A 49,438-nucleotide genomic window follows, 5' to 3' on the forward strand; every position below is an offset into this window, starting at 1 on the left:
GCCAGCTATTGACGCGTAAATTCGCCTTGTTTTCACTGAAAACCTCTGGCTAGAGAAAATAAAATTAAATATAACGATGATTCAATATGTTAGTAAATCTCTTAACCAGAGTTCAGGTTAACTATTATGATTTACATACGTCGGCAACTGCATTTGCAAAGTATTCAATATTTGCATCACTCACGCCCGCTACGTTTACACGACTTGAGCCAACAATATAAATGCCGTACTCTTTTTGTAGGCGAGTAATTTGCTCTTTATTAATTCCTAAGAAAGAAAACATACCGTGCTGACGCTCAATAAACGAGAAGTCTTGCGCTATGTTTTTAGTCGCTAGCGTTTCTTTAATTTGTGTACGTAAACCATTTATACGGCTACGCATTTCATCAAGCTCTTGATGCCACATTTGCGTAAGCTCAGTGCTGCTTAAAATTGTATTTACAATGTCGGCACCATGCGCTGGCGGCATTGAATAAATACTACGTACAACACTAAGTAATACTGAGTTTGAAATATCAGCAGTTGCGCTGTCTTTTGCAATTAGTGAACACGCGCCAATACGTTCGCGGTAAAGACCAAAGTTTTTAGAACATGAAGAACAAATAATTAACTCTTCAACTGCGTCAGCTAAAATACGTAAACCACGTGCATCTTCTTCTAGTGAAGAGCCAAAACCTTGGTATGCAATATCAACAAGTGGCGTAAAGCCCACTTCTTTTGCAAGCTCAGCAACTACCTTCCACTGTGCTTCGTTTAAATCCATACCACTTGGGTTATGACAACACGCATGTAGTAAAACCACATCGCCTTTAGGCACTTGCTTAAGTGTGTTGATCATCTCATCAAATAATAAGTCTTTATTTTCGTAATCGTAATAAGGGTATTCTTTTACTGTTAAGCCCGCTGCTTCAAATAAGCTAATATGATTAGCCCATGTTGGCGTAGTTACCCACACTGTTGCTTTTGGATTACAACGCATAATAAATTCAGCAGCAACACGTAATGCCCCAGTACCGCCTGGCGCTTGCGCCGTACGTACACGGTTAGCTAGTAATGTTTTGTGCTCACCTAATAGTAAGCTTTCCATTTTTTGACAGTAATCTAAATTACCCGCTAAACCAATATAAGATTTGCTGGTTTCATTTTCTAAACGAAACGCTTCTGCTTTTTTTACCGCTTTAAGTACCGGTGTATTGCCTAGCTCATCTTTATAGACACCCACACCTAAATCAATTTTATTAGGGTTAGTATCTTGCTTATAGGCCGCCATAAGGCCAAGAATAGGATCTGTGGGTAATGGTTTTAATACTGAGAACATTGACTATCTCTTATCATTATTTAGGGGGTTGGTGTGAGCTTAAGCTTATCATAAAAACACACTATGTTGACTAGTGTTATTGGTACAAAAAAGTGAGGAATTTTAATACAGCATGCCATTAATACAGTTAATGCCTTGTGCATGCAAAAAATCATTATTAAAAACCTCAACATAGTCTATTTTTGTTATTTAAACTAAAAATTGAGGAATTTTAATACAGCATGCAATTAGGACTGCGAGTACTTTTTCATCAAAAAAATCATTATGAAACGCCTCAGCATCAATAATTCCTACGCATTCACCACTCCTATTAAATAAAGGTAAGCACACCTCAGACTTAACCTTTGGGTCGCAAGTATAATACTCCCCTCCTTGGCTTAAGTATTGCTCAACATTATTAATAATACGGCCCGTTTTAGAGAGCGCAACTTGCACGTTGTTACTGCCCGCGGCAAAATCGGCTGTAAGCGGAAAAAGCGGCCTACTTGGCGCGCCATGATAAGCTAACTTTAAAAGCTGTTTACCCTGTGCAGTATCGTGAGTTTGATAAATACCATACCAATCAACCCCAGTTTGCTGCTGTATGTAGTTTACAATAGCCTGTAAGTTAGCAAGCTTAGTGTGCGTTTGCTCATTGTTAGTTACGTAAGTAGTTAACTTAAACGGTTCATCTTGCAGATAACCAAATAAACTACATGCTCCGCCCTCACCTAACTGTGGAATTTGATAATGCCAGCGAACTTCAGGCAAGCTAGTGCTTGCAAGTGCTTGCTCAAGCGCTGTTAGCTCTGCTGAAATTAAACGGGTGTCAGCACTGAGTTGTGCTTGTTGTAAATAGGAACTAATCATTTGGCCATCCATACTTCTATAGTGTGCAAATGTTAGCATGGATTTTTTTACAGTGCTAGCTCAACTTATAACACATTTCAACTTGGTTCCCACTGCTGTTATAAGTCACTCTCTGTGCTATTTCGTCAAGCAGTGACAGCCCGCGACCAAACTCAGCTGCGTCATTTAATAGGGTATCTTGCTGGTGAGTGTACCCGCAGCCGCTGTCGCAAATAATAAAGTATAAGTTCAAGCTATCAGGGCAGTAACTTACCTCTATAGAGAGTTTTGCATTACTAAGTTCTGCAAGTTTTTTTGCGCGCAATTCGTAATATTTAAAAAAGCCATCATCTTGAGTTTTTAATTGTGAGTCTAATTTAAGTACACCATGATCAAGCGCATTATTGTATGCCTCCGATAGGAGTAAAAATATATTCGCGCTATGTGCTTTTAAACCACTAATACTGCTGAGCATATTTACTAAATCATAAACCGGATCGGTGTTTTTTATTTGCTTCGAATCTAAACTCAATGACATATTAAACGCTAATTTAGAAAATGCCTCTCTGGGTTCCGGCTTTACACTTAGTGGTAAACAATTGAGTAACACTATGCTTATATCGTCTTGTTGTTTAGTACCATCAGCAAACTGACTTACGCTATTAACGATGTTTTCGCTGCTGATCATCGGGTTCATTTTTAAGGTTTCGATAAAGCGTTGTTCACTAAAAAAAACACCTTGTTTATTCGTTGTTTCGATTATGCCATCGGTTGCAAGTACAAGCCGTGTTTGCTCATTTACTTCAAAGTGAATAACCTCATGTTCAAACTCTTGATTGTTTAATATACCCAATGCCATATGTTGCGATTCGAGCGTTTTTTTAAGGTTACCTTGCTTATCTATTAAGTAAGTATCGGGAAGTCCGCCTAGCCATGCCGATATACTTTTACCAGATACACTTAGCTCTATAATAGTTGCAGCGCAAAACATATGTCCGGGCAGTAAATTGTATAATAATAAGTTTAATTCGCGGGCAATGTCGTGTAACGCCATACCTTTTTTAACCATAGTGTAAAACACACGCGATGCAGGTAAAGCGCCTATTGCCGCCGCTAAACCATGACCGGTAAAATCACCCAACATGCAATATAAATTACCTATAGGACTTTGCGCGACTAAAAACATATCGCCGTTAAACATGGTGGCAGGCGATAAATTAAAATCGAGGTGGGTTTTAAATTGATCTTGATTTTCGAGGGAGTTATTAAAAATATGCTCAATAATTTCATACTCTCGCTCACGCTGATTTTGATGCTCCTCAAGTAATATTTTTTGCTGGTTAGCCTTTTTACTTAATTCACGGGTCCTGCAGTGGGCTTTAATTTTGGCGTGTAAAATTACTTTTTCGAACGGCTTTTGAATAAAGTCATCACCGCCAACCGCTAAACAACGCTCAAAGCTGGCGTGATCATCCAGTGCCGTAATAAAAATAATAGGTAAATGAATATCGTTAAAGCGTTGTTTTATTATTTTTGCCGTTTCAAAGCCATCCATAATAGGCATTACTACATCAAGTAGCACAATATCAATTGGGGTTTGCGCGAGTATCTTTATAGCGGCAACACCATTATACGCCAAAGAAACTGTATAGCCTTCTTGTGTTAATAGCCTTTGCAGTAATATTCGGTTAAGGGCTTGATCATCAACAACTAAAATATGCATCATAGGGCCTGTTTATCTTTCGAGGTTAAATTTGCAGCAGTATGTTTGGTATTTAGGCAAAGCAGAGCCTATGTAGTGTGGTTATTCCCCATAAATAGGCGATAACGCAGCATAAATGCAAAACATGCGCTGCCCTTTGGGTTCTTTCTAGGGACGATTAACTCTTTGTTGTTCGGTTTTTACTTAGCCCACTAGGTTACAAACCTCGCGCCGCGATTTAATCGCCCCTAGATTGAACAAATTTTAATCCTGAAAGGTCAACAGGCCCTAGTTAATATCAAACTTCTTATCAAACCGAGATATTTGTAATATTTTTTTTAATTGTGGTTGGCAGTTGCTGATCTCAAATTTATTGACCTGTGTATCTATGCTTTTTTGCATATTTAGCAGCATACCTAATGCTGAGCTGTCCATGTAATCGGTTTCCCTTAGGTCGATAATTACTTTAGTAATGCTTTTATCTATTTGCGCATACGCTTGGCGAAAAGATTGCACTAAATTAAAGTCAAACTTACCCTTTATATGTATTGTTAACGTAGCTGCATCGGCCGATATACTTTTAGTTAAACTCATATTATGTCCTATTAATATTCTTTGAATCAAATATAACTGTTTAAAACTAATTAGCAAAAATAAAAACATCAATACACAAATTTGCTATTATTTACGCCATTGTTTGATTCAATTTTTGTATAGGTTAATGATGAGCGATAGTCACTTAGTATATTCAACACAAACGGGGCGAATAGAGCAACCAAAACCAGAGAAAGAAGTTGCAGGTAAACTATTTAAAGACGGGTTTGTGCGTATTGAGCGCCAAACAAAAGGACGCAAGGGCAAAGGCGTTATGCTGGTAGTTGGAGTCGACCCTAAAGAGCATGATTTAAAAAAATTAGCTAAAGCACTTAAAAGTAAAATGGGCCAAGGCGGCGCAGTAAAAGACGGTCTTATTGAAGTACAAGGTGATGATCGCGATAAACTAAAAGCTATTTTAGAAAGCTTAACCTTTAAAGTAAAAATTGCGGGTGGTTAAACCCGCATTTTAATTTTATTTTTCGTCCTTCGCCATTTGCTCCAATCGTTCAAAAAGCGTGGGTAAATCGCGCTCTGCAATTGGCGGGCTAAAGTAATACCCTTGCACTATAAAGCAATTGTTATTTTTCAAAAACTCTACTTGCTCAACGGTTTCTACCCCTTCGGCAACCACATCGAGTTTTAGCTTTTGCGCCATGGCTATAATTGCCGCTGTTATTGCCATATCATTATTATCATCTGGAATATCTTTTATAAATGAGCGATCAATTTTAAGAATATCCACCGGAAAACGTTTCAAGTAACTTAATGAAGAGTAACCAGTACCAAAGTCATCTATAGAAATAGAAACCCCGAGTCCCTTTAATTCATGTAGTTGTGCTATAGCAGCTTCTACATTGCCCATCAGCATACTTTCGGTTAATTCTAAATGTAGGCTTTTAGCCGACACCTGTGTACTGGCTATTATTTTTTTCAGTGTAGGTAATAAACTGGCATCTTTAAACTGTCTGGCCGATAAGTTAATCGCAATATTACTCGCTCTACCTTGGCGCTCTAACTTAACTACAAAATTACATGCTTGGTGTAATACCCACTCTCCCAGTTCAACAATTAAACCGGTAGCTTCTGCAATAGGTATAAATTTAGTGGGTGCAATCGCCCCTTCTGTTGGATGAAACCAGCGTAACAATGCTTCGTAACCCATTACAAGCTGAGTGCGGCTATCAATCTGCGGCTGATAATAAACCGTGAGTTGTTTATCTTTTATAGCTTGGCGTAGCTCGTTTTCAATAAACAAGCGTTCATTTGCAGCAGTATTGAGCTCTTGGCTATAAAAATGAAAGGTGTTACGCCCTTTTGCTTTTGCTTCATACATGGCTAAGTCGGCATGCTTTAACAGTTGGTCTTCTTCTTGGCTGTCGTATGGGGCCATAGTAATGCCTATACTGGCACTAATAATAACTTCGTTACTGCCAAGTTGAATAGGCTCATTGAGGGTTTTTTGAATCGTATTTGCCACTTGAGTTGCATGCTCTTGATGCTCAATGCCACTGAGTAATATAGCAAACTCATCACCGCCTAAACGCGCAATAGTATCCTCGGCTCTTAGGCGTTGCTTTAATCTATTTGCAACTTCAACGAGTAATTGATCGCCTGCATTATGGCCTAAGGTATCGTTAATACGTTTAAATTCATCTAAATCAAAATAAAACAATGCAAAGGCATAATGCCCGCGTTCAGCGAGCGCCATCGATTTACGCAGCTGCATTCTAAAAAATGTTCGATTAGCAAGTCCTGTTAAAGTATCAAAATAAGCAAGCTGTTCCATTTTACGCTGGCTTTCTTTAACAAACGAAATATCCTGCGCAGAGGCTACGTAACTGGTAATTGTTCCGTCATCTTCGCGAATAGGTGAAATACTTAAAGAAACCCAAATAGGCGCTTTATTATCGCTTTCAATTAAGGTGTCGCCACGCCAACAATTACGACTGCGTAAATCAACATCTATATCATCAATTAATATAACCATTTCGCTTGCAATAATGCTTAATAAAGGCGCTCGATTAAAATGTTCCTCTGAAAAGCTGGTCATTTCAAGCATTTTAGGGTTTACGTATTCAATGACAAAGTTTTTATCGGTGATCACCACACCAGTACCAGAAAACGCCACGGCTTTGGATAGTCGCCTGGCTGCTTTTTCTGCAATTTCTTTTTCAATAATACGCTGGTGAAGCCCATCTATTAGCTTTCTAATTTCAATGGTCATGTCTTTAAATGAGCCGTTGAGAGTGCCTATTTCATCTTTGTTTTCTTTTGGAAATTCTATTTGTAACTGGCCTTGACCAAAGTTTGTAACGGCATAAACCAAAGAATGTATACGCCTAAGTACTAGCTGATAAAGTGCTTGATGTAAGAGTAAGGCGACTAAAATGGCATAGAGTATAAATAGCCCAAAGAACTTCATCTTTAAATCTGCTAATGCTGAGAATGTTGAAGAACGTTTTTTATATACCCCTACATACCAATCTAAGCCATCTATTTTATGAATATTAATAATATGCGCTTCATTATTTAATTTGAATGAGTCGGCATATTCAGACCGTTGCATTTTAATCGCATCATCTACAATTACTTGTAATGTGGGATCAATAAAGTCCTCAGGGAGTAGTTTTTTACCTGCTTTACCATATTGTGCATAACTTGATTGGGTTAAATTGGGGTGCGCTAATAACTGCCCTTGGCTGTCAAATACCACTAACTGTTTTTCTTTTCCGCCAATTGGCAATTGCGATATTAATGTTTTTAGCGCGATGTCACTGCCAGTAACACCTAAAAACTCACCCTCTTTATAAATAGGAACCGTTAAGCTAATAGCCCATTTATGCCATATAGTATCGTAATAAACTTTAGACCAAACAGGCCTATGTTGAGGATTTGTAAGCGCCTTAGCGTAATTAAAGCGCGTACTTTGTGTAAATGTATAATTAGCTGGCGCATTTAAAGCCTCGTTAGGCGGCGCTATGCGAATAAAGTTATCTTTAGTAATAAGGTAAAAATTAAAAAAATCTTGAGTTAGTGTTGGCGATATAATTTTCCAGAGCGTTTCAGAGTCTGATATTAATTGTTTATAAAAAGGTGTATAGCTAGTTTGTGGGATAAATGCAGCCGAAAGCCCATCAGTAGAGGCACTGCGTATCGTACCGTCATTATTTAATTGCAGTGTATTTACTTTATTACTTATTAACGATGACTGATCACTAAATAGCTGCTCACCCACGACTATATTTGCTTGCTGAGCAACTTTAATTTTAGTGTTTAGTAAGTTTTTGAATTGTTTTATAAGTAATTCGTTAGATTCTTTTAATACTTCATGCTCTTCAAAAACCAGTTGTTTTTCTTCAGATTTGAGCATTAACGCGGCCGCACACACTCCAGCAATTAAACATATTGCAGAAATCAACAATGACAACTTGACGCTAAGTGAGTTTATCCCGAAACGAGATGGGGGGCGTCGATACACCACAGGCTAACCTTTTTATTATTATTATTTGAACCAGTAATTGAAATATACCAGATCCAAGATCTTATTTATAAATTATTTGTAAATTATATAAAAAACAAAGGGAACAAGACAAATTTATGCAACAATCACGGCCTATTACAAGTAAATCCAACACAGTTAACCTTGAAAATAGCCACTAGTGATAGATTTATTTTTCAGAGCTTAAGTTATTTAACAAAAGCGCTGTTGACATTAACAGTAACTCTCCATACATTATCAGCATGAACATTACTTACGCAGTTACTTTTTTTTCGTTTTTTAGCTTCTTTATATAGAAGAGGCTGAACTGTTTGTGAGATAAAATCAATCGAATAGCAAAGCCTCCCAACCGGGAGGCTTTTTTGTTTTTGCTGTATGAACAGCATACTTTTGGAATGAGGAAAGCCAAATGAGCAATGATGTACTAAATACACTTCGACACGATATAAATGAGATAGATTCTGATTTACTGGTTTTACTAGCCAAACGACGTCGTATTAGCCATGGTGTGGTGGAATATAAAATAGCGAACAATAAACCGATTCGTGATGAAGCCCGTGAATTAGCACTTCTAGAAAAGCTGATAGGTTATGGGAAATCGTTAGGGTTAGACGCCTATTACGTAAATAATGTTTTTCAAACTATTTTAGAAGACTCTGTATTGCATCAACAAGCTATGCTGCAAAAAAACCTTAACCCAGATGCGTTAAGCGAAACCCATCGTGTTACGTATTTAGGTGGGCAAGGCTCATACAGCCAGTTGGCCTGTCATAAATACTTTAGCCGTCGCCCAGGTAAGTTAGTTGAAATAGGCTGTAGCTCGTTTGACGAAATTACCGGTAAAGTAGAAAACGGCCAAGCCGATTTTGGTTTGCTGCCTATTGAAAACACCAGTTCAGGCAGTATCAACGAAGTATTTGATTTACTACAACATGCACAAGTGTCTATTGTTGGTGAAGTAACGCACAGTGTTGAACATTGTTTACTTGCAAACCCAGATACTGAGCTTAGCCAACTTACAAAAATATTTGCTCACCCGCAACCGTTTGCTCAATGTAGCCGCTTTTTACAAGGCCTTGGTGAGCTGCAACACGAAACCTGCGACTCAACTTCAAGTGCTCTGCAATCAGCATTAAACACGCCAAACAGTGCCGCTATTGGCTCTGCCCAAGCAGGTAAAAATGTAGGCCTAGAAGTGATTAAATCTAACTTAGCAAATCAAAGCGAAAACCACAGCCGCTTTATTGTTGTAGCCCGTAAGCCATTACAGGTATCAAAGCAAATACCCACTAAAACCAGTTTAATTATGGCCACTAAACAGCAGGCTGGTTCACTTGCCGATGCATTAATGATTTTTAAACAACATAAAATTAATTTGGTTAAGTTAGAGTCTCGCCCTATGCCGGGTAACCCATGGGAAGAAGTATTTTACGTCGACTTAGAAGCGAACCTTGCCGACAGCCAAGTAAAAAATGCATTAGAGGAGCTAAAAGAATACACTCAGTATGTACGTATTTTAGGCTGCTATCAAAGCGAAACGCTCCAAGCTGTGAGTGTAAATACGCAATAACGCACAGCTTATAATGTAAAAAGGGCTTAATTAAGCCCTTTTTTGTTTTTCTGTTTTAATCTAGCACTTTTGCGTCATTCGCTTTATTTAACAGGCTGCGACTTTGGGTTAAAAAGTGCGCTGTCGAATCTGAAAAATAAGCTTTTGCATCAGCAAAGGCATCAATAAGCGCAGGCTTATCTCCTGCTTTTAACTTTTTAAGTGTGTCTGCAAAAGTCTGTTGATACTGCGCCAGTAAGCTCTCTACGTTATCAAATTGCGCTAACATAATATCTGAATATAACTCTGGCGATTGCGCAAATAAGCGCCCAACCATCATTAACTCTAATTGATAAATAGGTGATGAACAGCTGCGTAACTCCGCTAATGTATGGCTTTGTTTTGCTAAAAACTGCCCATATACAAAGGTAGTTAAATGGCGCATTACCTGAATTATTTGCATTGCTTCGTCATGTTTTTTCGCATCAAGTTCAACTAGCTGGCAACCCCACACTTGCAACTGTGCTAACAAGCCCTGTGCAACATCGTGGTCACGCCCTTCACACACCACCACTGTTTGCTTAACCCAGTGCGAAATATCTGGGCCAAACATAGGATGCAGACCTACAACTGGGCCGCTATGCGCTGCTTTTAGTGCTTTAATTGGCGCTTGCTTAACCGATGTTATATCTACCAATAAACAGCCTTCATCTAACTTAGGTAGTTCAGCAACTACAGTTTCTAACGCATTAATAGGTACACTTAATAGTACTAATTTAGCGCCTTTTAAAATTGCTGCAGCGTTTGCTTGATCTTGCTTATCAAGGGTTTTTACTTCGTAACCAGAGCGCTGAAATTGCTTAGCAAATAATTGCCCCATAGCACCTTGCCCACCCACAATAACAATGGGTGATAAATGCGGTGCAGCACATGCAAGTTTAGCTTGCTGATTCTGATACGCTTCGCGCATCATACGCCTAAGAATATCTTCAACTAACTCTGGGCTTACTCCCTGATTAATTGCTTCTTGGCGCCTTGCAGCTAATAAATCAGCTTCACGATCGGGTGCATGAAGTGGCGCACCAGTTTGCTGCTTTATTGCGCCAATTTTTTGAGTAAGCGAATTACGCCTTGCCAGCAGTGCCACCAACTGTGTATCACACTCATCAATACCCACTCTTAACTGGGCTAAATCATTTATATCCGCCACTTGCATACCACCTTAAAAAGCAAAAACGCCAACTTAAGTTTACATTAAAGTAAACTAATCAATACGATAAATACTAACAGGATCAATAGCCTGATAAAAGACTAAATAAGTAAAAGGTTAAATTGAAAAACAATACTTTGAGAAGCAACGAATACCTTTAAAGTAAATATTAATTATTTACCCTAAAAGCCGCAGTCAATAAAAGTAAATTAGCTAGCTAAAAAGCCTGCATTTGTTGCATAGTAGAGTTATCACGTTTATTCTTATATTATTCATATAGTAATTAAAATAAACAGGATCCATAAAATGGAAGAAGTTTTAGGAACAGATGTAGACGCTTCACAATTAATAGACCAAGCCATATCACTCGTTATGACTTACGCACCAAAATTTGTGCTCGCTATTATTACTTTACTGGTTGGCCTATGGCTGATCAACCGCTTTGTTAAGGTTTTAGATAACCGACTAGGCAAAAAAGATCCAACACTAAACAAGTTTTTATGTGGCTTAATTAGCGCTGTAGTGAAAATTATGCTGCTTATTTCGGTGGCCTCTATGGTAGGTATCGAAACCACCTCGTTCATCGCGGTGATTGGTGCTGCAGGCCTGGCAATAGGTCTTGCACTGCAAGGCAGTCTAGCTAATTTTGCTGGCGGTGTGCTGTTGCTAATTTTTAAACCGTTCAAGGTTGGCGATACTATCGAAGCACAGGGCTTTATGGGCGCAGTCGTCGAAATTCAAATTTTATACACAGTAGTAGATACCTTCGATAACCGCCGCATTGTTATTCCAAACGGTAGCCTATCGAATGCGACACTAGTGAACGTAAGTATTTATGACAAACGCCGCTGTGATATGACCTTTGGAATTTCGTATAACGACGACATAGATACGGCAAAAGCTATCTTAAAACGCCTGTTTGAAGAAGACGAGCGCTCTTTAACAGATCCGGCACCACGTATTTGTGTTGCCAGCCTTGGCGATAACTCAGTTAATTTAATGTTTCGCGCTTGGGTTGCAACAGGTGACTTATGGCCTTACTACTGGGATATGCAAGAAAAAGTGAAAAAAGCGTTTGATAAAGAAGGTATTTCTATTCCTTTCCCACAACGCGATGTACATGTTCATAACGTTAAGTAATTTGTATTGTGCATAGGTTCAACTAGCCTAATAACTTAGTCGCGGTAAGGTCGTATAAAGCGCCCTTACCGCAATCCTTACTGCCCATCCAATACTCCTTCAAGTTATACCTAGTTACACTTGGCTCCACTTTTTGAGCTATTTTCATCACCCTACTTCCTTAAATAACCTGAGCTCCGGATAATAAACTTATCTCAAGCAGCTATTTTCAGCGCTAACTGCGTTGAATTTTCTTGCAAGAGGCCAGCTATTGACGCGTAAATTCGCCTTGTTTTCACTGAAAACCTCTGGCTAGAGAAAATAAAATTAAATATAACTATGATTCAATACGTTAGTAAATCTCTTAACCAGAGTTCAAGGTTAAATACTATAATTCATCTGCCAAATTTTTATTTTCTGTGCTTTATTTGGCTTAGGTATATTTAGCTTAAGTTTTGCTTGAGCAAAGTTATGCTCATACTGGCGTTAATTGGGTTATTACGTATTCTGCGGGTAAGTTGAAAAGGTGTTTAAAACACATATTGATAAAAATTTATCGAGGTGCACTTTGTGTTTAGCAATAAAGGAAGCCTAACTATACTGGTGAATATTGCGACAGTGCGACTCCTAGTCCGACAGCTGTGGTTTAAGCTTTAGTATTTAGCCTGAAATTTTATGTTATAGAAACCAAAACGGGTTGCAACCCGAAGGATGCAACCCGTTTTTTTGCGTTGATAAACAGCGCGTATTAGTTAAGTTTTTCTCTAATACGTGCAGATTTACCAGAACGCTCACGTAGATAGTAAAGCTTAGCACGACGAACTGCACCGCGACGCTTAACTGTTACGCTATCAATAAGAGGGCTGTGCGTTTGGAATACACGCTCAACGCCTTCACCGTTCGAAATTTTACGAACTGTGAATGCTGAGTGAAGACCACGATTACGCTTAGCGATTACAACACCTTCAAAGGCCTGTAGACGCTCTTTAGCACCTTCTTTTACTTTTACCTGTACAACTACTGTATCACCAGCGCCGAATGCAGGTACGTCTGTTTTAAGCTGCTCATCTTCAAGCGCTTTAATAATATTTTGGTTTACTTTTGCCATTATGTTTCTCACTTTCCTAGGTGTAACTGTCTTCTAGCCACAAGCTTTTTGGTACTCTTGCTGAAATTTCGCGAGTAATACCGCTTGCTCCTCAGTCAGAGCTAGGTTATGCAACAAGTCAGGACGGCGTAGCCAAGTTCTGCCTAATGACTGCATAAGCCGCCATTTTGCTATCTCTTGGTGGTTTCCGCTGAGCAATACAGCAGGCACCTGTTTGTCGTCCAATGTTTCTGGCCGTGTATAGTGAGGACAATCTAACAAGCCATCCGAAAATGAGTCTTGTTCTGCTGATTGGTTATGACCTAATACGCCAGGCACTAATCGCGCTACTGCGTCAATTAATGTCATGGCTGGTAGTTCACCACCACTCAAAATAAAATCACCAATTGACCATTCTTCGTCAACGTATGACTCTATTATTCTCTCATCTATACCTTCATAGCGACCGGCAATCAAAATCAGTTTTTTAGAGCTTGCGAGTTCGCTAGCTCCTTGCTGATCTAGTTTGCGCCCTTGTGGGGACATATAAATTACTTTAGCACCATCACCTGCAGCTTTTTTAGCCTCGGCAATCGCTTTTTTTAATGGCTCAACCATCATTAACATACCTGGTCCGCCCCCGTAAGGACGATCGTCCACGGTTCTATGCTTATCTAAAGCGTAGTCTCGCGGATTCCAGCAGTTAAAATCAATTAAGCCACTTTTTACTGCGCGACCGGTAACACCCTGGTCTGTAATAGCGTCAAACATGTCAGGAAAAAGGCTTATCACCCCTACCCATAATGAACTCGTTTGCGTCATTAAAACCCTGGATCCCAGTCTACGGTAATTTCTCTTGCGTCGTGTTTAACTTCGATAATAACTGTATCAGTTAAAAACGGAATTAAACGCTCTGCTTGACCAAATGCGTCTTTACTGTTTGCTTTAACAACCAGTACGTCATTTGACCCTGTCTCCATTAGGTCATCAACAATGCCTAAATCGTAACCTTTATCAGTTACAACCGACATGCCAATGAGATCTCGCCAATAGAACTCACCTTGCGGGAGTTCTGGTAATTGCGCTGAATCCATTGAGATTTCTGCGTGGGTATAAGCCACTGCTTCGTCTCGATCGTTTACTTGCGCAAATTTAGCGATAAAGCCTTTGTTGTGGCGACGCCAGTCGACCACTTCTAAGGTCTGCCATTTACCTTGCTGCCCTATCAACCACGGGCTGAAATCGAAGATCCCTGCGGGATCATCAGTAAATGAATGTACCTTAAGCCAGCCCTTTATACCATACGGGGCACCGAGCTTTCCTACGACAATTATTGATGAGGTGTTCTCTTGACTCATGGTTACACTTACGCCTATTAAGCCGCTTTACGAGCGTCTTTTACTAACTTAGCTACGCGATCTGAAAGAGACGCGCCCTGACCTACCCAGTGTTCAACACGTGGTAAATCTAAACGAATTTTTTCTTCTTGACCTGCAGCAATTGGGTTAAAAAAGCCTACTTTCTCGATGAAGCGACCGTCACGCGAGAAACGGCTATCCGCAACCACAATTTGATAGAAAGGGCGTTTTTTAGCGCCACCACGTTGCAAACGAATAGTTACCATACCGTCCTCTATAAAGATTGACTGTTTTCATTAATAAGATTTACTCCCCAGAATGGGGAGCTGGGGAATTGTACGAGTTTTTAGCAACAATGCAAGTAAGAAGTGATGCTAAAAGCCAGTTTAGTAGGTTAAAGCGTGATCCCAACTTTAAATTAGCGTTAATAGCGTTTAGCACGCATAATTTATTCAACAAAAAAGGAGCCATTTGCTCCTTTTCATATATTTTATATCGTTACATTTAAGCTACGTTAAACTCAACTTTAAAATTTAGGGCCACCGCCACCCATCATTCCCGGCGGTAACATACCTTTCATGCCGCGCATCATTTTGGTCATGCCACCTTTGCCTTTCATTTTTTTCATCATTTTTTGCATTTGGGTAAACTGTTTTAGTAGTTTATTAATTTCTTGTACTTGCGTACCAGAACCTGCTGCAATACGTTTTTTACGTGACCCTTTAATGATTTCTGGGCGGGCGCGCTCTTTTTTTGTCATTGAGCTAATAATGGCTTCCATTTGAATGAAGGTTTTATCGCCCATTTGGCCTTTAACAGCATCGGGTAAGTTAGACATACCTGGCAATTTATCTAGCATCGACATCATGCCGCCCATGTTTTTCATTTGCTTAAGTTGATCCGCAAAGTCATCAAGGGTAAAACCAGCGCCTTTAAATACTTTTTCAGCGACTCTGGCAGCTTGCTCTTTATCTACTTTCATTTCGACTTCTTCGATCAATGAAAGTACATCACCCATGCCTAGAATACGTGACGCTATGCGGTCAGGGTGGAAAGGCTCAAGTGCATCAATGCGCTCACCCACACCCATAAATTTAATTGGCTTACCGGTAATATGACGAATAGATAAAGCAGCACCACCGCGTGCATCACCATCAGTTTTAGTTAATATAACACCAGTTAGTGGCAGGGCTTCGTCAAATGCTTTAGCTGTATTTGCCGCATCTTGACCTGTCATTGCATCTACAACAAACAAGGTTTCGATTGGGTTAATTGCTTTGTGAAGATTTTTAATCTCATCCATCATGTCGCTATCAACATGCAATCGACCTGCAGTATCGACTAATACCACATCAATAAATTTCTTTTTCGCATGAGAAATAGCTGCGGTTGCTATATCAACCGGCTTTTGCGAAATATCACTTGGGAAAAAATCAACACCCACTTCAGCAGCGAGCGTTTCTAGTTGCTTAATTGCTGCAGGGCGGTATACGTCGGCACTTACTACAAGTACTGATTTTTTCTTGCGCTCTTTTAAAAACTTAGCCAGTTTAGCAACACTGGTGGTTTTACCAGCACCTTGCAGACCCGCCATCATAACAACAGCAGGGGGTTGTGCATTTAGGCTTAGCTCTTCGTTGGCTTCACCCATGGCTTTTTCGAGTTCTTCACGTACTATTTTTACAAATACTTGGCCTGGGCTTAAGCTTTTTGTAACTTCAACACCTACCGCACGCTCTTTAACTTGTTTTACAAAATCGCGAACAACGGGCAACGCCACATCGGCTTCTAAAAATGCCATGCGCACTTCACGAAGAGTGTCTTTAATATTCTCTTCTGTTAGGCGGCCACGGCCACTAATGTTTTTTAAGGTTTTACCTAATCGTTCTTGGAGATTCTCAAACATATTACGGTTCCGATAAGACGTTTATACCAACCCAATTAAAGCGCCTTTAACTCTGTGCGCTGTATTAATAGAATTAATATTATTAAATTTCAATTAAAAGCAGTATACCGTAAATGGTGTCTTACAATACAGTGTTCAAGTGCAGCTTGTTGAGTTTCTTTTTTTAAGGTCTATGCATTTGCTTTGCTATAAAATACAATGGCTATATAACAATCATTAATTATTTGACTCAAATTAAGTGGCCCAAGCACAATGCTGATTATTAGCTTAACTATTATTGCCAGTTTATTTTATGTGTTAGCAACGTCTTACGTGCTCTCACGGTTGTTTCATCAACAAGGCCCTAGCCAAAAGCTAACTATTATATTGAGTACTGTGGCTATTTTGGCGCACATGCTGTTGTTAGTAAATTCGGTTTTTAGAGCAGACGGACAAGATTTAAGTATTGTCAATGTGGCGCTTTTAACCTGCTGGGTTATTGTGATTTCTGTCACTACGGTATCGTTAAAGTTTCCGGCGACCTTATTATTGCCGGTCGTGTACGGCTTTGCTGCACTTCTAACTATGGCAAGCTTGTTTATACCACACCATATTTTACTGCAAAGTATTGATGTTGATGTGGGCTTAGTAACCCATATTTCGTTATCATTACTCGCTTACTGCATTTTAATTATTGCTACTTTATATGGCGTACAATTTTACTTTATTGATAAGCGCTTAAAGCGTAAAGATTTAGCTATTGTACACAGCCATTTACCACCACTAATGGTGGTTGAACGCCAACTGTATCAATTGGTTAACTTAGGTACTATATTACTCACTTTGGCACTATTGTCGGGATTTGTATTTCTCGATGGTATGTTCGCTACTCAATTTATCCATAAAACGATATTATCGCTTGTTGCATGGTGTATTTTTGCTGTGATTGCGCTTGGCCATATGAAAAAAGGCTGGCGTGGTAAACCTGTGGTTATTGCTATTATGGTTGCTGCTTTTATTCTTACACTGGCTTATTTTGGCAGTCGTTTTATACAAGAAGTTATTCTAAATAAATTTTAACTTGACTCTACTAACTCACTCTAGCCTAATACACGCTAGTTTATAATAAAAGGATCCATCGTTGGACGCCATATCGACCAGTACCTTGTTTATCATTTTAGGTTTTTTGGTACTTTTTTCTGCTTATTTTTCTGGCTCAGAAACCGGAATTATGTCAATCAATCGTATACGCCTGCGACATCTCACCAAAGAGAATCATCGCGCTGCTAAACGTGTCAGTAAATTACTTAGTCGTCCGGATAGGCTCATTGGTTTAATTTTAATCGGCAATAATTTAGTTAATATTGCCGCTGCACAAGTTGCTACTATTATTGGTATTCGTTTATACGGTGATTTAGGTATTGCTGTGGCAACAGGTGCGCTAACCTTAGTAGTGCTTATTTTTGCAGAAATAACCCCAAAAACACTTGCTGCTCTCTACCCTGAAAAAGTTGCCTTCCCAAGTTCTGTTGTGCTTAAAGGATTACTAAAAATCCTTTTCCCATTTGTCGTTGTTATTAACTGGCTAACCAACGGCATCTTGCGGTTATTTGGTATTAGTGCGGCACAAATAGATGAGCACAGCATGAGTAAAGAAGAGCTAAAATCAGTACTTAATGAGTCTGGTGCACTTATTCCTGCGCGTCACCAAAGCATGTTGACCTCAATTTTAGATTTAGAACAAGTAACCGTTGAAGATATTATGATCCCACGTAACGAAATTGTGGCCATAGATATTAACGATGAATGGAAACTTATTAGCCGCCAACTGACTCATGCACAACATACGCGTGTATTGTTATATAGAGATAACATAGATGACGCGGTGGGGTTTATTCATTCGCGTGATGCGCTTAGGTTACTTACAAAAGAGCAATTTGATAAACCATCGTTGCTACGCGCTGTACGTGAAATTTATTTCATTCCTGAAGGCACATCACTAAATACGCAGCTATTAAAGTTTCAGCAATCTAAAGAGCGTATTGGCTTGGTGGTAGATGAGTATGGCGACATTCAAGGTTTAGTTACCCTAGAGGATATACTTGAGGAAGTGGTAGGCGATTTTACCACCACCCAAACTCGTACGCCAAGCGAAGAAGTAACCACACAAACCGATGGCTCGTGCATTGTAGATGGCGGTGCTAACGTGCGCGACTTAAATAAAGAAATGGGCTGGGAGTTTCCACTCGACGGGCCTAAAACACTCAGCGGCTTAATAGTTGAGTATTTAGAAAACATTCCTGATGCCAATTTAAGTTTGCGTATTGCCGGCTACCCTATTGAAGTACTTGAAGTAAAAGAAAACATGATAAAGCTGGTTAAAATACAGCCGAAAAAACGTAAAAAATAAACTAAAAAAGGAGCCAATTGGCTCCTTTTTTGTAGGCTAAATAAATACAACAGATGTTATTAGCCAAAAAACAAACGCTCTAACCACCCTTTATTTAAATCTGCTTCACAACGCTTTAACTGCGCACCATAACGGCTCGCACGGTGTTTTACTTTATTAGCGACACCCATTAACCATTTTTTCTTTTTGTAAGTACCGCGTTTGTAACCGCCCCACCCTTCGTGATAATTAAGATACTGACCGTAGGCATCCCATTTAGATACGCCGTTTATTTTATGGGTTTTATAAGCAAACCAGCCCATAAAGTCGATAGCATCATCAAAGTCGTCTCTATCGGCGCCACTATTCTTACTTTCACGAATATAATCAGACCAGGTCATCGTTTTTGCTTGTGAGTAGCCATAAGCAGAGCTTGCTCTACCGGTAGGAATAATCCATAAGAAATACTGCATTGGTGGAGCTGCGTCATGTTTAAACGAGCTTTCTTGGTACATCATGCTCATAAGTACGTGCTTGGGAGCGCCCCATTTTTCTTGAGCATCTTTGGCACCAAAGTACCAACTTCTTTTTTCTTCAAAAATTTTACAAATATCATCAGGCTGCTTTGGTGGAGCTGTGGCACAACCGGCTAAACTAAGCGCTAATGATAAAACAACTACATTTTTTTTCATTTGGTTTATCTCGCTGAACTTTTGCAAAAATCAGTAGTCTGATTTTAACAATGCAGCAGAGCAGCATTGTTTCTTCCCTAAAATAATTACGCAGCTACCTTGAGCTGCGTTTTTTTTGCTTAAAACTAACTATTTATTTAGGATCAAAATAAGCATTTAAAAATGCGGTAAATGATACTGAGTCACTTTGCTCAATAGCACGCTGAGCGTCGTTAGAGCGTGTAACTTGCTCCTCTAACCATTGCTTTGAAAACACTTGATAGTCTGCAGCTTGATGGCTTTGCTTATACTTTTCAGCAATTGCTAGCGCATAATGGCCGTTATCTAGCCCTGAAGCTTCTAACTCAGCTACATAACGCCCAGAATATGTAAGTCCTGGGTTATTAATCCAAGTTGCCATGCGCTCAATAGTACTTGAATAATAACTAACGCCGTAGGCAGTATCCATGTATTTTGCCACTTCACTTAATTGCGAAAATATATCTTCACCCCACGATTGAAGGGTACGTGGTTGATTAAAGTAATTAAGTTCAAGGCCTTTTTCTCGCCCTTTATTTACTACTGTATCAAGATTTTCTGTGCTGCGTGTTTGCTCTTCCCAATCCATTGCCGGTGAGCTTTTTAATAAACAATACGTTAAAAACACATCTAAAAAGTGGAACTGCTCTATATCTATGCCCACTTCACTAAATGGATTAACATCTAATGCGCGAATTTCGACATATTCAATACCGGCTCTAAGTAGTGCATCTGTTGGTGTTTCACCGTTTTTAGCATTACGTTTAGGGCGAATTGGCGAATAAAATTCGTTTTCTATTTGCAGAATATTCTTATTTAACTGTTTTGGATTTTCGCTGGTGTAATCGTCAAGGTTGCCGTAAATATCTGAAGGTGTGTTAATTGATTTTTTCAAACCAGCTACATATTCATCTAACGAGTTATACATTACACGCAGTGATGATTGTGCGCTATTGGTGTAACCTAAGTTACCTAAGCGCAGCGCAGTGCCTACTTCTAAATACAGGGTGCCTTTACCTAGCTTTTTAAATGGTAAATCGGTTTTTCTACCCTGTAAAAACGAACTACATAACGCAGGTGATGCACCAAATAAATAACTGATCAGCCATAATTCACGTTTAAAATTACGAATAAGCGCTAAGTAACCATCAGATATAAAATCCTCTAAACTAAGGTCGCTATTTTTTAGCGTATGTAATGACTGCCACAATGAATCTGGAAACGAAATATTAAAATGCACACCAGCAATAGCTTGCATCATACTGCCGTAACGGTTTTTTAACCCTTCACGGTAAAGCGTTTTCATTTGCCCTACATTTGAACTGCCAAATTGCGCAATAACTATGTCGTCTTGATGTTCAATAAAGCACGGCATACTAATAGGCCAAAGTAATTCGTCACCCATTTTTTCTAGGGTAAACTTTTGTAAGTCTTTTAATTGCTGCAGCGTTTGTGTGGACGATTCACTAACTGGGGTAATAAATTCAAGTAACGACTCTGAAAAATCGGTCGTAATTTGGCCATTGGTAAGCGCACTGCCCACCCCTTCTGGGTGTTTTTGTGCAGAGATAACGCCATCACTTTTAATTCTTAGTGACTCACGCTCAATACCACGTTTTATTCCGTTAATTGCATGTTTATGCTGCGTTACTGAAAGAGCGTCAAGCGCGTTTGTTAGATCATGTGTTGCCAAAAAATACTTCCTCGAGCCAAGTGGCTTAATCATAAGGTTATGGGGTCTAATTACCTATACTCAAGATAAATACTAAGAAAAAATACTATTTATAGTTCTATTGTATCTGCTTTGCTTTAAACACGCTTTATTTAACGCCATAAACGATAATCTTGCCATTGCTATACAAAATATACAATTGCTTTGCACTATTATTTATCTTATCAAAACAAAAACTAACCGTACTAAAGTAAATAATTAGCTAACTATTAGCCGTATTAGTCCCATACTGGTATGTTATATATAGCTTATATAACTTTAATCTTGATTTAGATCATAAATACAGGCAATAAATAAACTGAGTGACCTTCATAATGGGATTACCCTACTACCGCTTTATATAAGCAAGTATAATAGTAAGTATTACAAAGGATGATTAAAGAATAATATGCGTCGTAATCAAAGCTTAATAAATGAAGAAGTGGCCTTCGAAGAACAACAAGAACTGGTATCAACAACTGATTTGCGCGGAGTAATCACTTACGCTAATCAAGCATTTTGTACTATAGCCGGGTATGATATAGCAGAACTTATGGGTAAGAACCATAATATAGTGCGCCACCCCGACATGCCAAAAGCTGCATTTAAAGAAATGTGGGAAACATTAAAGCAAGGCCACTCTTGGCGCGGCGCAGTTAAAAACCGTTGTAAAGATGGCCGCTATTACTGGGTTGATGCATTTGTAACTCCTATTTTTGAGCACAGCCAGTTAATTGGTTATCAATCTGTAAGAACCAAATTAAGCCCACAGTTAAAACGCCGTGCAGAACTATTTTACAGTAAAGTAAATGCTAAAAAGTCATTCTTTAATTGGCGCGAACGCACAAGTTTAAGACAAAGCTTAAGTGTATTTGCTTTATTATGTTGGTTAGTTGCAACTGCTGTATGGGCTTCATTTGCTATTGCACTAATTAGCTTAGTGGTTTGCTTAGTTATACTTGCTTTAAACTATGATGAGCTAATAACAACACCAAGAATATTAAAGCAGCAAAAACAACAAGCCGATTCTATATCTCGTTATATTTATAGTGGCCGACACCCTCACAGTATTAGTGATTACAGAGAGCAAATGCTAAGCGCTAAATTACGCACTGTACTGGGGCGTATGAAAGACTCTACCTTAAGCTTTAATGATATTGCTTTAAATTTAGATCAACAGTCAACGCTTACAGAGCAAGGTATTTCATCGCAAGGCTCGCAGCTTGAGCAAATAGCATCTGCAATGGCGCAAATGAGTTCGACTATAGGTGAAATATCAAGTAACACCTGCACCACTGCCGATAAAGTAAGTGTTACTTATCAAAGTTGCTCCGATATAAAAGTACACATTGCCGATAATAATGCCATGGTTTCTGATTTAGCCGTTCAGGTAGAGCAAGCAGCAACAACCGCTAACAGCCTAGCGTCAGAAGCCGATAAAATTGGCCAAGTAATGAGTGAAATTGAAGGTATTGCCGAGCAAACTAACTTACTTGCGCTAAATGCTGCCATAGAAGCTGCAAGAGCAGGTGAGCATGGCCGTGGTTTTGCTGTAGTTGCCGATGAAGTAAGAGCGCTTTCATCAAGAACACAAAATGCCACTGCGCAAATTCACAGCTCAATAAAGGAAATTCAAGACACCTTGTTTAGCTGGTCAAAAATAATGCAAAACACGAAGCAACAAGCCGACAGTTGTGTAAATACTACAACGCAAACACAGCAAGAGCTTGATAGCATTTTCACTCAAATTAGCGAAATAGCGCAACTCGCTACTGGTATTTCGGCTGCTGCAGAAGAGCAACAAGTAGTGAGCCACGACATAGGTACTAATGTAGAGCAGATTAAAAACCTAGGTGATGATAATTTAAACTTAAGTTTTAATGTTGCCAGGGGCGCTGCTGAGTTAGTTGAAGGCTCAAGAAAGATCAACGACTTACTGCTTACTTTTAAAATTTAATTGTCAGCACAAATAAAAAAGCCGCTATGTTAGCGGCTTTTTCGTTTTTACTTTATAACGCTTAACGGCTTGAAAACACTAAACCGTCGTCATTTGCATCAATTACAACAACACTACCTGGCATATAATCACCATTGAGTAATTTTTGCGCTAATGGATTTTCAATCGTTTGTTGAATAGCTCGTTTTAACGGACGCGCACCATAAACCGGATCAAAACCACTTGCGGCAATACGATCTAAAGCAGCGTCGCTTATCTCGAGTAAATAACCCATTTGCGTTAAACGCTCACGTAATTTACTTAACTGAATATCAGCAATCTCTTTAATGTGCTCGTTAGCCAGTGGGTGGAAAACAACGGTTTCATCAATACGGTTAATAAACTCAGGTCTAAACTCATTGATTAAAACATTCATCACTTTTTCTTTCAAAGTAACGTAATCGTTATTGCCCGCTTGCTCTTGAATTATATCTGAGCCTAAGTTTGAGGTCATGATGATAACGGTATTTTTAAAATCAACCGTGCGTCCTTGACCGTCGGTTAAACGTCCATCATCTAAAACCTGTAGCAAAATATTAAACACATCTGGGTGTGCTTTTTCTATTTCGTCCAATAAAATAACTGAGTAAGGTTTACGACGCACGGCTTCGGTTAAATACCCGCCCTCTTCGTAGCCAACATACCCAGGAGGCGCACCAACTAAACGTGCTACTGAATGTTTTTCCATAAACTCAGACATATCAATACGCACCATGGCACTTTCGGTGTCGAACATATAGCCGGCGAGTGCTTTGGTTAATTCTGTTTTACCGACCCCGGTTGGGCCTAAAAACAAAAACGAGCCAATCGGGCGATTAGGATCGGCAAGCCCTGCACGTGAGCGGCGAATAGCATTAGCTACCGCTACAACGGCTTCATCTTGTCCGATTACTTTTTCATGTAGCTTTTCTTCCATCTGCAATAGTTTTTCTCGCTCACCTTGTAGCATCCGCGATACTGGAATACCGGTCCAACGAGAGAGTATTTCGGCTATTTCATCTTCGCCCACTTGGTTTTTTAGCAAGGTCATTTCTTGCATTTCTGCTTGCGATGCTAAATCAAGTTTACGCTCAAGCTCTGGTATGCGGCCATATTGTAGCTCCGACATACGCTGTAAATCGCTGGCTCTTCGAGCTACATCTAAATCAAGTCGTGCTTGTTCTAGCTCAGCTTTAATAACTTGAGTACCTTGTAAAGATGCTTTTTCGGCAGTCCATATCTCATCAAGCTCATTGTACTCTCCTTCAAGCTCGGTGATCAGCTCTTGCATTTCAGTACGGCGTTTTAAACTTGCTTCGTCTTTTTCTTTGGCGAGTGCGTTATCTTCAAGTTTTAATTGAATAATACGGCGCTCTAACTTATCTAACGACTCTGGTTTTGAATCTATTTGTAGACGAATAGAAGAGCCCGCTTCATCTATAAGATCAATCGCTTTATCGGGTAATTGACGGTCACTAATATAACGATGCGATAATTGCGCAGCAGCAACGATAGCAGGATCGGTAATTTCAACAGAGTGATGCAGCTCGTAGCGCTCTTTTAGGCCACGTAATATAGCAATAGTATCCTCAACCGAAGGCTCCTCTACCAATACCTTTTGAAAGCGACGCTCAAGGGCGGCGTCTTTTTCAATGTATTTACGATATTCATCAAGAGTGGTGGCACCTACGCAATGTAATTCGCCACGGGCAAGTGCCGGTTTTAGCATATTGCCTGCATCCATTGCGCCATCACTTTTACCTGCGCCTACAATTGTGTGTATTTCATCAATAAATAAAATCACTTGGCCTTCTTCTTTAGCCAGTTCATTTAATACTGATTTTAATCGCTCTTCAAATTCGCCGCGGTATTTAGCACCGGCCACCAGCGCGCCTAAATCAAGCGAAAGTACCCGCTTGTTTTTTAATCCCTCTGGTACTTCACCATTAATAATACGCTGTGCTAAACCTTCGGCAATCGCGGTTTTACCTACACCGGGTTCACCTATTAATACTGGGTTGTTTTTAGTTCGGCGTTGTAAAACTTGAATTGTTCGGCGAATTTCATCATCTCGACCAATAACCGGATCAAGCTTACCTTGCTCTGCACGTTCGGTTAAATCTATGGTGTATTTTTCAAGTGCTTGGCGTGTTTCTTCGGCATTTGGATCATCAACCTTTTGCCCACCACGCACTGCATTAATGGCCGTTTCTATTTTGTCGGAGGTGATATTTAAGGTTTTAAAAATATTACCCAGCGGGCCTTTATCGTCGCAAGCAGCTAATACAAACAGTTCGCTAGAAATATATTTATCTTTACGCTTTTGCGCATACTTATCGCATAAGTTGATCAAGGATATAGTGTTGTTCGATAGCTGCACATCGCCGCCTACGCCTTCCACTTTAAATAGTTTTTCTATTTCTTGGGAAAGCTTAGTATTAAGCTCGTCAGCACTAACACCTGCTTGTGCTAATAACGCGCGCACGCTTGAGCCGCTTTGCTTTAACAAAGCATACATTAAGTGTACCGGCTCAATAAATTGATGATCGCGGCCAAGGGCTAAAGATTGCGCATCAGAAAGCGCAGACTGAAATTTACTGGTAAATCTATCTAAACGCATTGGGGTTACCTATTAATAAAACTCATTGCTTAAATAATGGGTATGTTAGGGGGGTTGTTCAAGGTGTTGCAGTAAATATAATCATTATATTGATAAATTAGTTGCGCCAGATCAAACTTGCCATGCGTCCGGTTTGGCCGTCGCGTCGGTACGAAAAAAACTGTTCAGTTTGAGAAACCGTACAGTGCTCACCACCGGTAATATTTATAATCCCTAATTGACGCAATTGAATACGTGCAAGGTGATAAATATCGGCAAGGTACTTTTGGTTTGCACACGCTTTAAACGCTTTGGCAAACAAAGGGTTTTGGGCATTAAACAATGCAAACACCTCGCTACCTACCTCAAATTTATCAGCCCCTATTGCGGGACCTAACCAGGCACTTATTTCACTTTTTTTGGCATTAAAGCAGTTTAGCGTATTTTTAATTACACCTTGCTCTAATCCACGCCAACCAGCATGTATGGCAGCTACTTCTTTTCCATCGTTACTGGCAAGTAAAATGGGCAAGCAATCGGCGGTCATTATTGCCAAAGGCTGAGCAACGAGTTGTGTATATAGTGCATCTCCTTGATGGTGAGCGTTAAATTTAAACTGCCCATCAACAATGAGTACATCGCCACTATGAACTTGATCTATCCATACAGCACTATTTGGCAAATGCTTATCCAACAAAGCACGATTTTTTAATACCTGTTGTTTATTATCACCAACATGCAGCCCTAAATTTAAACTCTTAAACGGCGCTTCTGAAACACCGCCTACACGTGTGGTACTTAATGTACTCACACCTGTTATAGGGACTTGCCATGCTGCTGATAAAAGCTGCATTATCTATCTATGTCAGGATTAGCTTTTGTGTCTTCACGCAGTGCCAGTGTCATAGCAACCATGTCATCTGGAATAGGTGCTTGCCATGTCATCATTTCACCCGTAATTGGGTGCGCAATACTTAATTTAACCGCATGTAATGCTTGGCGTTTAAAACTACGCAGCAATTCAAATAACTCAGGCGTTGCCCCTTTAGGTGGACGCGGACGGCCGCCATAAGACTGATCGCCAATAAGCGGATGATTTAAATAAGCCATATGCACACGTATTTGGTGAGTACGACCGGTTTCAAGGCGTAAACGTAAACGTGTATGAGCACGAAACTTTTCAGCAACACGGTAATGCGTAATCGCTGGCTTACCCTGTTCATGTACATCCATATGCGTACGTTGCGTTGCATGGCGGCCAATAGGCTTTTCAACCATACCACCAGCGGTCATTGTGCCATTGCAAAGCGCTTCGTATTCACGCGTGAAATTTTCACGTTTTTGCAGTGCGGTTACTAAATGCGTTTGTGCCGGAATAGTTTTAGCTACCACCATAAGGCCTGTAGTGTCTTTATCTAATCGGTGCACAATACCCGCGCGAGGTACATTAATAATTTCTGGGTGGTAATGTAGCAATGCATTTAGCACTGTGCCATCTGGATTACCTGCACCAGGATGAACTACCAAGCCCATAGGTTTATTAATTACCAAAATATCATCATCTTCATAAACAATGTCTAATTTGATATCTTGCGCTATGTATTCACGAGGTGCTTCAATGGTTGTTTCAACATTAAGTACTTCACCACCAAGCAGTTTAGTGCGCGGTGTGTTGAATATTTCGCCATCAACGGTGATTTTATCATCCAAAATCCACGTTTTTATCCTTGATCGTGAATAATCAGGGAACAATTGTGCTAATACTTGGTCTAGACGTTTACCACCTAAATCGGTTGGAACGTCGGCTTGAAGAGAAATTTGCTCTGACATTAGTAATTTTACCCAATTTACCAGTGCAAGCTTTGCTCGACTGGGTTAGAATCGCTTTTAATAAAAGCATAATATAATACGCATAGTTTACTCGGTTTTACCGACTTGGCCTAGCCGTAGACAACGAAGGTAACAAATAAAATGATAAATAAAATAGGGAAACGTGCATTCGCCATTGTTTTTTCAGTTTCAGTGCTTAGTTTAGGTGCTTGTTCGTCGGCTCCTGACCAAGAAGACATTCAACGTGTACCTAATAAATCGGCTCACGCTTTGTATGAAGATGCCAAGCAAACTTTAGATTCTGGTTTATATGCACGCGCAATTGAACTTTTAAGTGCTATTGACTCTCGCTACCCGTTTGGCCCATTTTCTAAACAAGTACAAATGGATTTAGTCTATGCGCATTACCAATCGGGTAATACCGAGCAAGCACTAGCAACAATCGACCGTTTTATTCGCTTAAACCCAAATCATAAAGATTTAGACTACATGTATTACATGCGTGGATTAGTTAACATTAAAGCCGATAAAAACGCATTCCAAGAATATTTTGGTGTTGATAGAGCTGACCGCGATGCTAACCGTACACGTGTGGCCTTTACCGATTTATCAACCTTGGTTAAGCGTTTCCCACAAAGTGACTACGCCCCAGAGGCAAAACGTCGTTTAGTGTGGTTGTTAAACCGTATGGCAAGGTATGAGCTAAAAGTGGCCAATTACTATTATGAACGTGAAGCCTACTTAGCAGCTGCTAACCGCGGTAAGTTTGTAGTAGAACATTACTCTCAAAGCAGCTACTTAAACTCTGCACTTGAAATGATGGAAAAAAGCTACGATAAGCTAGGCTTAAGTGAGCTTAGCGAAGACGCTAAACAAACACGAATTTTTAACAGCAGAAATAAATAATTAATTAAAAAGGCGCTTACTAACTTGAGTAAGCGCCTTTTTAGCGTACTTGTTGTAATAAAGCTTAAATAGCTTCTTCATCTTCCTCAGCGGTACGAATACGCACAACACGCTCAACCTCAGTGACAAATATTTTACCATCACCAATTTTTCCTGTTTGTGCCGTTTTAATTATTACCTCAATTGCACGGTCAACATCATCATCGCCCAGTACAATATCTAATTTAACTTTAGGTAAAAAATCAACCATGTATTCCGCACCACGATACAACTCGGTATGGCCTTTTTGACGCCCAAACCCTTTAACTTCAGTTACTGTCATACCTGTAATGCCTACTTCTGATAGGGCTTCACGCACATCATCAAGCTTAAAAGGTTTAATGATTGCTTCTATTTTTTTCATATTAATTACTTTTTAAAGCTACAGTTGCCTCGATTTTAGACAATCACAAGGCTCATAGCAAACAAAGTGACTGTATTACGCTGATAAAACAATCTGCCATGCTATGATTATGCTAATAAAAATAGCTATACTAAAACAATAAGTAACCTACGGGATCAATATGAAAAAAATACAATACGGATTCACTTTACTAGAGCTGATGGTGACTGTGGCTATTGTAGGCATTATTGCCACCATTGCATTGTGGAACAGTAGCGACATGCTAGAGGAAAACCGCGCCGAGAACTTTTTATTAGAGCTAAAACGTAATATTAGTTATGCACGCGCGCAAGCGGCAAGCACCGATGAAATAGTGGTTGTATGTCCTGCTTCTAGTGCTAATGTTGCAAGCAGTCAACCAACTTTAACTTGTCAAAGCCAATGGGGAGCTACGAGTAGTATTATTTTATTTGTCGATGCTGATCGTGATGGCGACTACAAAAAAGATAATGATAGCCTATTGCGCGTAATGCAGGCCGTACCTAAAAATGATAAAGTGGAATATAGCGGTAAAGTTAACAGCCTTCGCTTTAACACCAGTGGCCGCATTACCACAAGCCCTGGGGATTTTATATATTGCCCTAATAGCGATAACGAGAATAATAAAGCATTAACTGTATCTCAATCGGGCACTGCCTTTTACGTTGGAGACACCAACCTTAAGTGCAGTTAAAAACAAGCTCCATATTGTTATTTTTTGATTATTTACTAAACTAAAATAATCACCTCTCCATTTAAGGCTTCAGGGATGAAGTTAATAACATATTCAACTAAGCATAATGGTATAACCTTACTTGAGCTAATGGTAACAATTGCTATTGTGGCTATTATTAGCCAGCTTTCTATGTGGTTTTTTCCTGATTTTTTAGCGCTAAACCGTGCTGATAATCAAGTAAACTTATTACACCGAAATATTAACTATGCTCGCCTTTACGCCATAGAAAACGGTACATACGTTACTTTATGCGCGTTAAAAAACAATGAATGTCAAAAAGGTGATTGGGAGGAGCAAATATCGTTATTTATCGATAACGATAAATCTACTTCTCTTAATAACGATGAGCTAATGCTAAGCACCTTTGAACACACCCATGAGTTTGATAGCTTAGAGTACCCCCGAGAGGCACTTACTTTTAGGCCCGATGGCTCATTAAACGGTTTTCAAAATGGGACTTTTATATATTGCCCTAATAGCGATAAAGCCAATCTCGAAGGATTGGCTTTATCTGTAAGTCAAACTGGCAGAATACGTATTAAATCGACTGATAAATGCCAGGAAAGGTAACTCTAATTATCTTCCCCAACAATAGTCAATATCCTTTCCTTCGCTTGTTTTTGCCCCTTGCGCACCTTTAGTACCTATATCAGTTATAGATAGTGCAGTGCAATCACCATCTCCTTTTACCGGCCCTGCAATAGGTTTTGCTGTGATTGTAAAAGTACTTTTATCAACTACTTTAATCGCTAATTCGAAATGCCCATTCTCTGTTTTACTTTGAATCCCTAAATCACTCGCTAATTCTGTATATTCTCTGTTATCTACAAAGTACTGCTCTTGCTTATTAGCTGCATCTAATAATGCAGCAACTGCCTCTGCACGCGAAGCACGCTTCACATACTCTGTATAATTAGGCAGCGCAATTGCAGCGAGTATACCGACGATAGCAACCGCTATCATCAGCTCAATTAAGGTAAATCCATGTTGCTTTTTATTCATTTAAACACCCTTAATTAGATTTGATTTCGTCGTTTTCTTCGCGCTTATAAATGTAAGTTTGCTGGGTTTTAAAACCAAAACCGACAGCTTCGCTACTTACCAGCTGTATTTTTCCGTCTACTACTTTTAACCCCGGCCCAATAACATCCACTGGTCTCATTGGGTTTTGAGCATCTTTCCCTTTTATACCCGGGCCAATTAAATAAAACTGGCTTTCCTGTTTTACATCAACGGTCGGGTTATCGTCACATTTACCATCACCATTGCCATCAGCACACGACGGTCCTTCACCAAAGTACAGTTGCGGGGTATCGGGTACATCGTAACTAGTAGCAAACTTCAGCTCATCGTACACCTTAGTGCCGTAATGTAAATGAAACGCATACAGTGAGCCACCGCCACCACTAAGTGAACACTGATTTACTGTTGCTGTATCTGAAGCCGGAGTAAACGAGGTAAAATAAGCCACTCCACCCACAACTGTAGCTGCGGCAAGTGATTTTTCACCGGTTGCTAATTCATACCGCCAACCTTTAACTTTAGCTAAATCAGCCTCTAGTTCTATAAACCCATCTACATCGTCTAATAAATTACCAAATGGGTCGCTATTCATCAGCATTAAATCAGATGCCTTGATTGTTGCTGGTGCCCCTGTTTTAAATGACTTAGTCACTGTATTTTCATCTCGAATCATAAATAACTGATCTTGCTCATTAGTATCAGTCGGTTTAGAGCGATTACCACTACCTATAACTATGGCATCGTAAGGCGTATCTAAGCGCGTGGTAACTACTTCCCCTTTTTCGGTGGTTTGAGTTACTTTACTAAACATAGTGCGCGCAACTAATGGCTTGTAAAAAAAGCGCCTATCTTGGGTAGCACGTGTACTACCTAGCTCAGCTAACTTAAAATGGCTGAACTCACTAATATCACTGCCCGGCATATCAATCCGCCAAATATTACCACCTGTATCTGACGCATAAATACGATCTATATAACCATCGTAGTCAGAATCAAGCACGGTTACATCCGCTGCAATACTGTGCTTGCCTGTAAAGCCATTTTCACCGGGTGTTAATGCCCAAACTTTTTTACCTGTTTTAGCTTCAACAATATAAATACCGCGGCCAGTCTTATCCTCACTACGAATAGCAGCATCTTTATTTGTATCGTAACCAGCACCAAATACCAGCAGAGGCTTATCGCCAAATGCTTTTATGTAGGCTATTTGTGGTTTAGACCAACTTTGAGCAAGTTCAGTAAAGTCACCTTTCCCGCCTTCAATTGGTTTATCCCAGAGTTTTTTCGGAGCATTTGGTGCTGTAATATCTAGTGCATAGTAGTTTTTACCACCACGGCGCATTCCTGCAAAAGCCCATACTTCATCGCCTTTGCTTGCATCTATAATGCCGTCATTTAATCCTTCACCGTTTAAACTTTTATTACTAAAATAAACACTGATTGCTCCATCCATGCCATAAACTTTAGTTTCAGCCTGGTTTTCACGCAGTGGTTTAATAATCTTGTATAGCGCAGAGGGAATAAACGCCCAACTCTCACTCACTGTATTTCCTGCGTCTTTAAACATATGTAAAAAGCCAGCATTGGTGCCAATAAGCAAACGAACGTCATCATTACCGTAATCAATTGCTACAGGTTTAGAGTGCAGCGGATCGCCAAAAATATCTTGTCGTTGGTCTTGCTTTGAGCCGTCTCTGTCCTCATCATCAACATCAACCCCCATCGCCCATTTTATATCATCACTTGCTAAGCTAAGTGTATTATCTGGAGTCGTATTAAGAATATCACTTACCACTGTAGGGCTAAATTTAACAAGCGCTCCTTGGTTCTCGGTATATAGGTTACGGCTTTGGGTGTCTAAAGTAGTTAAATGTAAATTAACCCCACCCTGCGCTACTGCGTTACCATCTGCAGGCTGATTACTTGGCAGCCAGAACGTTTTTGCATCTTTGCTAATTAAGCCATTATCATCCAGCGCTCCCTTAGCCTTTGAATCAACTATTTGATCACCCGAAACTTTCAACTTTTTTAAATTACCACGCCAGCGCGCACCGGTTTCGGGATAAAACATCGCAAAGTAAATCGCATCGCGGCTACGGGTTTGATCTACGTTGTTACTCGCTACAGAAGGCGATGAAAAGCTGTCGTTCACTTCTCGAATGCGCGAAATTGTATTTTTAAGTGCATCAGACAACTGCGCAGCAGTATTTGCATGCAAATATTGACCACCGCCATAATCAGCAGTTTCAGTAAGTAAATTTTTACCCGAATTACTCATACCTGTACCAAAGCCAATAGGAAATACACGGCCTATATCAAGTACATTCTTAGTGTTTTTATATAAATCGACTTCCACATCATCAGTACCATGAATTATTTTAGCTAGGGCTGCTAAATAACTATTACTAACAACAGGTGGGTTTTCAGAAAAATAGTCGCGATGAAGATCGTAAATATCATCATTTCTGTTGGAGTCATTACTTGGGTCTCCATCAGTCATTAAGATAATATTAATACTGTTATCACATCTAAGTGGCTCACCGGTAACTGGGATAAAAGGCGATTTATAATACCCAGAAGATTCGGCTGTTTTGTCACGTTCGTTTGTATTAGTACCGTAATATACTTTTTGTCCTGTTATGTATAAATAAGCTTCCCATAATGTTTCAGTCAAAGGCGTTGCACCATTTGCTGGCAACTCATCTATTTTATTCAATAAAATTACTTTATCGGCCCCCACTCTTGCTAAAACATAACCACCGTCACTTCCATTAAAGCGCATTAAGCCAAAATCAATATCATCATTATCATTAACTAATTGTTTAATCGCATTTTGTGCAACGTTTAGCCGACTATCATTACATGTATTGTCATAGTAATTGTTACTGTAACTGTAATCGTACCCATTTGTTGTTGGCCCATTATAAAATCGACCTCGCTTGGTGCCTGAGTTAGCTTTTTTGAAGCAATCTTTTGTATCGCGAGAGCCTGAGCTCTCAAAACATGTACTTTGATAAAACCGAGGGGAACTTGTTGAACCTCCATCCCATTGATAACATTGCTCTCCATCGGTAACATCCCAAGCCATACTTCCAGAAGTATCAAAAATCATCATGACCCGGGGTTTTTCTTTTGTCTCAACATTATAATTTACATAAAGCTCTATATCTTCAGCAATAACCGACATACTTATGGCCAACCCCACCAATGAGGCTAACACTGCATTTAATTTAAACTTCATTTTAAATCCCCTTACCTGTGCTAGCCATTTCTTGGGCTACACCAGTAACTATGGTTAGTTGATGCTTACTTTTTGAACCATATTCTATAGTGGTAGCTACTTGCACCATATTGCAGGATACTCCTGCGGTAAAATTAAATCGGCGTGGGCATTCTAAATTGAGTGCCCCTTTATTTAAGTTAATCATTTTACTTTGCATGTCATTGTGCTTAGCGATTACCATGCCACTCTCATCACCTGATGCAATGCTGGTTACTTCGTCTGGGGTTAAAAAAAACTGATTGCCTGCCCCCTTATTTGCTTCGCCCGAAATCATCCGCTGCACTTCGCCAATCAACTCATTTTCAGCAACTTCACGCTCTTGAGCTGCATTGGTGATTTTAATATCTATAGTGCTACTACTCATTAATGTTACAGCGATGCCTGTTACAGCTATTACCATTATCAATGCTGTAATAAGCACTACACCCCGCTGTTTATTCGGTATATTTTTTAAATGCGCCATAAGTTAGCCCCCACATTATTTAAACGAATAGTGGTAGTAAATACCGTACGTCTGTAATTATCGGTAAATGTTAGCTCTCGTTTATCGCTATCTTCACCCAGTATATATTTTTGATTTTTAATTTTAACTCCAGGATCGGGTTGCAATGCTCTAATCAATAAAAATAATTGTACGGTTAAAATGCCTTTTCGATTTTCCCAATCTGTGGAAGTCATGTCGTTAATGCTGCGGTAAGTATCTACTCGGCTATCATTGGTAGTGTCTAAACCAAATACAAAACGTATGTTTTCAACCCCTTCCATAATAGTCTCTGCTCTTACCTCGTCCGCTACTAAACGCTCTCTCATTAACGCTGGTACAGTCAAGCTTTGATTATTTACTGTATATGTTTGCTCAGTAATATAATAAGTATGATGGCTATAAGGCCATACTGTCGCATTTGTATTTAATGTACTTTGATCAACAACTCCGCGTACAAATTGTGCTTGCTCTTGTTCGGCAATAAAGTAATTTTGATTTATTTGTGTTTCATTAGTCCCTGCCTCTACCGTAAGCTGATTTCCTTGCAAAAATTTAAGCTGAAGAATATCGGTTTTTTTTATCGGGTTATTAATGCAATTCAGTTCTTTTGTACCATCAGCCGTTTTAGCATATATAGTTCTAAAATTACTGCTGCTGGCTAAATCTGGAAAGCTGCCGTTATTTAAGCCTTCAAAACAATCGTTTGTTGGAGCTGGTAAAGTTGATGTGTTTCCAGCTGTAAATGAGTCTTCATAATAGGTTCCCCAAAAACCAATTTGCTCAATATCGCGCTGCATTATATTAATTGCTAAGCGCCCTGACTCTTGAAGCTCGCCTATGGTCATAGTGTCTTTAGTAGTTACCTTCATACCAATATAAGTAAACATAACGCCACCGAGTACTAACCCACCTATAAATAGCGAAATCATTACTTCTATGAGCGTAAAACCTGTTTGTTTCATGCTAGCTCCTCACATAAATATAGCTAGTTAATACCACTAATCGACGTTTTTTATCTGCAGTACCACAGCTAACATCTCCTGTTGCATCACTTGCTTTAAACTCTTGACGACCTTGCCAGGAGATTACTACCTCTAAATTAAATGCTTTACCGCCAGTGCCGGCCACTCCTGCCGGGTTTATACACACAGTCGCATCATCTAATGAGCCGGTATTTTCACGAGCACGAATGGCGCGTTTCCACTGTTCAATATCGAGTAACGCTATTTGCGCCGCAGTGCATGAACCGGAAAAACACGTAGTTGACGACGCTATTGGCGTTTCACTGGTTAATGTTTGTTTATAATGAGTAGCTAACTGAGGACTGTCGTTGGCTCGAATGCGCTGAATAATGTCGTTACCTAAAGCCACAGCGGCGGCGCGCTGCATAGAGTCAAAACTGGCTTGTTTGGCTTTTGCTTGCAGTGCAACGGCGCCTAACAAACCAAAGCTGAGGATGATAAAAGCAATAAGTACTTCTATTAATGTGAAGCCTTTGCGTCGCTTAATTGAGTGTAAATGCATAATAAAACCAAATAAATATTATCTAATTATAAGTGTATGCAAATAAAATATAGATTCAAGAACTACTAAGACTAACGGTTGATTTTGTTGATAAACGGTTAATAAACACTGTTTTTGCCAAAATAGCTTTATAGTAAATGAGTTAACACAAGGTAGATTTAACTGTTTTTAGCTCGCGGCGACTAACCGCTAACAGCTCTTGGCAATTTTGTAGTTCAATAGCATGGCTACCGCTACTTAATGAGTGCAGAGCAACCACCTTATTTTTATTTACTAACGTATTGCGGTGTACTCTTAAAACATGTGTGGGATAAAGGGTTTCTAATTGTTTTAAACTTTGCTCTATAAGCGCACTGCCCCCTTTAAATACCATTTTTGTATATTTTTCTTCAGCAGCAAAATAATAAATACACTCCATTTCTATACTTTTTAATGTGCCCGCGAGCTGATACGTAATTTTTGTTGTTTGTTGTTTTTGTATATGTACTTTATTTAAGCGCCCAAGTTGTTCAACTACTTTTTGTAATGATTGCGCCGATACAGGCTTTACCAAATAACCCGCCGCATTTAATTGCAATGCGTCTAGCGCGTGCTCAGGGTGGGCGGTAATAAATACAATGGCGGGTGGAACTGCAAGTTTGTTAAGCTCACTTGCTACCTCCAGGCCATTAATACCCGGCATATCAACATCTAAAAACACTAAGTCAGGCTGGTTTACTTTACTTAACGCAAGTGCTTCTGTGCCATTGCTCGCTTCATTTTGTACAACTATATTTTGAGCCGCCAATAAACGTACTAAACGCGCTCTAGCTAAGGGTTCATCATCAACAATAATTACATTCATAATTGACTCTCAATATGTTTAGGGATCACTACTTTTACTCTAAATACGCCATTTTTATTAGCAATAGTGAGCTGCGCTTTACCCTTGTAATAAATATTAAGTCGTTGGCGAATATTTTCCAGCGCCATGCCGTTACTTGGCCGAGTATTAGTGGTTGCCACGGCTATTGGGTTAGTGACTATAATAGTTAAATAGCCACTTGTAACATGCAGCTCAACTTTAATGACAGCGCCTGTTTCGCTAGGCTCTACGCCATGGCACACGGCATTTTCAATTAAAGGCTGCAAAGTTAAACAGGGAATATTAAGCGCGGGAAGCTCATTGGGTATTTGCCAATCGAGCTTTAAGCGGTTACCAAAACGCCATGCTTCTAGTGCAACATATTGCTTGCTAAGGGTTATTTCGTCCTCTAATGGCACACTTTGCCCAGAGCGCATTGCCGCTTGCGATAAGGCAGCTAAGGCTAAAATAGCCTGCTCAGCTGCGGTTGCATCATGATGGGTAAGCTCTGCAGCGGTATTTAAACTGTTATATAAAAAGTGTGGGCGAATACGTGCTTGTAATGCATCAAGCTCTGCGCGGGCAAGCGCTTTAGTTTGCTGCTCTTTTTCAAAATAAATTAATAAAAACTGGACGAATAAAGCAGTCAGTAAAGCCACTATAATACAATTACGAAGTATGAAATAAATTAGGCTATTTGTATCATCTATATCAAAAGCAAAATGAGAGAATAAAATACTAAAAATGCATGTAGATAATAAAAAAAAGACAAAAAACAAACTTAACTGAAAAGTTTGAGTACGTTTTTGTAAAAAAAATCTACAGAAGTATAAAGAAGAGGTACTGACTAACACTATTAAGTGTAAAAATAAGCTTATTATTCCAAGGCGAAGCCAAATATCATCTTCTACATTGGGTGCAAAAGCCAGAACAATAGCAACAACTTGCGATACAACTAATGAGGCAAGTACGCCTCGCTCATTAAAAAGAGCCGAAAAAAGCAACCCATCCACTTGTGGCGATTTGCTCATAACGGCTCCCTTTTAAGCTAATTAATTAAATATATATTTAATTCAGATTAGCGCAGCTCAATAGGAACAGCAAATACAATGTTCTCTTCTTCGCCAGGATTTTCAGTAACTTGATTGCCACCAAGTTCTTTTAAGCGGGTTATAACCTGTTGCACTAACACTTCAGGTGCTGATGCTCCTGCGGTTACCCCAACAGCATTAATACCAGTAAACCATGACTCTTGCACGTTTGTGGCATCGTCAATTAAATAAGCTTTAGTGCCCATTTTATCGGCAAGTTCACGCAAACGATTTGAGTTAGAGCTGTTTTTAGCGCCAACTACTAACAACACGTCTACTTTGTCGGCTAAGTCGCGAACGGCGTCTTGACGATTTTGCGTTGCATAACAAATGTCATCTTTACGCGGCCCATCAATAGCAGGAAACTTAGCGCGCAGCGCATCAATTACATCAGCAGTATCATCTACCGAGAGCGTTGTTTGACTGCAGTAAAATAAGTTGTCAGCATTTTTTACATTCAACTTAGCTACGTCTTCTACGGTTTCTACCAGGTAAATACCGCCGTCGTCATTGCCATACTGCCCCATGGTGCCCTCAACTTCTGGGTGTCCTTGGTGGCCAATTAAAATACACTCTATGCCTTTGCGGCTCGCACGGGTTACTTCCATATGTACTTTAGTAACCAGTGGGCAGGTTGCATCAAATATTTTTAAGTCACGACGCTTTGCTTCGGTGCGTACCGCTTGCGATACGCCATGCGCACTAAATATAACTATGCTGTCGTCAGGTATCTGATCAAGCTCTTCGACAAATACCGCACCGCGGCTTTTTAAGCCGTCAACCACATAGCGGTTATGCACCACTTCGTGGCGTACGTAAATTGGCTTTTCAAAAATATCTAAAGCGCGCTCAACAATACTAATGGCGCGATCAACCCCGGCGCAAAAGCCTCGTGGGTTGGCTAGTAATATTTCCATTAACCTTGCACCTCAATAATATCTACTTCAAAGGTTAAACGCTGACCCGCTAGCGGGTGATTAAAATCAATCGTTACCGACTCGCCTTGCACTTCGCGCACTAACCCCGGAAGTTCGGTACCGTCAGGCTGAGTAAACGCTATTATAGCACCTACTTTAGCTGGGGTTTCTGGGCCAAATTTACTGCGATCAACGTAGTAAATATTATCTGGATTTGGCTGACCAAATGCATCTTCTGGTTCTAGCTCAAAGGTTTTGCTCTCACCTGCGTTTAAGCCTAATAAGCACTTTTCAAAGTTAGCTGTTAAGCTACCATCGCCCATAGTTAATTTAGCAGGCTTGTTATGCACTTTGGTTGAGTCGGCAGCAGAGCCATCTTCTAACTTAATAGAAAAATGAAAAATAACCTGTGAGTTTTCACCAATTACAGCTTGGCTCATGCTTTATGCTCCTTCGGACTTTCGCCTGTAAAGGCGTCAAATAATAATAATGCTGCACCAATGCAAATAGCGCAATCTGCAACATTAAATACCGGAAAATGTGAGTTTTCATAAAATACGTGTATAAAGTCAATTACATAACCGTATGCAATACGGTCGTATAAGTTACCAATTGCACCGGCAAGTACCAATGAATAGGCAGCGCATAATACTTTATTAGTTGCTGGCAGGCGCTTTAACCACCACACAAGCAATCCACTAATAGCAATTGCAATAGCACTTAAAAACCAACGTTGCCAACCACCCGCATCACTTAAAAAACTATAAGCTGCACCGTAGTTATGTACATAAGTAATACTAAAAACAGGCAGTAAATTAATCGACTCTTGATAAGCCATACTACTTACAACAAGTGTTTTACTAGCAAAGTCTACTACTAACAGCAGTAGACTTAACCATAGCCACACTAAACCACTTTTTTGGGCTAGTTTGCTCACTAATTAACTCCTAAGCGAATTGACGTTGCTCGCCTTCACCGTCAACATTGCTTACACAGCGACCACAAATTTCAGGGTGAGCAGGCTCAACACCTACATCAGCGCTATAATGCCAACAACGCTCACACTTTTGAGCATCGGTTGCAGCAACACTAATATAAAGACCTTCGATTTCGGTAGTTTGTGTATCTGCCGGCTGGCTATCAACTTCGGTTGCGTTTACTGCTGATGTTAAAAATACAAAACGCAGCTCGTCGCCAAGTGCTGATAATTTAGCTGCAAGCGCTTTGCCTGTATATAAATTAACAGTTGCTTGGAGCGTTGCACCAATCACTTCTTCTTTACGTGCAGCTTCTAATAAGCGGTTTACTTCATCGCGCACTGTTAGAATTTCTAACCAATCATCGTTACTAAATTGGCTGTTAGTAGGAGCTTGTAAGCCTTCGTACCAGGTTGATGTAAATACGTAGTCACTACGCTCACCCGGTAGTGCTTCCCAAATTTCTTGAGCAGTAAAGCTCATAATTGGTGCCATCCAACGCGTCATTGCTTCAGCAATATGGTACAGCGCTGTTTGACAAGAACGACGTGCGTGGCTGTCACTCTTAGCTGTGTATTGGCGGTCTTTAATTACGTCTAAATAGAACGAGCCAAGCTCACCGGTACAAAAGTTCATTAGCTTTTGCGTTACTAACAGCATTTGGTAGCTATCGTAGGCAGCTAAAATTTCTGTTTGTAATTGTGCTGCACGGCCAACAATCCACTTATCAAGCTCAACCATGTCATTAACAGCTACTTGATCTGTTTTTGGATCAAAGCCATTTAGGTTAGCTAATAAGTAACGACTAGTGTTACGAATTCGGCGGTAACGATCTGCTGAGCGGTTAAATATTTCATCCGATACCGTCATTTCTGCAGTGTAATCGGTAGAGGCAACCCATAAGCGTAAAATATCGGCGCCTAGTTTATTCATCACATTTTGTGGTGAAATAACATTACCTAACGACTTAGACATTTTACGACCGTTTTCATCAACGGTAAAACCATGAGTAAGTACTTGGCGGTATGGTGCATGGCCGTTAATAGCGACCGATGTCATCATAGACGACATAAACCAACCACGATGCTGATCAGAACCTTCAAGGTATAAATCGGCAGGACCAGTTAAGTCTTCACGCGCATCAACAACACACGCATGCGATACGCCCGAGTCAAACCATACATCGAGAGTGTCTTGCACTTTCATGTATTGCTTAGCATCTTCTTCACCAAGTAATGTAGCTGGGTCTAAATCGTACCATGCTTGAATACCTGACTTTTCAACCAATTGGGCTGCTTGTTCAATTAACTCTTGCGTATTTGGATGAATAGCACCGGTGTCTTTATCAGCAAACAATGCAATTGGTACACCCCAAGTGCGTTGGCGTGATATACACCAATCTGGACGGCCCTCAACCATGTTTGCAATGCGGCTTTCGCCCCACTCTGGTAACCACTGCGTGTTTTTAATCTCAGCAAGAGAATCTTGACGCAAATTAGCCTGATCCATACTAATAAACCACTGCGGTGTAGCACGGAAAATAATTGGCGTTTTATGACGCCAGCAATGTGGGTAACTATGCGTAATAGCATGGTGATGCATTAATGCGCCATGCTCTTTAAGCACTTCAACAATGCTCGCATTTGCTTTAAACACATGCTGACCGGCAAATAACTCAGTGTCTGGTAAGTACACACCATTTGCGCCAACCGGGTTAGCCACTTCTAGTTTGTATTCAAGTCCAGCCACGAAATCTTCTTGACCATGCCCTGGAGCCGTATGTACAACACCAGTACCTGAGTCGGTCGTAACATGTTCAGCTACAATTACAGGAACACTAAAGTCATAAAAAGGGTGTGCTACTTGTAAATTTTCAAGCACCGCACCTTTAACATAACCTAATACATGAAAGTTATTAAAACCAAAACGGTCCATTGCATCTTTAACGAGCTCAGAGCCTAAAATTAAGCGTTGCTGCTTACCTTCATCTTCATCTTCAACTTGTACTAGTGCATATTCTAATTCTGCATGTACTGCTACTGCTCGGTTAGCAGGCAGCGTCCACGGGGTGGTAGTCCAAATAACAGTACCAACTTTACCTGCACCTTTATGACCATCAGCTAAATCAAACGCACTTACTACTGCGTCTTGGTCGTTAAAAATAAAGCGTACGTCTATTGCTGGTGATTGCTTATCTTGGTATTCAACTTCGGCTTCGGCTAAAGCAGAACCACAATCGGTACACCAATGCACAGGCTTAGCGCCTTTATGTAAATGGCCTTTTTCAATAATACGACCAAGTACACGAATAGCATTCGCTTCAAAGTCAAAGTTCATGGTTAAGTAAGGCTTATCCCAATCGGCAAATACACCTAAACGTTTAAAGTCGACCTTTTGACCTTCAACTTGCTTTTTAGCGTATGCACGGCACTTTTCGCGAAACTCGCTCGCGGTTACTTTAACGCCTGGCTTGCCAACTTTTTTCTCAACCATTAACTCTATTGGTAAACCATGACAATCCCAACCAGGTACTAATGGCGAGTCAAAGTCAGATAAGGTTTTAGACTTAACAATAATATCTTTTAATATTTTATTTACTGAATGGCCTAAATGGATATCGCCGTTTGCATACGGAGGTCCATCATGCAAAATAAAGGTTTTTTTACCTTTTTTAGCACTGCGAATTTGACCATATAGGTCGTCTTCATACCATGCTTTAAGCATTTTTGGTTCACGTTGTGCCAAATTGCCACGCATTGGAAACGGTGTTTCCGGTAAGTTCAAAGTATGTTTATAGTCGCTCATTAATCCTACATTCCGTATCTATCGGCTACCTAATTTAAACCAAAACACTGCTTAGCGGCGGCAACGTCAGTTGCTATTTGCGCCGTTAATTGTGTTAATGTCTCGAATTTTTTCTCATCGCGGAGTTTTTTAATCAACTCCACATGCATAAATTGTCCATAAATGTCTTGTGCAAAATCAAAAAGATGAACTTCTAATAAGGCACGAGTTCCATTAAAGGTGGGCTTATTGCCTATATTAGCAACCCCATAAACTTGTTTTCCTGCTATGGTTGCTTGCACAGCAAACACCCCATTTACCGGGCAAACTTGACGTTTAAGCGCTATATTTGCGGTTCTAAAACCCAGCTCTCGGCCACGTTTCCAACCATGTATAACACGCCCCGAAATGGCATAGTTGTGACCAAGCATTACCTTTGCAGTGCTTAAATCACCAGCGGCAAGCGCTTCACGAATTAAAGTACTGCTTACTCTAGCATTTAATTGGCGAAAACTCGCGGTGCTTTTAACATCCATGCTCGCTTGTTTGCCCATACTTACTAGTAAGTCAAAATTACCTTGTCGCTGCTTGCCAAATCTAAAATCATCACCAACCGTTAATGCTTTAACGCCTAGCTTTTTAATTAAAATATCACTAACAAATTGCTCTGCATGCATATTTGCAAATTGCTGATTAAAGCTAATACAAATAACTCGTTCAATACCTAACTCGCTGAGCAATAGCAGTTTATCTCGTAAGCGAGTTAAACGCGCTGGCGCATTACTTTTAGCAAAAAACTCTTGTGGTTGAGGCTCAAACAACATTACCGTACTAGGTAAATTATTTGCTTTAGCATCAATAAGTAAGCCTTTTAATACTTCAGCATGACCTAAGTGAACACCATCAAAATTACCAATAGTAAGCACACAACCAAAATGTTGTGAGCGAATATTGTGTATACCTCTAATTAACTCCATGCCACCCAATGCCTTTTTAAGCGAGTTATTAATTCACAACTCAAAATTGAATGAAGTTGCAGAGTTGCCGATTATAATCTTTTTTTTAGTTCGATTCAGTAATTGCTACACTTTTTATCGTATTTAGTCGCACACCCATCAAAAATAACAGCGTAAAGTAACTTAACCCTGCAATTACTAGCAACACTAGGAGTAAAATAACCTGTTCGCTAAAGTGCCAAGTCGTCCAACTATACTGCTCGCTGGTAAACCAAACCAGTAACCCCATAACAACACTTGCAACAAAGCATTTAAGGGTAAAATATAGGCTCATTGATGAAAACTGGTACACATTTTCTTTTTTAAGCTGCTTGTAAAGCAAAAATGCATTACAACTTGCCGACATTGAAGTGGCTAAGGCCAATCCTAAATAGCCAATAAAAGGCGCAAGCATTATATTAAACACCATATTAAGTACCAAGGTAATAATACCAATGCGCACTGGGGTTTTAGTATCTTGACGGGCGTAAAACCCAGGGGCTAATACCTTTATTAGCATAAAGCTGACTAAACCAACCGAATAAGCCATTACCCCTAAGCTCACTGCTTTAACATGATCAATCCCTGCTTCTTTAAACGCACCATGATCAAACAGCACAGTAATAATAAGCGGGCTAATAATCATTAACCCTATCATAGCAGGCAGGCCCAAAAATATTACAAAGCGCACCCCCCAATCTAAGGTATGCTGAAAATCACTGCTTTTTTTACTGCTGTGTAATTTTGACAGTGCCGGTAAAATAACCGTTGCTATACCAATACCAAATAATCCCAGCGGAAATTCTATTAAGCGGTCTGAGTAATACAACCAAGCAATTGAGCCGGTCATGAGTAATGAAGCAATAACGGTATCAAGCAATAAGTTTATTTGGCTAATAGAAACCCCAAACAAAGCAGGCAGCATTAATTTACGTACTTTTTTTACATTTTCGTCTTGCCAAGCCCAGCGCGGGCGCGCCAACATTTTTGCCCGATATAAAAAAGGTAACTGAAACAGTAACTGCACTACACCACCAATAAATACACCTATGGCTAATGCATAAGCACCTACAGAAAATTGGTCATGTAAAAAAATAGCACACGCAATAATAGATACATTTAATAACACTGGGGTAAATGCAGCCACAGCAAAGCGGTTATATACATTCATAACCGCCCCACTTAGCGCTACAAGGCTTACAAAAAATAAATACGGAAAAGTCAGCTTTAATAATGCACTGGCAAGTTCAAACTTTTCGCCATCAGGGCCGCCTTGCCACCAATCTATAAACCAACCTGTGCCAAATAGTGCAGCAATAACCGGAGACGCAATCACACCTACAATTGTCACTATTAATAAAATAGTGCCTAAGGTTCCTGCTGCTTGCGCAACAAAAAGTTTAACCTTGTCGTCGCCTTGCTGCTCTTTTATTTCGCTTAATACAGGTACAAATGCTTGAGCAAACGCACCTTCTGCAAATAAACGACGTAAAAAGTTAGGAATTCGATTAGCAAACAAAAAAACATCGGCCGCAGCACCGGCTCCCAGGAGGTTTGCAACAACCGCATCGCGAACTAACCCTAAAATACGCGATATCATTGTCATACAACTAACAATCATACCAGAGCGAAATAAACCTTTTGACACCGCAAACCCACACTAAAAATCATTAAGATAAGTAATTATGCCATAGTCTTTTTTATAAATCGCTTTAAAGCACTAGGCTGAATCCTCATGCTTTGTTACAATGTCGATATTAACTGCTAGAGCGGCAAATTGATGTTCGTTATAAGGAGCAGTTTTTCTTGGATTGTCAAAATTAAATTGACATTCATGATAAAAACAGGCATATTCCACGGCCTTTAATTTAAGCTTTATTTAAGATTGTTAGGAGCAAACCTTGGCTAACATCAAGTCTGCAAAAAAACGCGCTATTACAAGCGAAAAAAACCGTCAGCACAACGCAAGTCGTCGTTCAATGATGCGTACTTACTTCAAAAAAGTAATCGTAGCTATTGAAGCTGGTGATAAAGAAGCTGCACAGCAAGCTTTTTCTGTTGCTACACCTATCCTAGACCGTTACGCAACTAAGGGTCTAATTCACAAAAACAAAGCTGCTCGTCATAAGAGCCGCATAGCTGCTAAAATTAAAGCACTATAATTTGTTTTTGCAAGAATATAAAAACCGGCCTTGGCCGGTTTTTTTTTGCTTAATATTTAATATTTACAGCATTAAACAGGTATGTAGCCAATTCACACAGCAAAATCATCACATATTCTTATTTAGGGCAGTTGCGCTTAAATAAGCGCTTTTAATAAAATGGCGCGTAAGTTATTAAACCCCTTCTAGCTCGGGATAAAACTTTTTCAGCATAGCTGCTATTTTTTTAGGAGAGAAAGGCTTTACCACAAAACCTTTAGCCCCTTTATCAATTGCATCTTTTACATTTTCAACCCCTGAGTGCGCCGACACCATAACCACGTTTGTTTCTGGGTTCAGTTGATTAATTTGCTCAATTAACTCTTTACCATCGCCATCAGGTAACTCTATATCTAAAAAAATCATGTTATAATTTGCAGCACGACACTCATTAATACATTGTGCGGCAGTTGATGCTTCTTTTACGTTTTCTATGCCTAAATGCATCAATGTTTGGCTTAAAAAGCTGCGCACAGTACTAACGTCATCAACGATTAAAATTGCAAGCTGCGTGTTCATATTTGATCCTTATAGGCTAAAAGCAATGTTTGCAAATGCTATCATTTGCTTTAAATACAGTTATTTATTATAGAGAACTACACCAAAAAGGCCAGATTTGCTTTATGTCTACAAATACAAAAAAACAATCATTACTAGGTAAAGCACCTAGAAGTACAAAAACAACAAAAAACAAGCAAAACCGCAGTACGGCTACAAAGCCTAATAATATTAAACAAAGTGCTAATACAAGCGCTAACAATAAAGCAGCGCAAAAGTCTAAAAGCAGCTTGCTGACCACGCTTGGACTATTACTATTTATAATAATTATAATCCCTAAGCCTACACTGCTTAGTTATCATAAATTAGGTATGGTGAGTAATAGCATTTATTGGCCTGGGGTATTTGGTTACGGCGCAACGCTCCTCGATTCAAACTTACAGCCACAGCTAGACAGTAAGCGTAAGGCACTTTATTTATGTACTGATACGGTTAACTCAAAAAGCTGTCAAAAATATAAAGTAATTGCCGATAATGGAATTATTGCGGCAATAAAAGCTCACTTTTAGCATTAAAAAAACTAATCTGAAAATTTAAAATTACTTGGTTGAAAGGTGTGCAAAAGATCAACATAATGGCGCTCCTTTTTTCAACAAATGAACTATTGAAACTACCATGCTGAACGAGCTAGATTGGCTTTTAAACACGATATTACTTGCACTAGGTTTAGGTGCATTCTTTATTAACCAACTCACATTACTGCGTATTGCCGCGGTTAGTGCCTGTGGTTTGCTATTTTTATCATTTAGCTTAGATCTTATGTCGTCGAGTATTGTTTCGAATATGAGTTTGGTGTTAATCAATACATTTTATTTGTTTAAAGTTTATACTTTTGGGCAATTTACTGTAACCCAAAATTAAGCACTTCTCCTTAGAATATTTTATAGCCCAGCTTAGCTGGGCTTTTTTTTGCCTAATATTTAACAACCAAGCTGATTGCAGCTACTGCTAACTCATTACGATAGTTAACTGCAACTGAATTAACGCCGTATAGTTACTACTTTACAACCCTAAATTCGGATAATAAGTGCAATTTCTCAGATTAGATGGCCAGCTGTTATAATTCTGCCATTTTCTCGCCAAAGGAAATTGCTTTAATGAAATATAAACAGCTGACACAAGAAGAAAGATACCAGATTTACGCGTTAATAAAAGCAGGAAATAACCAAAAACAGATAGCTGAAGAACTAACTCGTTCACCGTCATCTATTTCTAGAGAGCTAAAACGCAATAAAGGACTTAAAGGCTATCGGCCTAACCAAGCCAATAACTTTGCTGAACAAAGACGTAAGTCATCTTTCAAAGCAAGTAAGTTAACAGAGGACGTCACTCACTGGATTAATAAATTTACAGAGACAAGGCTCGTGGTGGCAAGCTACATAAGACACTCACTCGTGCATGTAAAAAGTATAAAAAACGCTATGGAAGCTATGATAAACGTGGACAGATAGTTAATCGAGTCAGCATTGATGAACGCCCTAGTATTGTGGATTCAAAGTCTAGAATTGGTGATTGGGAGGGTGACACAGTGATAGGAAAAGGGCGTAAAAATGCCTTTGTCACAATGGTTGAACGTAAAACGTTATATACAGTCGTTCACAGAATTGAAAGCAAGCATGCGCAAATAACAGCCGATGCGCTGATCACGTGTATGACACCATATAAAGATAGGGTTATTACCGTGACGTTAGACAATGGAAAAGAGTTTGCTCACCATGAGCATGTCGCACAAGCATTAGAATGTCGCACAAGCATTAGAAGCTGATGTGTATTTCGCTCATCCCTATTCATCATGGGAGCGAGGTATAAATGAGAATACCAACGGCTTACTTAGACGCTTCTTCCCCAAGGGAACTGATTTTATGGCACTAAGTGAAGCAGAGATACAGGCGGCAGTTGATAAGCTCAATCATCGACCAAGAAAAACAAGAGGGTATAAAACCCCTCATGAATTATTTACGGGGCAATCAGAAATACTGGTGGCTGCATAATGATTGCACTTAATACTTGAATTCGAGAATTATAACCTTGCTGTAATTGCGCTTAATTGACCTAGCACAAAGCAGCAAGATTATATGAGGTTCGATTATTTAGGTAGGTTTAACTCGCGCGCTAACTTTTGTGCGGAGATGGTACTGTACTGCAGCTCATCTGCTGCAGAGTTATCTGCAATCCATAACAATACATTACCTATTTCATCCGGTTCGGCTACAGCCTGCTGCAAGCCTTTAATACCCTGATCGCCAATAGTCGCTCTTAGCGTTTCAGTGTTAACAACTCCCGGGTTTACTGTAAAAGCGCGAATACCTTGATGACCATGTTCACGGCAAATAATACCCGACAGTCGCGACACTGCAGCCTTACCTGCACCGTATGCATAACCCCAGCCCCCTTTAGATGCAGGAATAGGCGGATCTTTTTCACCCGCTCCCGAGGTTATATTTATTATACAACCGCTTTGTTGCGCTAACATACTTGGTAAAACAGCTTGTGCTATTTGCACTGGCGCGCCTATGTAACCTCTAGCAACTTTTTCAAGCGTTTGCTGCGTTATATCTAGTAAAGAAGCATTAAGGCCAGCCCCCTGATAAATAGCATTATTGACAACCACGTCAATTTTACCAAAGTGTTCAAACACCTGCTTTAGAGCATTAGCAACGGAGTTAAAATCAAGTAAATCCATTTTTATCGCAATGACCTCACAACCTAATTGCTCCATCATTTGGGCTGTTTGTTTTAAACTCCCTTGCGTACCTTGCTGTGCTACCTCGCTATCTAATTCACGAGCTGTTATTGCTACTCGATAGCCTGCTTTTGCAAATGCGATGGCTGTTGCACGACCAATACCTCTACTTGCACCTGAAATAAACGCTACTTTTGACACAAATTATCTCCTATTTTTTATTTAACTTAGCATCAATTTAGCATTGCGGCATAGTTTAAATGGACCAAGGATTTTATTGTTATATGAAAATGCTACATAACTGATTACACAAGTAATAATGTGTGTTCTAAAAGCATCCGTTGTTAGATTAAATAAGTGATTTTGTGAGGAGATTTTGTGGTAATAAAGGTTAACGTTAGCTAAAAGCATCGAGTAGGGTGAGGCTTTTGCCTCATCCCTCTCACAGAGCCGTACGTACGGGCCTCGTATACGGCTCCTGTATTCTTCTATCCCTTCGGCTTATTTTCTAAACGCCGAGTGAGCAAGCCATCCTGTACTTACTTTTTCCATTGAATATAAACCTTGCTCCTCAAACCATTGGTTTGGCATCGCTACATTCGATAATGGACTTAGAGAGTTTCGCCATGAGTTCATTTTGATGAA

General features: G+C 39.7%; 44 protein-coding genes and 1 pseudogene. 13 read left to right on the plus strand and 32 right to left on the minus strand.

Going from position 1 to position 49,438, the window contains the following annotated elements; translation table 11 throughout:
• Positions 1-124: 124 nt before the first annotated feature.
• The 4 genes from H5058_RS12925 to H5058_RS12940 all read right to left on the minus strand — a co-directional run bounded on the left by H5058_RS12925 (position 125) and on the right by H5058_RS12940 (position 4,442).
• Positions 125-1,318, minus strand: coding sequence for an amino acid aminotransferase (locus H5058_RS12925; RefSeq protein WP_182678518.1), 1,194 nt, complete (start codon positions 1,316-1,318; stop codon positions 125-127).
• Positions 1,319-1,507: 189 nt separating this feature from the next.
• Positions 1,508-2,167, minus strand: a complete 660-nt coding sequence (locus H5058_RS12930; RefSeq protein ID WP_089368942.1) for a GAF domain-containing protein — start codon at positions 2,165-2,167, stop codon at positions 1,508-1,510.
• A gap of 55 nt (positions 2,168-2,222) precedes the next feature.
• Entirely contained in the window at positions 2,223-3,872 is a 1,650-nt protein-coding gene (locus tag H5058_RS12935; RefSeq protein ID WP_182678520.1) for a fused response regulator/phosphatase, read from the minus strand.
• 264 nt (positions 3,873-4,136) lie between these two features.
• Positions 4,137-4,442, minus strand: a complete 306-nt coding sequence (locus tag H5058_RS12940; protein WP_011327642.1) for an STAS domain-containing protein — start codon at positions 4,440-4,442, stop codon at positions 4,137-4,139.
• Between the two features lie 130 nt (positions 4,443-4,572).
• Here H5058_RS12940 and H5058_RS12945 point away from each other — a divergent pair, with 130 nt between their 5' ends.
• Positions 4,573-4,902: a stress response translation initiation inhibitor YciH gene (locus H5058_RS12945; protein ID WP_089367934.1), complete on the plus strand. Its 330-nt coding sequence runs from the start codon at positions 4,573-4,575 to the stop codon at positions 4,900-4,902.
• Between the two features lie 15 nt (positions 4,903-4,917).
• Here H5058_RS12945 and H5058_RS12950 read toward each other — a convergent pair whose 3' ends face one another.
• On the minus strand, positions 4,918-7,926 hold the full coding sequence (locus H5058_RS12950) for an EAL domain-containing protein (RefSeq protein ID WP_182678522.1): 3,009 nt from the start codon (positions 7,924-7,926) through the stop codon (positions 4,918-4,920).
• Between the two features lie 427 nt (positions 7,927-8,353).
• Here H5058_RS12950 and H5058_RS12955 point away from each other — a divergent pair, with 427 nt between their 5' ends.
• Positions 8,354-9,514 (plus strand): chorismate mutase, encoded by a 1,161-nt coding sequence (locus H5058_RS12955; protein ID WP_086997942.1) that lies wholly within the window; start codon positions 8,354-8,356, stop codon positions 9,512-9,514.
• Between the two features lie 55 nt (positions 9,515-9,569).
• On the opposite strand, the gene tyrA is transcribed toward H5058_RS12955, so the two are convergent.
• Complete coding sequence (gene tyrA, locus H5058_RS12960) at positions 9,570-10,703, minus strand: bifunctional chorismate mutase/prephenate dehydrogenase (protein WP_089368941.1); 1,134 nt, start codon at positions 10,701-10,703, stop codon at positions 9,570-9,572.
• A gap of 306 nt (positions 10,704-11,009) precedes the next feature.
• On the opposite strand from tyrA, the gene H5058_RS12965 reads away from it, so the two are divergent.
• Positions 11,010-11,843 (plus strand): mechanosensitive ion channel family protein, encoded by an 834-nt coding sequence (locus tag H5058_RS12965; protein WP_086995304.1) that lies wholly within the window; start codon positions 11,010-11,012, stop codon positions 11,841-11,843.
• A gap of 727 nt (positions 11,844-12,570) precedes the next feature.
• Here H5058_RS12965 and rplS read toward each other — a convergent pair.
• From rplS to ffh, 5 genes are all read right to left on the minus strand, one after another.
• A complete protein-coding gene (rplS, locus tag H5058_RS12970; protein WP_011327636.1) occupies positions 12,571-12,930 on the minus strand; it encodes a 50S ribosomal protein L19 in 360 nt (119 codons plus the stop codon).
• Between the two features lie 33 nt (positions 12,931-12,963).
• Positions 12,964-13,731, minus strand: a complete 768-nt coding sequence (gene trmD / locus H5058_RS12975) for a tRNA (guanosine(37)-N1)-methyltransferase TrmD (protein ID WP_011327635.1) — start codon at positions 13,729-13,731, stop codon at positions 12,964-12,966.
• Positions 13,731-14,267, minus strand: coding sequence for a ribosome maturation factor RimM (gene rimM / locus H5058_RS12980; protein ID WP_011327634.1), 537 nt, complete (start codon positions 14,265-14,267; stop codon positions 13,731-13,733). The genes trmD and rimM overlap by 1 nt, the downstream gene beginning before the upstream one ends.
• Positions 14,268-14,284: 17 nt before the next feature.
• A complete protein-coding gene (gene rpsP / locus H5058_RS12985) occupies positions 14,285-14,533 on the minus strand; it encodes a 30S ribosomal protein S16 (RefSeq protein WP_011327633.1) in 249 nt (82 codons plus the stop codon).
• Positions 14,534-14,793: 260 nt separating this feature from the next.
• Complete coding sequence (gene ffh / locus H5058_RS12990) at positions 14,794-16,173, minus strand: signal recognition particle protein (RefSeq protein WP_011327632.1); 1,380 nt, start codon at positions 16,171-16,173, stop codon at positions 14,794-14,796.
• Between the two features lie 252 nt (positions 16,174-16,425).
• Here ffh and H5058_RS12995 point away from each other — a divergent pair, with 252 nt between their 5' ends.
• Together H5058_RS12995 and H5058_RS13000 are read left to right on the plus strand one after the other, a co-directional pair.
• Positions 16,426-17,232, plus strand: a complete 807-nt coding sequence (locus tag H5058_RS12995) for an inner membrane protein YpjD (protein ID WP_011327630.1) — start codon at positions 16,426-16,428, stop codon at positions 17,230-17,232.
• A gap of 61 nt (positions 17,233-17,293) precedes the next feature.
• Positions 17,294-18,562 carry an HlyC/CorC family transporter gene (locus H5058_RS13000; protein ID WP_140391177.1) on the plus strand — a complete coding sequence of 423 codons (1,269 nt, stop codon included), beginning with the start codon at positions 17,294-17,296 and terminating at the stop codon, positions 18,560-18,562.
• A 59-nt stretch (positions 18,563-18,621) separates the two neighbouring features.
• Here H5058_RS13000 and H5058_RS13005 read toward each other — a convergent pair whose 3' ends face one another.
• Together H5058_RS13005 and gshA are read right to left on the minus strand one after the other, a co-directional pair.
• Positions 18,622-19,233 (minus strand): hypothetical protein, encoded by a 612-nt coding sequence (locus H5058_RS13005; protein ID WP_058372888.1) that lies wholly within the window; start codon positions 19,231-19,233, stop codon positions 18,622-18,624.
• A 133-nt stretch (positions 19,234-19,366) separates the two neighbouring features.
• Positions 19,367-20,944, minus strand: a complete 1,578-nt coding sequence (gene gshA / locus H5058_RS13010; RefSeq protein WP_011327627.1) for a glutamate--cysteine ligase — start codon at positions 20,942-20,944, stop codon at positions 19,367-19,369.
• 427 nt (positions 20,945-21,371) lie between these two features.
• Here gshA and H5058_RS13015 point away from each other — a divergent pair, with 427 nt between their 5' ends.
• Positions 21,372-22,919 carry a methyl-accepting chemotaxis protein gene (locus tag H5058_RS13015; protein WP_089367932.1) on the plus strand — a complete coding sequence of 516 codons (1,548 nt, stop codon included), beginning with the start codon at positions 21,372-21,374 and terminating at the stop codon, positions 22,917-22,919.
• Between the two features lie 61 nt (positions 22,920-22,980).
• On the opposite strand, the gene clpB is transcribed toward H5058_RS13015, so the two are convergent.
• The 3 genes from clpB to rluD all read right to left on the minus strand — a co-directional run bounded on the left by clpB (position 22,981) and on the right by rluD (position 27,366).
• Positions 22,981-25,557, minus strand: coding sequence for an ATP-dependent chaperone ClpB (gene clpB, locus H5058_RS13020; protein ID WP_182678524.1), 2,577 nt, complete (start codon positions 25,555-25,557; stop codon positions 22,981-22,983).
• Positions 25,558-25,654: 97 nt separating this feature from the next.
• Entirely contained in the window at positions 25,655-26,389 is a 735-nt protein-coding gene (pgeF, locus tag H5058_RS13025; protein WP_182678526.1) for a peptidoglycan editing factor PgeF, read from the minus strand.
• Entirely contained in the window at positions 26,389-27,366 is a 978-nt protein-coding gene (rluD, locus tag H5058_RS13030) for a 23S rRNA pseudouridine(1911/1915/1917) synthase RluD (protein ID WP_011327623.1), read from the minus strand. The genes pgeF and rluD overlap by 1 nt, the downstream gene beginning before the upstream one ends.
• Positions 27,367-27,507: 141 nt before the next feature.
• On the opposite strand from rluD, the gene H5058_RS13035 reads away from it, so the two are divergent.
• Positions 27,508-28,272: an outer membrane protein assembly factor BamD gene (locus tag H5058_RS13035; protein ID WP_182678528.1), complete on the plus strand. Its 765-nt coding sequence runs from the start codon at positions 27,508-27,510 to the stop codon at positions 28,270-28,272.
• A gap of 64 nt (positions 28,273-28,336) precedes the next feature.
• Here H5058_RS13035 and glnB read toward each other — a convergent pair whose 3' ends face one another.
• Positions 28,337-28,675 (minus strand): nitrogen regulatory protein P-II, encoded by a 339-nt coding sequence (gene glnB, locus H5058_RS13040; protein WP_011327621.1) that lies wholly within the window; start codon positions 28,673-28,675, stop codon positions 28,337-28,339.
• Positions 28,676-28,835: 160 nt separating this feature from the next.
• Between glnB and H5058_RS13045 the strand changes: the two genes are divergently transcribed.
• Positions 28,836-29,387, plus strand: coding sequence for a GspH/FimT family pseudopilin (locus H5058_RS13045; protein WP_182678530.1), 552 nt, complete (start codon positions 28,836-28,838; stop codon positions 29,385-29,387).
• A 75-nt stretch (positions 29,388-29,462) separates the two neighbouring features.
• Positions 29,463-29,999 (plus strand): GspH/FimT family pseudopilin, encoded by a 537-nt coding sequence (locus H5058_RS13050; protein ID WP_179807237.1) that lies wholly within the window; start codon positions 29,463-29,465, stop codon positions 29,997-29,999.
• A gap of 6 nt (positions 30,000-30,005) precedes the next feature.
• Here the strand turns inward: H5058_RS13050 and H5058_RS13055 are convergent, their stop codons facing one another.
• From H5058_RS13055 to murJ, 13 genes are all read right to left on the minus strand, one after another.
• Complete coding sequence (locus H5058_RS13055) at positions 30,006-30,431, minus strand: type IV pilin protein (RefSeq protein WP_182678531.1); 426 nt, start codon at positions 30,429-30,431, stop codon at positions 30,006-30,008.
• Positions 30,432-30,441: 10 nt separating this feature from the next.
• Positions 30,442-33,693, minus strand: a complete 3,252-nt coding sequence (locus H5058_RS13060) for a pilus assembly protein (protein WP_182678533.1) — start codon at positions 33,691-33,693, stop codon at positions 30,442-30,444.
• A gap of 1 nt (position 33,694) precedes the next feature.
• Positions 33,695-34,198: a pilus assembly protein PilX gene (locus tag H5058_RS13065; protein ID WP_086993274.1), complete on the minus strand. Its 504-nt coding sequence runs from the start codon at positions 34,196-34,198 to the stop codon at positions 33,695-33,697.
• Complete coding sequence (locus H5058_RS13070) at positions 34,186-35,181, minus strand: PilW family protein (RefSeq protein WP_182678535.1); 996 nt, start codon at positions 35,179-35,181, stop codon at positions 34,186-34,188. Before H5058_RS13070 ends, H5058_RS13065 begins: the two co-directional genes overlap by 13 nt.
• A 1-nt stretch (position 35,182) precedes the next feature.
• The gene (gene pilV / locus H5058_RS13075) at positions 35,183-35,743 is read right to left on the minus strand and encodes a type IV pilus modification protein PilV (protein ID WP_011327614.1); all 561 of its coding nucleotides are present in this window, start codon (positions 35,741-35,743) and stop codon (positions 35,183-35,185) included.
• 142 nt (positions 35,744-35,885) lie between these two features.
• Entirely contained in the window at positions 35,886-36,587 is a 702-nt protein-coding gene (locus tag H5058_RS13080; protein WP_182678537.1) for a LytTR family DNA-binding domain-containing protein, read from the minus strand.
• Complete coding sequence (locus H5058_RS13085; RefSeq protein ID WP_179807243.1) at positions 36,584-37,618, minus strand: sensor histidine kinase; 1,035 nt, start codon at positions 37,616-37,618, stop codon at positions 36,584-36,586. The genes H5058_RS13080 and H5058_RS13085 overlap by 4 nt, the downstream gene beginning before the upstream one ends.
• Positions 37,619-37,665: 47 nt before the next feature.
• Complete coding sequence (ispH, locus tag H5058_RS13090; protein WP_182678540.1) at positions 37,666-38,595, minus strand: 4-hydroxy-3-methylbut-2-enyl diphosphate reductase; 930 nt, start codon at positions 38,593-38,595, stop codon at positions 37,666-37,668.
• Positions 38,595-39,035: an FKBP-type peptidyl-prolyl cis-trans isomerase gene (fkpB, locus tag H5058_RS13095; protein ID WP_011327610.1), complete on the minus strand. Its 441-nt coding sequence runs from the start codon at positions 39,033-39,035 to the stop codon at positions 38,595-38,597. Before fkpB ends, ispH begins: the two co-directional genes overlap by 1 nt.
• Positions 39,032-39,532 carry a signal peptidase II gene (lspA, locus tag H5058_RS13100; RefSeq protein ID WP_058372872.1) on the minus strand — a complete coding sequence of 167 codons (501 nt, stop codon included), beginning with the start codon at positions 39,530-39,532 and terminating at the stop codon, positions 39,032-39,034. Before lspA ends, fkpB begins: the two co-directional genes overlap by 4 nt.
• A gap of 10 nt (positions 39,533-39,542) precedes the next feature.
• Positions 39,543-42,377, minus strand: a complete 2,835-nt coding sequence (gene ileS / locus H5058_RS13105; protein WP_182678542.1) for an isoleucine--tRNA ligase — start codon at positions 42,375-42,377, stop codon at positions 39,543-39,545.
• A 29-nt stretch (positions 42,378-42,406) separates the two neighbouring features.
• A complete protein-coding gene (ribF, locus tag H5058_RS13110; RefSeq protein ID WP_011327607.1) occupies positions 42,407-43,333 on the minus strand; it encodes a bifunctional riboflavin kinase/FAD synthetase in 927 nt (308 codons plus the stop codon).
• 85 nt (positions 43,334-43,418) lie between these two features.
• Positions 43,419-44,957, minus strand: a complete 1,539-nt coding sequence (gene murJ / locus H5058_RS13115) for a murein biosynthesis integral membrane protein MurJ (protein WP_404936298.1) — start codon at positions 44,955-44,957, stop codon at positions 43,419-43,421.
• A gap of 295 nt (positions 44,958-45,252) precedes the next feature.
• Here murJ and rpsT point away from each other — a divergent pair, with 295 nt between their 5' ends.
• Positions 45,253-45,513, plus strand: a complete 261-nt coding sequence (gene rpsT / locus H5058_RS13120) for a 30S ribosomal protein S20 (protein WP_002958225.1) — start codon at positions 45,253-45,255, stop codon at positions 45,511-45,513.
• 174 nt (positions 45,514-45,687) lie between these two features.
• Here rpsT and H5058_RS13125 read toward each other — a convergent pair whose 3' ends face one another.
• A complete protein-coding gene (locus H5058_RS13125) occupies positions 45,688-46,071 on the minus strand; it encodes a response regulator (RefSeq protein ID WP_011327605.1) in 384 nt (127 codons plus the stop codon).
• 104 nt (positions 46,072-46,175) lie between these two features.
• On the opposite strand from H5058_RS13125, the gene H5058_RS13130 reads away from it, so the two are divergent.
• The 3 genes and pseudogenes from H5058_RS13130 to H5058_RS13140 all read left to right on the plus strand — a co-directional run bounded on the left by H5058_RS13130 (position 46,176) and on the right by H5058_RS13140 (position 48,101).
• The gene (locus H5058_RS13130) at positions 46,176-46,619 is read left to right on the plus strand and encodes a hypothetical protein (protein WP_182678544.1); all 444 of its coding nucleotides are present in this window, start codon (positions 46,176-46,178) and stop codon (positions 46,617-46,619) included.
• Positions 46,620-46,725: 106 nt separating this feature from the next.
• Positions 46,726-46,971 (plus strand): hypothetical protein, encoded by a 246-nt coding sequence (locus tag H5058_RS13135; RefSeq protein WP_011327603.1) that lies wholly within the window; start codon positions 46,726-46,728, stop codon positions 46,969-46,971.
• Between the two features lie 236 nt (positions 46,972-47,207).
• A pseudogene (locus H5058_RS13140) lies at positions 47,208-48,101 on the plus strand (IS30 family transposase).
• A 95-nt stretch (positions 48,102-48,196) separates the two neighbouring features.
• Here the strand turns inward: H5058_RS13140 and H5058_RS13145 are convergent.
• On the minus strand, positions 48,197-48,994 hold the full coding sequence (locus H5058_RS13145; RefSeq protein WP_182678546.1) for an SDR family NAD(P)-dependent oxidoreductase: 798 nt from the start codon (positions 48,992-48,994) through the stop codon (positions 48,197-48,199).
• Between the last annotated feature and the right edge of the window lie 444 nt (positions 48,995-49,438).

Source organism: Pseudoalteromonas sp. SR45-4, from assembly GCF_014163535.1.
Lineage (GTDB): Bacteria > Pseudomonadota > Gammaproteobacteria > Enterobacterales > Alteromonadaceae > Pseudoalteromonas > Pseudoalteromonas nigrifaciens.

Excerpts from the sequence above, each read along its gene's own strand:
- H5058_RS12925 (WP_182678518.1), bottom strand. The coding sequence starts at position 1,318 with ATGTTCTCAGTATTAAAACCATTACCCACAGATCCTATTCTTGGCCTT.
- H5058_RS12930 (WP_089368942.1), bottom strand. The coding sequence starts at position 2,167 with ATGATTAGTTCCTATTTACAACAAGCACAACTCAGTGCTGACACCCGT.
- H5058_RS12935 (WP_182678520.1), bottom strand. The coding sequence starts at position 3,872 with ATGATGCATATTTTAGTTGTTGATGATCAAGCCCTTAACCGAATATTA.
- H5058_RS12940 (WP_011327642.1), bottom strand. The coding sequence starts at position 4,442 with ATGAGTTTAACTAAAAGTATATCGGCCGATGCAGCTACGTTAACAATA.
- H5058_RS12945 (WP_089367934.1), top strand. The coding sequence starts at position 4,573 with ATGAGCGATAGTCACTTAGTATATTCAACACAAACGGGGCGAATAGAG.
- H5058_RS12955 (WP_086997942.1), top strand. The coding sequence starts at position 8,354 with ATGAGCAATGATGTACTAAATACACTTCGACACGATATAAATGAGATA.
- H5058_RS12965 (WP_086995304.1), top strand. The coding sequence starts at position 11,010 with ATGGAAGAAGTTTTAGGAACAGATGTAGACGCTTCACAATTAATAGAC.
- rplS (WP_011327636.1), bottom strand. The coding sequence starts at position 12,930 with ATGGCAAAAGTAAACCAAAATATTATTAAAGCGCTTGAAGATGAGCAG.
- trmD (WP_011327635.1), bottom strand. The coding sequence starts at position 13,731 with ATGACGCAAACGAGTTCATTATGGGTAGGGGTGATAAGCCTTTTTCCT.
- rimM (WP_011327634.1), bottom strand. The coding sequence starts at position 14,267 with ATGAGTCAAGAGAACACCTCATCAATAATTGTCGTAGGAAAGCTCGGT.
- rpsP (WP_011327633.1), bottom strand. The coding sequence starts at position 14,533 with ATGGTAACTATTCGTTTGCAACGTGGTGGCGCTAAAAAACGCCCTTTC.
- ffh (WP_011327632.1), bottom strand. The coding sequence starts at position 16,173 with ATGTTTGAGAATCTCCAAGAACGATTAGGTAAAACCTTAAAAAACATT.
- H5058_RS12995 (WP_011327630.1), top strand. The coding sequence starts at position 16,426 with ATGCTGATTATTAGCTTAACTATTATTGCCAGTTTATTTTATGTGTTA.
- H5058_RS13005 (WP_058372888.1), bottom strand. The coding sequence starts at position 19,233 with ATGAAAAAAAATGTAGTTGTTTTATCATTAGCGCTTAGTTTAGCCGGT.
- H5058_RS13015 (WP_089367932.1), top strand. The coding sequence starts at position 21,372 with ATGCGTCGTAATCAAAGCTTAATAAATGAAGAAGTGGCCTTCGAAGAA.
- clpB (WP_182678524.1), bottom strand. The coding sequence starts at position 25,557 with ATGCGTTTAGATAGATTTACCAGTAAATTTCAGTCTGCGCTTTCTGAT.
- pgeF (WP_182678526.1), bottom strand. The coding sequence starts at position 26,389 with ATGCAGCTTTTATCAGCAGCATGGCAAGTCCCTATAACAGGTGTGAGT.
- rluD (WP_011327623.1), bottom strand. The coding sequence starts at position 27,366 with ATGTCAGAGCAAATTTCTCTTCAAGCCGACGTTCCAACCGATTTAGGT.
- H5058_RS13035 (WP_182678528.1), top strand. The coding sequence starts at position 27,508 with ATGATAAATAAAATAGGGAAACGTGCATTCGCCATTGTTTTTTCAGTT.
- glnB (WP_011327621.1), bottom strand. The coding sequence starts at position 28,675 with ATGAAAAAAATAGAAGCAATCATTAAACCTTTTAAGCTTGATGATGTG.
- H5058_RS13045 (WP_182678530.1), top strand. The coding sequence starts at position 28,836 with ATGAAAAAAATACAATACGGATTCACTTTACTAGAGCTGATGGTGACT.
- H5058_RS13050 (WP_179807237.1), top strand. The coding sequence starts at position 29,463 with ATGAAGTTAATAACATATTCAACTAAGCATAATGGTATAACCTTACTT.
- H5058_RS13055 (WP_182678531.1), bottom strand. The coding sequence starts at position 30,431 with ATGAATAAAAAGCAACATGGATTTACCTTAATTGAGCTGATGATAGCG.
- H5058_RS13060 (WP_182678533.1), bottom strand. The coding sequence starts at position 33,693 with ATGAAGTTTAAATTAAATGCAGTGTTAGCCTCATTGGTGGGGTTGGCC.
- H5058_RS13065 (WP_086993274.1), bottom strand. The coding sequence starts at position 34,198 with ATGGCGCATTTAAAAAATATACCGAATAAACAGCGGGGTGTAGTGCTT.
- H5058_RS13070 (WP_182678535.1), bottom strand. The coding sequence starts at position 35,181 with ATGAAACAAACAGGTTTTACGCTCATAGAAGTAATGATTTCGCTATTT.
- pilV (WP_011327614.1), bottom strand. The coding sequence starts at position 35,743 with ATGCATTTACACTCAATTAAGCGACGCAAAGGCTTCACATTAATAGAA.
- H5058_RS13080 (WP_182678537.1), bottom strand. The coding sequence starts at position 36,587 with ATGAATGTAATTATTGTTGATGATGAACCCTTAGCTAGAGCGCGTTTA.
- H5058_RS13085 (WP_179807243.1), bottom strand. The coding sequence starts at position 37,618 with ATGAGCAAATCGCCACAAGTGGATGGGTTGCTTTTTTCGGCTCTTTTT.
- ispH (WP_182678540.1), bottom strand. The coding sequence starts at position 38,595 with ATGGAAATATTACTAGCCAACCCACGAGGCTTTTGCGCCGGGGTTGAT.
- fkpB (WP_011327610.1), bottom strand. The coding sequence starts at position 39,035 with ATGAGCCAAGCTGTAATTGGTGAAAACTCACAGGTTATTTTTCATTTT.
- ileS (WP_182678542.1), bottom strand. The coding sequence starts at position 42,377 with ATGAGCGACTATAAACATACTTTGAACTTACCGGAAACACCGTTTCCA.
- ribF (WP_011327607.1), bottom strand. The coding sequence starts at position 43,333 with ATGGAGTTAATTAGAGGTATACACAATATTCGCTCACAACATTTTGGT.
- murJ (WP_404936298.1), bottom strand. The coding sequence starts at position 44,957 with ATGACAATGATATCGCGTATTTTAGGGTTAGTTCGCGATGCGGTTGTT.
- H5058_RS13125 (WP_011327605.1), bottom strand. The coding sequence starts at position 46,071 with ATGAACACGCAGCTTGCAATTTTAATCGTTGATGACGTTAGTACTGTG.
- H5058_RS13130 (WP_182678544.1), top strand. The coding sequence starts at position 46,176 with ATGTCTACAAATACAAAAAAACAATCATTACTAGGTAAAGCACCTAGA.
- H5058_RS13135 (WP_011327603.1), top strand. The coding sequence starts at position 46,726 with ATGCTGAACGAGCTAGATTGGCTTTTAAACACGATATTACTTGCACTA.